Raw genomic sequence first — 57,671 nt, forward strand, 5'->3', positions numbered from 1 at the left:
CGCCCGCATGGCATTGTGCGCATCGACTCGGCCAGCTCTCCCCAACAGTGGGCAGCCGATCCGGCAAACAACACCAAGCTGATCGCCCAAACCTTTCGCGAAGCCTGCGACGTTGCTGCAGACTATGGCGAGAAACTGGCGGCCGAAGGCGAGATCTGCTGGGGCGGCATGCACAGCTGGAAACACATGGTAGAAACGCTGGAAGCAGTAGACCGCAAGAACATCGGCTTTCAGGCTGACATGTCGCACACGCTGCTCTACCTGTTGGGCTACAACAGTCCGCAAGACCGCATCCTTCCCGAAAATTTTGACTGGAGCGATCGCGCCACGCTGACGGATGCGCTCAAGAAAGTGACAAAGGCACTCCGCCCGTGGACCATCGATTTTCACGTGGCCCAAAACGACGGCACCGTGCACGGCACAGGCTCGCACGACAAAACCGGACGCCACTGTCTGGCCACCGACCCCAACGGCAAACTCGACATCGCCACCGACGCGGGCCACTGGCTGCGCGATGAAAACGGCAACCTCACCAAAGCCTTCAAACACGTGTGCTGGGACGGCTGCATGTTTTCAAACGACGTGATGACCAAGCAACAAACCTGGAACGACATCCTCGCCACCATGATCAAGGTGCGGGAGAAGCACGGATGGTATGAAGCGGTGTGAGCTTGATCCGTCGTGTGTGAATACAGAATTCAAAAAAGCAGGTATCAAATTTTAAAATCGAGTAAGCAGTATTCTTATGTCAAAAAATAAAACGCTGAGAATTGGATTGATTGGTTGTGGCTTCATGGGGCGAACCCATTCGAACGGCTACAACCGCATAAAAAATTTCTTTCCCGAACTCGTCTATCAACCGGAACTGAAAGCCGTGTGCTCGCGCAACGCCGACAAGGTGAAGGCCTTTGCCGAACAGTGGGGCTATGCCTCAACCGAAACCGACTGGAAAGCACTCATTGCCCGCGACGACATCGACGCCATCGACATCTGCACGCCCAACGACAGCCACGCCGAAATTGCCATTGCCGCGGCCGCCAAAGGAAAAATGATCTTGTGCGAAAAACCGCTGGCCCGCACCGTTGCCGAAGGCCAAGCCATGGTCGACGCGGTTGAAAAAGCGCGCGTGGCCAACACCGTGTGGTATAACTATCGCCGCCTCCCCGCCGTCACACTCGCGAAGCAACTCATCGACTCTGGCAAGCTGGGCAAGATCTTTCACTACCGCGCCAACTTCCTGCAAGACTGGACCATCAGCCCCGAGCTTCCCCAGGGTGGCGAAGGCCTCTGGCGCCTTGATGTTGACGCCGCAGGCTCGGGCGTTACGGGCGACCTACTGGCCCACTGCATCGACACAGCCATGTGGCTGAACGGCGGCATCACCGACGTGTCGGCCGTGACGGAAACGTTCATCAAAGAACGCGTGCACCAGGCCAGCGGCAAAGTGCAGAAGGTGGGCATCGACGACGCCTGCATCTTCCATTGCCATTTCGAAAACGGTTCGCTGGGCCTGTTCGAATCCACACGCTATGCCCGCGGCCACAAAGCACTCTATACATTTGAAATCAATGGCGAACACGCCTCCATCCGATGGGATCTTCACGACCTGAACCGCCTTGAATACTTCGACCATCGCGACGACTCCATTGTGCGCGGCTGGCGTTCCATCCTGGTTACTGACGGCGATCAACCCTACATGAAGCGTTGGTGGGTGCCGGGACTATCTATTGGCTATGAGCACTCTTTTGTTCACCAGGCTGCAGATTTTCTGAAGAGCCTGGAAACGGGTGAACCTTGTCATCCTACGTTCAAAGATGCGTTGGAGACACAGAAGGTTTGCGAGGCAGTGATTGATTCGGCGAATACAAGAAGTTGGAAGGATACGAATGTGAAGGGCTGGTTAAAATAACATAGTCACATCAGCGGGATTCGTGAACAGACACGACCCGCTGACTTATTCTTCACTTCTCCAAACTCACCCGAACCGCCCAGTTCGTCTTTGCCACGCTCACCCTCCGGCTTGCATCGAACGATGTGGTGAGGTTGGCAATCTGAAAGCCTTCATTAAATTTTGCATCGTAGACGTTGGCAAGGTTCACGTTGTTGATGTGCACACGATCAAGAACCTCTACCGACGAGGTTGAATTCCCTTCTATGTCCAGCTTGTCAAAAAATGTGTGGTGGCTTGGCGCCGACGCGGTGAGGCGGCTGTTGTTGAGCACGAACGAAAACGATGGGCGTTTCTGAAAGTCGTAGCCGCCCCGAACATCAGCAGTGGATGAATCTAAAGACACGGTGGTGCCGGTGGGCAAATAGAGGATCACGTTCCGTTCAACGCCACTTTTTTCGACGCGGGCTGCAACGATGCGCACCGTGTCGCCCGTGGTGTCTACTTGCAGGTCGCTACCAAACGTGCGCGATGCTTCGAGCCGCATAGTATCCGAAGCCACGATGAGGCAATTCGAAACGTTCGACACCGACACTACGCGGGCGATCTTTATGGCAATCTTATCGTATTGCGATTTATTGTTGTGGACAAAACTGAAATCCTTTTGATTGAACTTCAGGTTGATGGCCAGCGTGACGGCGCTCAACAAAACAACGATGATGAGCACGAGCAACAACAGGATGGCGTTGCTGGCTTTGAGGGCGATTTTGTATTTTACTTTTTGTTCCATAACGCATATTGAGATTAGGGATTTGACTTTTTATATTTTTTAAAATAAGACTCGAGGTCGCTCACGTCCATTTGCAACAGCACCATGCTCCGGAAAAACGACGGCATCTCTTTCTGAATAAATTCCGACTGCCGGTATTTCAGTGCATTCTTTGCTCCCTCGGCTGCCACAAACAAGCCTACACCACGCTGGTTGTAGAGAATGTCTTTTTGCTGGAGAAATTCATACGTGCGCATCACCGTGTTGGGATTCACCTCCAGTTGCACGGCCAGCTCGCGCACGGCGGGGATGCGTTCTTCGGCATTCCACGCTTTGGTCACGATCTTTTCACACACATAGTCCGCGATCTGCAAATAGATCGGCTGCGTTTCTTTGAATTCCATTCAATGGCTTGATTACAATTCCTTTTCCTTCAATCGAAAATATGACGCCGTCCACAACAGCGGTGTGATGCAGAATTTGAAGAACACTATCACCACCACCATCAACCACGCCGACACGGTCACCACCTTGTTGTCGCCGCTGGCATCCATCACTTCAAACGTGCTGAAGCCTTTGTTGAACCCGCCCGGTGGCAGCACCTGCCGCACCAGCAGGAAGACCACGATGAAGCATACCCAGAGCAATCCCATGCCCACAATGGCCTTGAACAAACCGTGCTTGTTGAAGTAGATCGACGCCAGGATGAACAGCGCCTGCGCCGGAAAATACAAATAGAATGTGTCCGTCACCGGGCCGTCTAAAAATGGGTTCTGGTATTTGTTCAACTGAAACACGTTGATGACTTGCCACTGCGTACCAAACTTGCGGTTGGCCAGCGTCACCGCCACAAAATCGACAGCCGAGAATAGCACCGAGTACACCACAAAAAACACCAGCACACCAAAGAACAACTTGCAAACAAACTTCTCGGTGGTCGATGCCGGTGTGAGCAGGTAGCTTATAGCCCTGGGTTTCACGCCCAACTCGGAAAACAACACGCCCGCCGATAGACACCCCGACAGAAACAGCGTGACAAAATAGTAGGCCACCTGTCCCCGTTCATTAAACAGATTGGGGTTGGTGAATCCAAGCTGCACACCCAACCAAAGCACCAGAAAGGCGGCGATGGCCAGAAAGAGAAACAGATAGGCTTTCTTGTTCTCGAAGGCATACTTCCGAAAGAAAAGAAAGGCGCGATTGACCTGAACCGTTTGTGATAGCATGATAGTTTAATTAAGACTGAGGATGGATTTCATTTTTTCGGGATTGGCCATGGTGGCCTTGTAGAGCAATTCCAGATCGACCCGGCTTTCTTCGGCATGTTCATTTTTTTTCACCACGGTGTTGCCGCGCAGGATAGATTCCGAATACAACGCGTCTTTCAGATCTTCGGGATCGAGCGAGATCTTGAACAGCAACTTGCGCGACACCGCGTCGAGGTTTTGTTTCAGGATAATTTCGGTGTCGTCCAAAATGAGCACTTCGTCGATGAGGTTGTCGAGGTCCTGCACCTGGTGCGAGCTGATGAGGATGGTTTTGGTTTCGGTAGTCGCTCCGGCAATCACTTTTCGCAATTGACCTTTGCTGATGATGTCGAGTCCGTTAGAGGGTTCGTCCATTAACAACACCGAGGCGTTGCTGGCCACGCCAAAGCTGATGTACACTTTCTTTTTCTGTCCATAGCTCATGCCCTGCAGCAAACTGCCAGCGGGAATATCAAACGATTTCATAAAACCATAGAAGGCATCCCGGTCAAACTTTGGATAGAACGGGCTGTAGTATTTCACAAAGTCGGGAATGGAAATGTTGGGCAGGTAAAATTCTTCGGGCACCATAAACACCTCCTGCAGAAAACCAGGCTGGCGGCTACCGGGCGCAAAACCGTTTACCCGGATGCTTCCCTGTTTTGGATAGAGCAAGCCGGCAATGGTATAGAGCAAGGTAGACTTGCCCGTTCCATTCTTTCCCAGAATGCCATAGATGTGACCGGGTTCCAGCGTGGTGGATACGCCTTTGAACACATCCTTTTTTCCATAGTGAAAATGCAAATCGTTGATGGTGATCATAGCAGCGAGGATTAGTGTACTACCTATTTAGTACACTAATGTACAGTCTTTTTTCTGAACATTCCAAACCTCGCCGGCGACAAAATACTTTTCGTCTTGAAAAAGAACGTGTCGGCTCCGTGTGTGCCTATAGATATAAGGAGTATCAGAAAGAAAGCAGAAGCTGCGAAGGCAATAGCCGGTTGGGTTCGTTGGTGTGTTCAATGCGGGAACGGTCTCGGGGGGAGGCTCATACCGCACATCACGTAATTCCGCACACACTTTACGAATATCTTCCGGGGTGTTTTTTAAAGAATCCATACGGTCGTGAGGAGATTTACCGCGTGTGCCTGTCGCACACCAAATAAGTAGATTGTAATTTTTCCTTTTACGTATAGAAAGTTTTAAAAAACTCGATTAATATCCTTATTGCATATCAAGTCTAAGAACGCCCAAATTATACACGAATGAAAAAGAAGAATGTCAGTGCAAAGGAAAGCTCCCGTCGGGACTTTCTTAAGAAATCGGCCCTTGCCCTTGGCGCATTTGCCATCGTGCCCCGTCACGTTTTAGGGAAGGGATATCTCGCGCCCAGCGACACCCTCACCAAAGGCATCATCGGTGTCGGAGGTATGGGGCGTGGTCATATTCCCTATGAGGGCACCAAGGTGATTGCCATGTGTGATGTGGACAAAGTGCATTTGAAGGAAGGCATCGCGCTGGCCGGCGGAAACGTTCGTGGCTATTCCGATTTCAGAGAGCTGATCACACAACCCGACATCGACATCGTGCACATTGCCACCCCTCCCCATTGGCACGGCATCATGTCGGTGATGGCCGCCCAGGCCGGCAAAGACGTGTGGTGCGAGAAACCCATGACCCGCACCATTGGCGAAGGCAAGCGCGTGGTGGAAGCCATGGAGCAATATGGCCGCATGTTCCGCCTCAACACCTGGTTCCGCTTCAAAGACAACTTCTATGGCCTTGGCACCGAAGTGAAACCGCTCAAGAAGGCGGTCGACAGCGGCATCCTGGGCTGGCCCCTCAAAGTCACCATCAGCGGTGTGACAGGCTTCAACTGGAAATTCTATTGGGTAGGCAAGAACAACCTCGAACCCACCCCCGTGCCGCAAGAGCTCGACTACGACATGTGGCTCGGCCCCGCACAATACAAACACTACAACCCCCACCGTGTGCACAGCACCTTCAGAGGGTATTGGGACTATGACGGCGGCGGTCTTGGCGACATGGGCCAACACTATATCGACCCCGTGCAATATTTCCTGGGCAAAGACAACACCAGCCCTATCCGTGTTGACGTGGACGCTCCCCAGCAACACGACGATGCCGTGGGCACCTGGAGAAGAATAGAGTTTACCTATGCCGACGGCTGCAAGATCATTCTCGACGGCGAAAACAAAGACACGTCGGTACCCTACATTGAAGGTCCCAAAGGAAAGATCTATCGCGGCTTCCGCTCCGACATTCCAAACATTCTGAAAGTGATCGATTCCATGCCCGACTCCGAACCGCAGGTGGGCCTGTTTTCGGATGCTGTGAAGAGCCGTAAAAAATTCGCGCTCAACGAACTGAACGGTCACCGCTCGGCCACCATCGTGAACATGGGCAAGATCGCCCTGCAACTGGGTCGCTCGCTCGACTTCGACCCGGTGAAACAGGAGTTCATCAACGACGAAGCGGCAAACCGCCTCATCAATCAGCCCATGCGCGGCGCCTGGAAAATCTAATCCTCACGTAAAGAATCTATCGAAAAAATGAAACGAATAAACTTCATACGCCTCATCCTGTTCTTGTCGCTGCTCGTCCCTCAACTGCTGTGGGCGCAAGATCAACGTTTGATGAAAACAAAAGTGGCCGACGTGCTCGCGCTGCTTCCCGCCAGCGACAATGCGCAGGCTATCCGCCTCTATAAAGAAATTATGGGCTTTGGCGACGCGGGCATCACGGCCCTGACCGAGGGCGTGCAGCCCAACGGCAATGCCGCCGGTGTGCCCTATCGCTATGGTGTGTCACTCCTCACTCACTATGTGACCACCAAAGAAGACAAGGCTCAGATTGAACGCGCCTACCTCGCCGCATTGGGTAAGGCCAGCGACGTGGAAGTGAAAGCCTATTTCATGGACAACCTGAAACTGGTCGGCTCCAACGCCGCCGTGTCGGTGTTGACTCCTTTCATTGCAGACAAGGATCTGTTCGACCCCGCAGTTTCGGCCCTGGTGTCGATCAACACCGACGATGCCCGCAAGGCCATTGCCGGTGCGCTGACCAGCCAGCCCGCTGCCACACAGATAAAGCTGATCAAATCGGTTGGCACGTTCCGCTACAAACCCGCGCTGGCGGCAGTCACCACGTTGGCGACAGGCAACGATGCGCTCGTGAAGAAACAAGCGTTGTGGACCATCGCGTTGTTGGGCGACGCCGCGTCCTATCACGTGTTGCTGGCCGAAGCAAAGAAGGCGGGCTTCAAGAACGAAGCTTCCGAAGCTACGGTGTCGTTGATTGAGTATCTGCATCAGACTACCCTGAGCAACAACCCCACGCTCACTAAAGAAATCAGCAACGCCATCCTGGAAAACACACCGGCACCCGCCCAGCAACATTTCAGACTCGCCGCGTTGAAAGCCCTGGCGTTGGCAGACCCTGCTGGCTCCGTGAAGGTGCTCATCAAAGAACGCAGTCTGTTCGACGACGAATATCAAAAAGAAGTGCTGAAGGTGGCGGCCACCACGGCCAACACACCCGACGCGCTGAAGAGCTGGACCAAAGAATACAAAAAAGCAACGGGTGCGGCACAGGCCGACATCCTCGCCACCCTGGCCAAAGCAAACCGGAACACCGCCTTTGTAGAAAGCACACTGGTGCCCGCACTCGCTTCGAAAGAACAAGCCACACGCACCACCGCCGCCGCCGAAATTGCATTGAGCCGCGACAAGAAATACATTCCTGCATTGCTGGATTACCTGCTGAAGACAACCGACGATGCCGAACTCGCCAGCGCGAAAGCTGCCGTGCTTCAACTGGCCGGCAAGGACAGTGGCGCATTGATCGCTCAAAAAATCGAGACGGCTCAGCCCAAAAACAAGGTGGCCCTCATTCAACTGCTGGGAACACGCCGTGCCACCGACCAGTTTGATGTGGTGGCCAAGCTCACCGCTTCAAGCGACGCCGCAGTGAAGACTGCCGCATTCGATGCGTTGCCTTCTGTGGCAGCTTCCAACAACACGGCTGCCTTGCTCACCATGCTTGCCGCCACCAGCGATGAGAAAGAAATAAAAGCCATCCAATCGTCGCTCGTTTCGGGCCTTGACAAAAACTCCATTGCGTTGCTGGATGCGGCCTATGCCAAAGACAAAACCAAACTGCTGCCCGTGCTTCCCTTTGTGAAGGATGCCGGTGCGCTTGAAAAAGTGACGTCTTCGTTCTACAAGGGCGATGCGAAAGAAAAAGAAGTGGCCTTCACCGCGCTGGTGAACTGGAAGAACAACGATGCCGTGAGAACTTTGCTCGCCATCCGCAAGGACGAAGCGTTGAAGAAATATCACGCCGCAGCATTCGACGCCTATGTTTCGCAAGTGTCGGCCTCCACATGGCCCGACGATGAGAAGCTGCTGCTGTTGCGCGAAATCATGCCGCTGGCCGCCAACAAAGCCGAGCAGACCAACGTGATTGAAGCTGCCGGTGGTGTGCGAACATTCCTGTCGCTGATGTTTGTGTCGCAATATCTCGACGACGCAGCCCTGAGCAGCGCCGCCAGCCGTTCGGCCATGCAGATTTCGTTGCCCACCTCCGATGCCAAACCCGGCCTCACCGGTGTGGAAGTACGCAACACCTTGCAGCGCATGCTTGACAAACTCACCGGTGCCGACAGTCAGTATGAGCGCATCGACATCCGCACCTATCTCGAAAAGATGCCGTTCACAAGAGGATATGAATCGATCTTTAACGGCAAAGATCTTTCGGGCTGGCAGGGTTTGGTTGAGAACCCCATTGCCCGTTCGAAGATGACCAAAGAAGTGCTTGCCAAGAAACAAGCCGAAGCCAACGCCAAAGTGAAAAACAACTGGAGCGTGAAAGACGGCTGCATCTATTTCGAAGGCGACGGCGCCAACCTGTGCACCGTGCGCCCCTATGGCGACTTCGAAATGATTGTGGACTGGAAGATTTCCAAAAACGGCGACAGCGGCATCTATCTTCGCGGCTCACCACAGATTCAAATCTGGGACCTGGCCCGCATCGACGTGGGCGCACAAGTAGGCTCCGGTGGTTTGTATAACAATCAGAAAGAAAGAAGCACGCCGCTGGTGGTGGCCGACAACCCCATTGGCGAATGGAACACCTTCAACATTAAAATGATCGGCGACCGCGTGACCGTGTATCTCAATGGTGTGCTGGTGGTTGACAATGTGGTGATGGAAAACTACTGGGATCGCGGCCTGCCCATCTTCCCCGAAGAAGCCATCGAACTGCAAGCCCATGGCACCGAGCTGGCCTTCCGCAACCTCTATGTGAAAGAGCTTAACACAAAACCTTATCAGCTCACACAGGAAGAAAAAACACAAGGCTTCAACGTGCTCTTCAACGGCAAGAACCTCGATGGATGGATCGGCAACAAAACCGACTATGTGGTAGAAGACAACACCATCGCCATCTATCCTTCTAACGAAAGCCACGGCAACCTCAACACCGAAAAAGAATACAGCGACTTTGTGTTCCGTTTTGATTTCCAACTCACCCCCGGTGCCAACAACGGCCTGGGCATTCACGCACCGCTGGAAGGCGACGCGGCCTATGTTGGAAAAGAAATCCAGATCCTCGACAACACGGCACCGGTATATTCCAAACTGGAAGTGTATCAATATCACGGTTCTGTATACGGTGTGATTGCGGCCAAGCGCGAGTTCCTGAAACCTGTTGGCGAATGGAACCAGGAAGAAGTGTATGTGAAAGGTGACTACATTAAAGTTACCCTCAACGGCACGGTGATCCTGGAGGGCGACATGAAGAAGGCTTCCAAGAACGGAACGCTCGACCACAAAGACCATCCCGGCCTGAACAGCCACAAAGGACACATCGCATTCCTGGGCCACGGCTCCATTGTGAAATTCAAGAACATCCGCATCAAAGAACTCACTAAATAAAAAAACTCTGCACTGAACCTATGGCTTCCATCTCTCCAACGCAACGCCTTTATTCCCTGGACGCGCTCCGGGGCTTCGACATGTTCTGGATCATGGGCGGCGAAGAAATTTTTCACGCCCTCGCCAAGATCACCGGCTCGCCGGCGATGGAAGCCATTGCGCATCAATTCACACACCCCAACTGGCACGGGTTCCGGTTGTATGACCTCATCTTCCCGCTCTTCCTCTTCCTGGCCGGCGTGGCCACCCCCTACTCCATGGCCAAAGAACTGGAGAAAGGCAAGACACGCGAAGAGCTGCTGCGCAAGGTGATTAAGCGTGGTTTGATTCTGGTTGTGCTGGGCGTCATCCACAACAACGGGCTGGACCTGAAACCCATTTCGGAAATCCGCTTTGGCAGCGTGCTGGGTCGCATCGGCCTTGCCTATATGTTTGCCAACATCATTTTCCTCTACACCAAACAACGCGGGCAGATCATCTGGTTTTGTTCGTTGCTGTTGGGCTACTGGTTTCTGATCCTCTTCAATTCGGCCCCGGGCTTTCCCGCAGGCGACCTCACCATGGAAGGAAACTTTGCGTCGTACCTGGATCGTCTCATCATGCCGGGAAGACTTTACCTGGGCATTCACGACCCCGAAGGACTGGTGTCGACTATTCCAGCCATTGGCACAGCGCTGTTGGGAATCTATGCCGGCAACCTGTTGAAGTATGGCACGCAGACCGCAGAACGAAAAGTATTGCAATTGTTTCTGATGGGCGTTGTTTCGATCGTGCTGGCACAACTCTGGAACCTGGTGTTCCCCATCAACAAAAATCTTTGGACCAGCTCGTTCGTGTTGCAAGTAGGCGGCCTGAGTCTTATTCTGCTCTCGCTGTTCTACTACATCATCGACGTGAAGGGCATTAAACGCTGGGCGTTCTTCTTCACCATCATCGGCATGAACTCCATCCTCATCTACATGTCGGGCGATTTCATAAACTGGGATTACACCACGCGCGCCATCTTCCCCTGGTTGCTGCAACTGGTGGGCGAACCCTGGAACCTGCTGGCGTATGCAATCTGCTACCTGGTGGTGGAGTGGATGTTCCTGTATTTCCTGTATAAGAAGAATGTGTTCCTGAGAGTGTAAGTGTCGACGCCCGTCTTGGTTGCGTGAAACTCAACATAAAAGAAGCTGGCCAGTGTCAAATACTGGCCAGCTTTTTTCATTTCACTGCAACGCCCAACAATGTCTTCGCTGCGCGGGCATTGTAATCTTCCTGTTTGCGATCGGAGGCGTTAAACTTTATCGCCGCACCACCATCAACGTTTGATCAGGTTGTCGCCCATCACACGACTCAGCACGTCGTCTTTCAGCGTGCGGCTCACGGGAATATGCGCGGTGCCGATCATGAGTTCGTGGCCGTCCAACGCGGTGATCTTGTCGAGGCTGACGATAAACGACTTGTGTACCCGCATAAATTTTTCCTTGGGCAGTTTCTCTTCCAGGGCCGTGAGGGTGATGTAGGCAATCCGCTTGCCTTTTGCTGAATGGATCACGGCATAGTTCTGCATGGCTTCCACGTACAACACTTCGCTATGGCTCACCTTCTCAAACACCTGATCACATTTAATAAAAAAATAGTCCGCGCTCTGCGCCGTGGCTGTCCGGAGGGAATGAAATTCAAAGGCCTTGGTCACGGCCTTCTGAAAACGCGCGAACAGGGTGGGTTTCACAAGATAGTCGATCACGTCGAGCGAATAACCTTCAAGCGCGTAGTCCGGATGGGCGGTGGTAAAGATCACCAGGGGCGGGTTGACCAACAATTTCAGGAACTCGATGCCGTTCAGGTTCGGCATCTGGATGTCGAGCAGCATAAGGTCTACCGAATGATTTTTCAGGTGGCCTGCGACAGCTTGTGCATTTTCAAATGAGCCCACATGTTCCAGGAACGGAACATCGCTCACATACTCCTCCATTCCCTTACGGGCCATGGGTTCGTCGTCGACGATCAGGCATTTCATTTTCATTTCACTTGCAGGGTCAGGTTAACTTCAAACCAGTCGTTTGTCTTCCGTACGTCCAGCGCATGTTGATTGGGGAACAGCAGTTCAAGCCGCCGTTTCACATTTCTCAGTCCAATGCCTCCCGACGCCAGCGACATGTTTGTGTCCACTGTGTTGGCGATGGCCAGCGTGAGGGCACCGTTGCTTCGTTTCAATGTGATGCGAACTTCATTCTCGCGGTGGCTGTAGTTGGAAACATGCTTGAATGCATTTTCAACAAACGGGATCAGCAACATGGGCGGAAGCTGAAAATCGTTTAGCGCGCCCTCGGTCTCAAACCTGATCACATCATGCCCGTTCCGCCTCAGCCGTTGCAGCTCCACATAGCTCTTCAAATACGACAACTCTTTTTCAATGGCAATCCGGTCGCCGTTGCATTCATAGAGCTGATAGCGAAGCATGTCCGAAAATTTGCCCAGCGTTTCGCGGGCCTCGTGGTTTTGCTTGTCGATCTGAAAGAAAATGGTGTTGATGGAGTTGAACAGAAAATGCGGGTTCATCTGCGCTTTCAGATAGTCCAGTTCTGTATTTAATTTCTCAACAAGAACCTGCCGCAACATTTCGCGCTGCATATACCATTCCTTGCTCAGATACAACGCGGCTGCAAACGCCTGATAGAACAACACAATTGAAAAGTTGTAGAATGCATTGTGATAAATTCCGGCGTGTTCGGCGTCACCAATTCCCATCACATATCGATCATGCCAGCCTTTTGCCAGAACATATAAGCCCATGGAACAAAGCGACGCCAGTATCCAGACTATTTTTTGTTGTCCCAGGCGAGGGATAACAACCAACAGGTTAAAATAGATGACACCGGCCAGCAAAACATTCCTGACAAAAATCTCCAGCACAAATTGAAACATCGAGGTTTGTTCAATCAGGTAGAGCCGGGTGTAGGCGTGGAACCCCAGCGTCAGTGTCCAGAAGAGAATATGATCAAGATGGTACCGGAAAAAGCGGTTCATATATAAAGATAATGGTTTCAGAGGGTACCCTCCTGCCAATCCCGCGCTTTTCGTCAAGAAAATCAAGCCATACATCATGACCCCCTGAGCGGTAGCATGGGATTGCCGTATTTCAGGATATAAAATAAACATCGCTATGAAATCACTCTTCTTCGCATTGCTATCACTCAGCACCACGCTTATTGTTTACGGACAAACGTCCACAAAAAAAATCGGTGGCCCATGCGAAGGATGCGAAGCCATTTATGAGAGCCCGATCCCATTCGATCAACTTCCCTATTCCGTTTCGCTCCCCGACCTCAACAACGCCGGCCCGAAGATCGAGATCAGCGGCATTGTTTATGAACGCGACGGCGTGACGGCCGCGAAAGATGTTGTGCTGTATGTCTACCACACCGATCGCAAGGGCATCTATCCCACAACCGGAAACGAGAAAGGTTGGGACAAACGTCACGGCTACATCCGCGGATGGGTGAAGACGGATAAGAACGGCCACTACCAGATCAGGACGCTTCGGCCCGCCGCCTACCCGGAACGAAACATTCCCGAACACATTCACATCACGGTGAAAGAGCCCGGCAAGAACGAATATTACCTCGACGATTTTCTGTTTTCCGATGATCCGCTGCTGCCCAAAACACCAAGCAAAACGCCACGCGGTGGCAACGGCGTTGTTACCCTCACCGCCGCAAAAAACGGCATGCAACACGCCACACGCGACATCATTCTTGGCCTTAACATTCCCGACTACCGATAGTAGTATTCTCCAATGACACAGAATTTATCGTTGGCCCGTGTAGTTTCTGGCATTACCCTGAATGACGGGATTTTTTCAAGATCGCCCGGGTATTTATAAAAACCATTTGTGTAACTTAAAAGTTACTTATATATTTACGTAACTTAAAAGTTACCATTACTATGAATATCGGCATCATCGGTGCAGGCGGCATGGGGATCTCTCTGGCTTCAAAATGTGTTACCCTGGGGCATACTGTCTCCATCGCCAATTCCAGAGGCCCTGCGTCCTTAAGCCAGCTTGCAAATAACATCGGAGCGGTGGCCGTCGCTGTGGACGACGTTCTAAAGAACAAACATGTGATTATTGTGTCGATCCCCGTGAAGAACGTGCCCGATCTTCCTGCAGCATTGTTTAAACAACTTCCAACCGACGTGGTGGTGATCGACACCGGAAACTATTACCCGACACTGCGCGACGGGACCATTGCAACACTCGACCAACACGGCATCGACAGCATGTGGGTGCAGGAGCAGTTGGGTGTTCCGGTCGTAAAGGTCTTCAACGCCATTCTTGCAACAAGCATCCAGGATCTTGGCAAACCCAAAGGCAACAGCGACAGAATCGCCATACCAATTTCAGGAAACGATCCAAAGGCAAAACAAATTGCATGCGAGTTGGTGGACCAACTGGGCTTCGATCCCTTCGACATTGGTGCGCTTTCACAATCCTGGAAACAACAGCCGGGCTCTCCGCTCTATTGCCGCGACATTACCCTCGTCGAAACAAAGAAACGGGCAAACGCACTGGGAACAGACTGGACAATCATGCGCGACGTGATCCTCACAAAACGAAAATCAGACGAGGCTCTGATGAAAGCCGACTACCCGACCTATCTGAAAGGGCTGCGCAATTAGGTTGAAGACGTGATGAAAAAATCAGCTCATCACGCCCATCCCAAACCTGCAAAAAAAAGAAGCCCGGTTCTTCAACCAGGCTTCTCTTGATAATATGACGGGGTAAACGAAAGGGACTATAAGCAACCCTTCTCTACCAGGTAGCTAACAATTTCCCATTCGGCGCTGTAGACGTCTGTGATCTTGATGAACTTCGATTCGCAGTAGGTATAGATATCCGGGCCGGTAACGGCGCTCTTCACTTTTGCCAGGCTGATGTAGTCAACGGTCTGACCATCGAGGGTGAATGAATTCACTTTGCGGTTAACAATATACGTTACGGATTTAGAAGACGGCGACGTGCTGGGCACGCTGGGGTCTCCCTTGTAGCTTTTTGTCAGTTGACCAATGAGCACATCGCCTTTCATAATGTTGAAGGTCTCCAGAGTTTCCTGCCACATGGTGCTGATGGTAACTTTCTCTTTCGACACCAGGCGCAGGGTGCCTGCAGCCGGGCGGTTAATGATGGGCTCGGTGATTTTCTCTTTGCTTATTTTAATAAGGTTCGAAATGTGCGTGGTGTCTTTGGCGATGGCCTGCGTTTGATCTTTGGACGCGATGAACTGATTGATCAGTTCGGCATTCACACCGTCTTTGCCCAGAAATTCCTTTCCGATATTTTCAAACAGGTATTCCACAAGCTTCTTTTCCGACGTAAAGAATTTCTTCTGATCCGGAATCAGCGACACGGTTTTGCCTACCGAAGGGAATTCAATCGAATAATAGCGGATAGGTTCGTGATAGGGGCTACCAAATTTCACCAGGGGATCTTTAATCTTCACCAGCGGGCTGCCATCCATCGCCGTGATGGATACATTTGTTCCGTTCAGCAAAGTGGCTTCGCCTTCCAGCTTCCCAAGTTGCACATCGTCTTTTGAAAGAATACCTTTTTTGAGCTGGATCTTTTGTGAGAAACCAAGCGTGACAGAAAACGTGAGCGCAAGAACGAGAATGAGTTTTTTCATTGTGGATTTAAATTAACGTTTTGGGTTTACAGATGCCTGAATGATCCGCAGTTTCTTATAGGTCAACTGTAGGCCTACTGATCATTCAATTGCCCCAAATGTAACCGCTGTCTCCCCAATGGATTGTTACGAATTGACTCACTTTCTTACGTGCGTTTGCCGGGGTGAATATTTGTTCGTTTTTTACCTGATCCCTGGCCAGCCGCAGCAACCTCCGCCCACGGCTACATGGGCAGAGGCTGCTGCAGGATCTCAAACTTCCAATGATATTGGAGGGAACCGTCCAGGTCGGAGAGCGGGATGACGTAATGCCCTTGTAGGCTTAACGTACGCTACTTTCCAGCTGTTGACGTGCCTTCAAAAATCTTCAACGCCTCGTCATCTTTATAGTGCACAATCTCATCCTTCAGTTGTTTCTTCAACGCTGCGGTAATCCTTTCGTAGCCTTTGCTGCCGTAGAGATTTTTCAGGTTCTGCGGATCTTTCTTGATGTCATACAATTCCCAGGCCTGGTCCGGTCCATAGAAGCGCACCAGTGTATATTGCCCGGTGCGTATGCCAAAGTGTGGCGCCACGTTGTGCGGCTGGGGATATTCATAGTAGTGATAGTAGATGCCCTTCTTCAATTCCGTTTTTTGTCCGGTCAGCAAAGGTGCAAAAGACTGCCCCTGAATTTCTACGGGAATGGATGTGCCCGTCAGGTCAAGCACGGTCGGTGCCCAGTCCACGTTCGACACAATGCCGTTCACTTTTGTGCCGGGCTTGATCACACCGGGATAGCGAATAACGAACGGTGTCTTCAGCGATTCTTCATAGATGAAACGTTTGTCGAACCAGCCGTGCTCGCCCAGGTAGAACCCCTGATCCGATGCATAGATCACCACCGTGTTTTCAGACAACCCTTTCTGATCGAGGTAGTCCAGCAACCTGCCGATGTTGCGGTCGAGCGAGCGTGCCGTGGCCAGGTAGTCGCGCATGTAGCGCTGATACTTCCATTCCACAAGCGCCTTTCCTTCCAGTTTTTTTTCATCAAACTCCTTGCTCACTTTGTTTTCATAGTACTCATGAAACGCGGCCTTCTGCTCCGGCGTGAAGCCTCTGTAGGGATTGTATCGTTTTGAGGAATCATAGTCCACATGCACCTTGAGATCGGTCTTCAGGATCATGGTTTTATCGATGGTCATGTCCTGTTTCTGTGCGGCAATGCGATCGGCATAGTCATCGTAGAATGTTGGCGGCACGGGGAACGTCACGTTGTCGTAGTAGCCAAGGTCTTCAAGCGCGGGCAACCATTCGCGGTGCGTGGCCTTGTGTCCCACCACCAGGAAGAACGGCTTTGAATCGTCTCTTTTCTCCAGCCATTCTGTAGACAATTGCGTCACGATGTCGGAGACATAGCCCGTATAGTTCACCTTCTCGTTTTTCGAATTGATGAAGTCGGGATTGTAATACAGCCCCTGACCGGGAAGCACGTTCAGATAGTCGAAGCCATTGGGCAACACACCAAGGTGCATCTTGCCGATCCATGCGGTCTGGTAGCCGTTCTTCTGAAGTTGTTCGGGAAACACAGGTTGGTTCACGTTAAACTGTCGCTCGTTCACCATGTAGCCGTTCAGGTGGCTGTACTTTCCCGTGAGCAGCGCGGCGCGGCTGGGACCACAGATGGAGTTGGTCACAATGTTGTTGAAGAGAATGGCGCCGCCGTTGGCAATGCGATCGATGTTGGGCGTTTGCGCCAGTTTGCTCCCATAGGCGCTGATGGCCTGGTAGGCGTGATCGTCTGACAGGATAAAAATCACGTTTGGTCGCTTCGCTTTCTTTTCCTGTGCAAGCACGGATCCGGCCAGGCAAAGCAGCCCCAGCATTCCATAAATAATTCGTCTCATCATTTCTTTGTTCGTATGGTTATCGTCTACAAGGTATATTTATCGTTCTGTATCAGGGTTTTGTTCACGTCGCGTTTCATGTTAGTAGCGTTGATTAAGGTTACAAAACTAACTGAAAAGAAGCCCGGGTAAAAGTGATTCGATGTATGGATGTTTTTACCCGACAAAGCGGAGCGAAAATGCAAGCTTCCGGAAACACCACGCCCCTCGTTGCTCTCGCCTCAGTTCGCATTCCGAAACTCCCTGGGCGATACACCTGTTTTCGATTTGAACACTTTTGTGAAATGTGACGAATGTTCAAATCCCAATTCATAGGCAATCTCGCTGATCGATTTTTTGGTGCCCCACAAAAGTGACTTTGCCTTGTCGGTGATCTGAAGATGAATATGTTCGTGCGTGGTTTTTCCGGTGTATTTGCTCAGCAGGTCCGACAGGTAGTTGCTCGACACATTCAATTCGCTGGCAAAATATTTCACTTCCGGAATGCCCCGTTCAATCAAAGTATCCTGGGCAAAATAGTCTTTTAACAAACGCTCAAAACGTTGAACGATGTCGTTGCTCACCTTGGCACGTGTAATAAACTGCCGGTCGTAGAAACGTTCGCAATAACTCAGCAACAGATCAATATTGCTGACGATCAGTTTCTGTGTATGCTTGTCGATGCTTCGCGAATATTCTTGTATGATTTTAGCCAGGCAGTCGCGCAGGTCCAGTTTTTCATCTTCAGACACGTGCAGGGCTTCGTTGGCGTCGTAGTGAAAAAAGGAATAGTCGTTGATCTTCTTCCCGAGTTCGGTCCGGTTCAACAGATCCGGGTGAACAAACAGGCTCCACCCTTCTTCCATCGTATGTTCATCGGGCGAAGAGCTGATCACCTGGTTGGGGGCGATAAAAACCAGCGACCCCTCTTCAAAATCATAGTGCGATTTGCCATAGAGAAAAATTCCGTCATAACGCTTGCACGAAATCAAATAGAACCCCAGGCGATAGGACACACCGGGTGCGGGCGGCTTTGGCTTTGACTCCACCAGGTTGACCACGCTCACCAGCGGATGCTTGGGCTTCTCCCATCCCTGAAAACGATGCATTTCGCTGATGGATTTTATGTCTACAATTTCGTTTTGCATAGCACTTCCCATTTTCCTATCCCAGCACAAGCTTGCCCAATTCTTTCCGGAACGCTTCGGCCCCAATCTCCTGGCGCCTGGCAGCAATGGCCTTGGCATCTTCGCCTGCAATATAACGCAATTGATCTTTTCCATCGGTGGCTGCTTCATAGACCACCGCGGCAATTTGCGCGGGTTGCGAGAGCTTCTCCGGATCGAACAGCGCATACAGCTTCTTCACTTCCGCGTCATAGACTGGGTTGGGCGGTGTGGCATCCATGGAGCGACCAATGAAGTCGGTAACAATGCCACCGGGTGCAACCGTCTTGATGCCAATGCCAAGGCTGGCCAGTTCAAAGCTCATGCTCTCACTCCATCCTTCAATGGCCCACTTGGTGGCGTGATAGATAGACGAGAAAGGGAACGAAACAAAACCGCCCATCGACGAGGTGGTAATAAACAAACCTTTCTTCTTTGTTCTGAAATAAGGAATGAAAGCCTTCGTCACACGCATCACGCCCAGCAGGTTTGTGTCGATCAGCTTCACCATCTGCGCATCGCTAATGTCTTCCAGGGGGCCGGTGAGTCCGTAGCCAGCGTTGTTAAAAACAACATCCACGTCACCCAGGGCCAGGGCGGCTTTAACGGCAGCGTCTATAGAGCGCATGTCCGTTACATCCAGTGGCAGCAAGGTCACGTTAGGAAGCTGCGACAACCCGGTTTCTTTTTCCGGCGACCGCAGCGTGGCAATCACGTTCCATCCTTTGCTCTGGAACAACTGAGCCGTGGTTTTTCCCAATCCTGAAGAAGCGCCTGTAATAAAAATTGTCTTTGTCATTTTTGTTTGTGCTTTCGCTTTTGTGATGACACAAAGGTGAGCCCGTGGCGCGAGCTTCATTTATACATGGCAGGGAACTACTTATACATTTCCCAAGTGCGCCATGCCGGGAACGTTTCAACCGGCAACCACTCGTAAAATTCAACGTGTTTTTGAACCGCTAAAACATCACCTTTCCTTTAGCCTAACACCATTTCGCCTATGACCCGCGTGCTCTTCTTTGCTTTGCTCACACTAGTGGCCTGCCGTCAGGCACCCCATGCAGTAACGGTGGTCTACGCCGAATCGGCCGAAGATTTCCCCAACCCCGAGCGCGGATTTTATCGCCCCACCAATGTCTTCGCCAGCCACTATGAAGCATTGTCGGAAGACGTTCTGAAAAGCTACAGGGCACCGTCGAAGACACCGAAGATGGCCTATAGCGTGGTGAGCACATTGGTGTATCGCGATTTTGTATTGGATAGTTTCAGAGACCAGCCCCTCAACGCAGACTTTCTCCATCGTGTAAGCGCGGATTTTAACACGGCGCGACAGGCGGGCGTCAAGCTGATTCCCAGATTCACCTACACCCTGGATACAAAAAAGGGAAGTTGCCCCGACGGAGCCATTTGTCCGCCTTATGGCGATGCATCCAAAACCATCGTGCTGGCACACATTGCGCAGCTCAAGCCTGTTCTTCAGGAACATGCCGACGTGATCGCGTTTGTGCAGATGGGGTTCATCGGCATTTGGGGCGAGAATTATTATACCGACCATTTTGGCGATGCCTCGAACAACAACCCGCAGAAAAAATTGACAGACGCAAACTGGGCCGACCGCATCGACGTGTTGAAGGCCTTGCTCGATGCTCTGCCACCAGACATCATGGTGCAGGTGCGCACACCCCAAACCAAACAACGGTTTATCTATGGCATTCATGCGCCCGTAACCGCCGCACCGCTCACCTACGATGAAGCCTTCACGCAAACCGACAAAGCCCGCATCGGCTTTCACAACGACTGCTTCCTCGCCAGCGCAGACGACTACGGCACCTACGACGACTACGGCAACTCATCCACCCCACACCATTCCGAAAACACCACCCTCCGAAAATACTTCGCCGACGACAGCCGCCATGTGGTGGTGGGAGGCGAAACCTGCGACGACACCTTCAGTCCCCAAAACGACTGCGGCCCCGCCGGACACGCCGAACAGGAAATGAGCGCCATGCATTACACCTACCTCAACATGGCCTACAACAACGACGTGAACAACGACTGGGTGTCGGGCGGATGCATGGAGCGCATCAAGAAAAATCTTGGCTACCGGCTGGTGCTCAAAACGGGCGTCTTCCCATCGGAAGTATCTCACACAGATTCAATGCACATAACGCTCACGTTAGAAAACGTGGGCTATGCGTCGCCGGTGAATGCGCGACCTGTTGAGTTGATCCTGAGAAACACAGAAGACAAGACCACACACACCCTGCGGTTTGATGTGGACTTGCGCAAGTGGTATAGCGGCAAGATCACCCTGGCAGAAAAATTCGCGATGAGTGCGATACCTGCTGGTGCGTATGAACTGTTGTTGAGCCTGCCCGATTCGCACCGCGCGCTTTCAGGTCGTCCGGAATATTCCATCCGGCTGGCAAACCAGAACACGTGGGAAGAAAAAACGGGGTTTAATAATCTGAATGGCCAGGTCACTGTTCACTAGCCACATCTTCCCTACCCTTCATACCCATCCCAGAACGGACTAAAGTTGTCCTTGTGTTTAACCCGCAATGCTTTTAGCTCTTCCCTGAGTTCTCCCAACTTTGCCGCATACGTTTTGTCGGTGGCCAGATTGGTTATCTCATAGGGATCTTTAGTCAGATCAAACAACTGCGTGTGCCGTTCGCCCTTCACGTTATATTCAATCAGTTTGAATCCATTTTTCTTCACGCCTCGCTGATAGTGTTTGTAGACCAGGTATAACGAAGGCCTGATCACCGCCTTGGGATTTTTGATGGCGGGGTTGAGGCTCTCACTTTGCACCGACGTAGGCACCGCCACCTCAAGTCTTTCGGCCAGTGTTGCATAGATGTCGGTGAGGTAGCAGAGCGAATCCACGCGCTGATTTTTTGGAATGTCGGGCCCGGCAATAATCAGTGGCACACGCAGGCTGTGTTCATACACACTTTGTTTTCCAAACAACCCGTGTTGGCCCACGGCCAGGCCGTTGTCGCCAGCCAGCACAACAATGGTGTCGTTTTCAAGACCGTTGTCTTTCACGGACTTCACAATTCTTCCCACCTGTGCATCGAGGTGCGAGATGATGGCGTAGTAGTCGCGCAATTGCTTGCGGGTGTCTTCTTCCGTTCTGGGAAAAGGCGCCAGCAACTCGTCGCGCACGTTCAGTTCGCCATTGTCGAACGGATGTTGGGGCAGGTAGTTTGGAGGAAGCTGAATCTTGTCAACATCATAGAGCGCTTTATACGATTCGGGAAACTCGCGCGGATCGTGTGGTGATTGAAATGCGGTGTAGATAAAGAAAGGTGATGTTTTATATTTCTCAATGAAACGAATGGTTTCATCGGCATAGATTTCGGACGAATGTTTTCCCTCAGAGAAATACGTTCGCTCTTTCGGGTATTTACCATCCGCCGCAAAATCCTGATGCGGAATTTTATACTGATCGCTCATGCCGCCGAAAAACACTTTGGCGCCGTCAGAAAATGCCCTGGCATATACCTCTGTTCCGTTGTGCTGCTTTCCGATGCCCACGGTGTTGTAGCCTTGCTTTTTCAGGTACTCGGGCAACGTGATGTAGTTGTTATAAATATCAAACGAATATTCCTGGTTGTCTTTGGCCTGCCGGTCAATGTTGAACAACGTGCGGCCCGTCAGCAGCATGGCGCGGCTGGGCTGGCAAAGCGCTCCGGAAAGTCCGCCCATGGTGTGGGCCTGTGTGAATGCCGTTCCGTTTTTTGCCAGCGCGTCCATGTTGGGTGTGATGGCCTGTGTCTTCCACAATGCGGCAATGGTGTCGAAGCGTTGGTCGTCGGTCAGCAGTATGATCACGTTCAGCTTCCGGCTCCGCGCAGCCAGGGCATGCAGCGCCGACGGAATAGCAAGCGCCCCCGCAGCAAAAGACATTGTGCGCAGAAAGCTGCGCCGGTCGTGTTGAAAATTTTTCATCGTTTCAGGTTTGTAATCTTGGCCCGCAGGCCCGTTGTTCAATTTTTATTTTTTCGGATACACAATGTCAAACGCCAGCAGCCCAACATAGCCAATTATTTTCACACGATCACTTCGCATCTTCACACGGTTAAGGTTGTTTAAAAACTTCGAGATAATAGGGCGCGGTCACCTTGCTATCCTGTTCAAACCAGGACTCGATATCATAGTCGCCCTTCTTCAGATAAATTCCCGAAAGGCTAACCGTAGCTTCCGATTGCCTCACCACCGTGCTTCGCTGTATCTGTCCCAGGCGCACCACGGCACGCACGCCCTTCTGAATCGATTTTGTATTGATAAGTTTAAAATCATAATAGCCGTCTTCTTTCACAGACACCGTCCAAACGCCACTTCCTCCTTCGCCATTCCAGTTTCTTGCCCCAAGACCTGCCCAGTCCTGACGGGTGAGCGTGACCGGGTTTTCATGTATCGTACCAATCTGAATGCGTTGGGGGTTCAGGTTGGGGTTTGGAGAAATATCGGCAAACACACTGTCCAGACTTTTCTTCAACGCGGTGGCCAGTTCCTTTCGCGCTGTCACCAAATTGTTTTGTTCGTAAGGATCTGTTTTCAAATCGTAGAGTTCAAACGTGTTGAGGTCGTTGCCATCGGCGTTGTTTGCCACCAGTTTGTAGTCGCCGCGATAGAAGGCAGCACTTTGATAGGGCTCCGGCCAGCCTCTGTTCCAGGCGTTGTAGAACGCGCGCCCCGCGGTTTGTTTCTTTCCGAGAAGGATTGGCCATGCCGACTGTCCATCCAATGTCAAACCGGCAGGCAACGTCGTTCCCGTTGCTTCCAGCAGGGTGGGCAACACATCCACGTGTGCCAGCAAGGCGTTGCTTTCTTTATTTTCAGGAACAATGCCCTTGCCCGACACAAGGTGAACAACCCGTGTTCCGCCTTCGTACACCGAAGCCTTAAGTCCTTTGAAGCCCGTGTTGAAGCGGAGTTGTTGATTGCCGTTGTCGGTTGTGAAAATGATGATGGTGTTGCTCTCCAACCCCTGACTCTTCACAGCCGCCAGCACACGTCCCACGTTGTCGTCGATGTTTGTGATCAGGGCATAGGCATGGCGTGCATCTGCTTTGTCTTTCGCCGTCATCTTCGACCAGGGTTTGTCTGCCTGTGTGTCGAGCGCGCTTTGGAACGTAATGTCTTTATACAGATCGTCATAGCGCTGCGGCACCTGCAACGGCGTGTGGGGTGCATTGTAGGACAGGTATAGAAAAAAAGGACCGGACTTGTTCTCGCATATAAATTTTATGCCCGCATCGGTGAAGATGTCTGTGCAATAGCCTTTCGTTTTCACGGGCTTGTTGTTTTCATACAACACCGGATCGAAGTAGCTGCTGTCTGTCCGCACAAAATTCTCGATGGGATCGCCCGGCTGACCAATGCCGCCACCGTGGTGAATGAGACTGTACAGAAATCCTTGCTCCGACGGCCGATGCCCGTAGTTTTCACCGAGGTGCCACTTGCCTGCAATGGCCGTCTTGTAGCCCGCTGCTGCCAAGAGCTCGGCCAGCGTAGTTTCGTCGGTAGCCATAATGGCTCCGTTGTTGTAGGTGTCGTGCACGCCGGTTCGCTGGTGGTAGCGCCCCGTCAGGAGGCTGGCACGCGTGGGTGCACACACGGGCGACTGGTGAAAGTTGGTGAGCCGGGTCGACTTCGCCGCCAGCTTGTCGATGTTGGGCGTTTTCACATACGGGTTTCCGGTAAAGCCAAAGTCGCCATAGCCCTGATCGTCTGTCATAATAAAGATGATGTTGGGCCGGTTGCGCGCTGCCGTTTTGTTTTGAGCAGAAACGGAAGTGTGCAAAAAGGCAAGGACAGCCATCGTGCCCAGGCAAAGCATGCGTTGAAATGTGTTCATCGAAAATTGTGATTCACGTGTTCCGCATGATGGTGGGAGCATCGAACACGTGTGAATGTTTTTAATCTATATCAAATCTATAGACAAATCTAATACAATCCCGAACAAATTGATTTTCTTTTCCATCAGTGGCTTGAGCGCTCCGGAAACTGGCCGTAAGAAAAATTCCCAACACAACGCTGTGGCTCGTTGTCATTACCGACGTGAGTTGATCAACCCGAATTTCAGTCATTTCTTCGACGCCGTAAACTCGCCAAATCCTTTCACCATTCCCTGCACACATTCGCAGGGTGTGGGCCCTCCCTCCCAAATGCCTTCACACGCTTTTTCAACATATTCGGGCCGGTTCTTTTTCACCCACTCCTTTGCTGCATAATACTCAGCAAGGTCGTTAGACGACGTTTGCACAGAAAGAATCTGTCCGTCGCGAATGGCCAGGTGAAAGGTGTCGGTCACGTTGAAATCGATCTGGAGCGCACCCATCAGGTCGTCTTTCACCGTGATGGGCAACAACACAAGCGAATCATTTTTTTCAACAAAGTCACCCCGCTTCACAATTTTGTAGTGCGCACACTCAGCCCACTTTTGGTAATACAAAATGTTGGGCTGCGATTCCGGCGCCAGCGACAGCATGGACTGGAGTGTGTCTCTGTTGAATGAATAGAAAGCATCCACGAATTTATTGGCGAGACTAATTTTGATATTTGTGTCGGCGGGAGGCTGCGTGTGCGTGGTGTTTTTGCAGCCGCATAGTAGCAGAAGAAGTATGCAACTGAATAGCGATGTTTTCATAGTTTGATTAAAGATCATTGAACCGTTTTTGAATTTCATTTCACCGGAAGCCGTTTGTGTATATTCTTTGCTCCGTCTTTCACACATACAAGGTTTTCGCTACAACGTTGCCGCTTTCGTTCCGATGATGGTTTTTATGTAATACTGTTTGCTGTCTTCTCCATATCCTTTGCTCCGTCCGGTGTGATGATGGCCGTTTTGTGTAAATACTTTGCTCCGTCTATTACGACTCGAACGATTTCCATCACGATGTTTGCTGCTTTCATCGCGGTGATGGCTATTTTATGCATACTGTTTGCTGTCTTCTCCATATCCTTTGCTCCGTCCGGTGTGATGATGGCCGTTTTGTGTAAATACTTTGCTCCGCCTATTACGACTTGAACGATTTCCATCACGATGTTTGCTGCTTTCATCGTGGTGATGGCCATTTTGTGTATACTGTTTGCTCTTTCTTGTATACATGATGAAGCAAAAGGCATAGAGTTTACTGTTTCCGAACACAGTTCAGGCCTTTATGCGTGCCCGATATGGTTTTATGTGTCATGTTTGCAGCAAACCGTGTTGAGTTTGCGACAACTTGCATCGAGAAAAACCATCTTTTTGTTTGAAGGAAACTCCTTTTGCGCTATAGGTTGCAGCCCACACGCACAAGTAAATATATCATTTCAACAGGCAAATCAGACAACATTTTTTTGAACACCCCTCGGCGTCATCGGCCGTTAGAAAATCTGCACACCGTCAGGCAAAGTCCATGAAACACGAGCGGGTAATCCGACGTCAGGCGCCAATAACTTTACTATCTTTAGAGAGGCTGTGTTTTAATCAGGCCTCACCAAAAAACGCTACACCACCATGCCTTTCTATAAACAGTTCATGCCTTCACCCGCGCTCTCCGGATTGATCCGCGCGTTCGAGATATACCAGGTCAACTGGCATTCCGGAGAAAACCTGCCCGATCCGTTCATCACCTGTCTTGCCAACACAGAGCAGTGCCTCTATTTCTACATAAACGATCCCATCCGGATTGTTCCGGCCCAAAATGTGGAAATACCTGTTCCTCCTGTGGTGGTCACCGGGCCCAAGAACAAACCCGTGGGGCTCATGTTCGGCAAAGACCACCTCATGGTGAAAGTGATCTTCCACCCTACCGGCACCTATCGCCTGCTCGGACTCAACATGACCGAGACGGTGAACAACGGACTGGATGCCACACGTTTTTGGGGCGATGCACTCAACGACATTCTGCAGCAACTGCGCAAGGCCGATTCGCACGACCACATGGTAGACATCATCAGCACCTTCATTGAAGCAAAGTTTGATGTGCGCTGCCGTCCGGAAGAGCCAATCGACCTGGTGGCCATAAAGATGCTTGACCACTCGCACAATCACGCACAAGCCGAATGGGCCACCATGGCGTGTCTGAGCCTGCGCCAGTTCGAACGCAATTTCATGACGCGGACGGGAATCACGCCAAAACTTTTTATCCGCATTGTTCGCTTCGAACATGCCATGCGTGTGAAGAATGCATCGCCGGAAAAAAGCTGGTCTCAAATCGCAGCGGAGTGTCGCTACACCGATTCGTCGCACCTGTTGCGCGAGTTCAAAGAGTTTGCCGAGTTTCCTCCCAGCCGGTTCTATGCCCAGCCCACCAGTGGCCACAGCGAATTTCCAACCGGATAGCGAATGTCGATTTTATACTAAGTCACTCCCCCGCCGATACGCTAGTTTTGTTTCCATAAATCACGCCACTATGGAAAACAACACCTTGAATCTCGCGCGACGCGACCACGCCGGCGTGTATGTTCCGCCGCCTATGTTCTACGTGGCCACGTTTTTTTTGTCGCTTGGCCTGCAACGGCTGGCCCCGCTTCCTTCGGCCTGGCTCACCACCAATGCCGCACATGCTGCCCGGTGGGCGGTGCTGGCATCGGCCCTGTTGTTGCTGCTTCCAGCCCTGTGGCGTTTTGCTGTTTCACGAAACACGTTAATCACCGTGAAGCCCGCGAAGTCGCTTCAAACCACGGGCATCTATGCGCTCACCCGAAACCCGATGTATCTGGGGCTGTTGGTGATGTATGCGGCCGTCGCATTTTTTAAAGGCAACACCTGGACATTCCTCCTCATCGCGCCGCTCGTGCTGGTGGTGCAGGCCTATGTGATCCGGAAAGAAGAACGATATCTGCAACGCGAATTCGGTGCAGCGTTCGAACACTACAAAAACAAAGTCAGACGCTGGCTGTAAGCGCCATCCGCCAACATCTTTCTCCACAATCAAAAAATCATACCCATCATGATGCAACGCCATGTGACCCTGATCTTTCTATATGCCACGTTGTTTGCCTGTCAGAAAGACGACCAACCTCAACCCGCGAGCGTAGCAGCAGCCTGTCGCATTGAAAAGGAAATGACCAACGATGGCAATTTCCTGCTCTATCGCTATGACGCTGACGGAAACCCGACGCAGATCGAAACCCACAATCCCTACCTGGCAACACACGTGCTCGATGTGTTCTACGACAAGATCGCCACCGCCGAAGTAAACAAACTCCATCCCATCACCTTCACCACAAACTATGGTGTGGGCCTGCTCACAACACTTCCCGACGTGGCCCTCATCTCCGTGACCATGGACGGCGTGACGCAGACCAACTGGCGCACCTATTTTTTCCACTACGACTACAAAGGCAGGCTGGTGCGCGTGGGCCAGGAAACAGAAAACATTCACGGCGACGACCAATGGGAACTGCTCATCTCCTATAATGACCAGGACAATGTCATCAAAATGGTCTATCAACTCACCACGGGCGCGCGCAACATCACCACCGTCATTATGGTGGATGGGCACGACACCAACCAAACACCCTATGCCGGCGTCAAAGCCTACAAGTTCCTGATGAGCAATTGGGACAGTTCCAGACCGGAGCCCATCATCACCGCGCTCAGCAAAAACAACCCGACCAGCTACCGTCTGATTGTGAACGACGTGCAGACCATGAAAGTCTCCTTGCAATACGAATACAATAACCACGGCTTCCCCGTTTTGCGCACCATCACACACAACAACGATGCGGGCGAATACACCTATCGGCAAACGTATGAGTATGCTTGCCCGTAGTGTCTTCTCAGAACTATGGCTTGATCTGCAAATGCTTCATTTGCTTGCCGCCAAATATTTTGCGACCTATATCCACAAACCCAAGTTTCAGATACAAACGTTCTGCACCGGGGTTGTCTTCGTCTACCAGCAATCCCAGGGTTTCATGTTTGCCCGAAACAAATTCTTCAATCAGAAACTGAAGCATTCGGGTGCCGGTGCCGCGGCCTTGCTGATCGGCCCGCACGCCCAGGCTGTCAATGTAATATTCGCCCGGTTCGGTTTCGTCTTCCATCGTCACCTCGTTTCCGAAATGGTCTTTCAAAAAACGAATCACAGGTTCTCTGAGCACTTGCAACCTGGCGCCATCATAAACACAGGCGGCAGCAATAATTTCACCATCAGTTTCTGCCACCCAACAGTTTTCGTATGAATATTGATTGTTTGTGCCGGACGTGAAGTGCTCCATAAACTTTTGCGCCTGTTCCTGATCTTCGCCGCCAATGAACCGGTAAACAATATCGCCCATGGCCATCAGAATAAAAGTGGCAAGAAACGGTGAGTCGTGTTGGGTTGCTTTTCGGATGGTCATGTTCTTTCGCGCTACTCCAAGTCTACAAGTATCTAAGGTCAGAGCCGACCGCGAAGCTGTTGACTTGTACTAAGTATACTAAGAGAATCTGAGTCAACCAAAAACATGGCCGTTTCAAAAAAGAAGCCACATTTACCCGGTGGTCATTCCGTTTTGCCAATGGGTGGACTTTACCTAAATTTCCGGACACAATTAAGCCCTTGCATGTTTAACGGACCGGATTTCCCCAAATCGCTTGACGAAGAAGTTTTTAATCTTTGGTTGGACAATGGCCGACAGAGCAAGATACGATACACCTATTTGCTGATCGTTTGGGATGAATACGAAGCGGCCTATCGACCGGTTTATGCGGAGCGGCGCGAAGAGATTGGCGAATACGAAATCTACAAAACATCGATCGGCCGCGAATCGCTGGTGGCGGCCTACGATCTGTATTCAGAGTCAAGAATCGTGTAGACATCAGCCCGCGAACGCGCAGGCTGATGAAACTTTGGGCTAGTTAGACGCCGTGGTCGCGTTGCCACCCAGAAGCAGATACGCAATTTGCTGTCCCCCCGGAAAATCGTTCGATGCATAAAAAAGCTTCAGCGTGGTGCCCTTCTTTTTCAGCGCCAGAATATCTTTCACCGGGCACGTCATGGGTTCCTTAAATCCTGTGGCCGATCCGGAAAACGTCCATTCCTTCAACACCTTGTTGTCGCTGTCTTTGATCGTGATTTTCCGGCCGGTCACTGTTCTTCCGCATTCACTGTATTTCACAATCAGTTGACTGTGGTTTTCAGCGGCATCCAGCGTCAACTTGGGGGCATCCGTTTTTTCATTCACATACCGGTCCATCACCAGCTTACTATCCAGAAAGACCTGCACACTATGTGCACCCGGTGTGACCACAAATGAAAACAGGACGAAACAGAGGGCGAGGCCCAACAAGGCATCTGCCCGCGACAAGCGTGATTTGTTTTTCATGTTGTTCAAAGGGTTTGTTTCAAATTTCTACTGAAAGGAACGACAAAAAACAGGCTGCGTGCCGGATCTATGATTATCTGCGCAATTTACTTGACGAACTGCCAATGGCTTAAGACCTTGGGCACTACAATGCCGATGCTAACTTTGTAACAAAATCTCACGCACCACGTCTACTCCAAAACCTCACCGATGAAGCACTCTCTATTTGCATTCTGTTTCTTCGCCCTCGCGGCCCACGGGCAGGAAAAATACATCAATCTCAAAGGCGTTGTCAGCGACAGCCAAAGTGGCGAGCCCATTGCCTATGCATCTGTGTTTGTGAAGGGGCAGCCCCAGGGCACCATGTCGAACGAAGACGGCCGGTTTCTGCTCTACCTTTCACCTAACTTAAAAACAGATTCGCTCGTGTTGTCGGCCATTGGCTATGGGCGTTTGGCCGTGGCCATCGGGTCGCTGCTTGACAAAGAGGCTGTGCTCAAAATGAAGCCCAGCAGCATTCAGCTTGCCGAGATTGTGGTGCACGCAACCGACAAAGAGCTTTCGGCCAAGGAGATTGTGAAGAGAGCCGTCAGTCGCATTCCGCAAAACTATCCCATGGAACCGTTTGCCATCGAAGGTTTTTTCCGCGATTTGCAAATGGAAAACGGACAGCCTGTGGAGTTGCTCGAAGCGGCCGTCAAGTTCCACTATAAGGACTACAATCCTGGCTACGAAACGGTGGAAGTGTTGGAGGTGCGAAAAAGTTTCAACCGGCGTCATCCCATCAACGGCACCTACGACCGGCAGAACTCCATTCGACCTCATGGAAGACAACTATGTGAAACACCGCTTCGGCCCCCTCGATGCAAAAGGCTGGAAGTTTGCCATCGACAGTGTGATGCGCTACGACCGCAGCGTTGTCTTCAAAATCTCCGGCCGCAAGAGCGCTTCCGAAACCGCCGTGCTGCACATCGACACCGAGACGTTTGCCATTCTGCGCATCGAACTGCGCGAGCGCATGGTGAACGGCGAATTCTATCGTCGCTACCTGAACCTGCCCGATCCCTATGGCCAGCAGGAAACATCGTTCACCATGCTCTTCGAGTTCAGGGAATTTGAAGGCAAGATGTATCTGAAATACCAACGCGAAGAAGACACCTACAACCTCTTTAACAAAACCACCAACGCCATCATTCTCAAACAATCGTTCATGAAAGAGCTTTTTGTGAACAACGTGCTCCCCCACCAAACGCATGCACCCGATGCCACCATGAATATGAACCGGAGTGTGGAAGGGCAGGCGAAACCGTATAACGAAGCGTTCTGGAAATATTACAACGCCCCGGTAGAAACTGCCCGGGACAGCCAGATTCTGAAAGCGCTGAGCGAAATGGAAAGCAAGCCGTAGCCAACCCAACGTTGGGCCTACCCTACCTCTTCATCCCGAAGTCGCTCCACCGTGAGGTGCTTGCCGTCGTTTAGGGCTTCTGTGATTTTCCTTACAATCTGATCGAGCTCTTCACCCGATTTTCGCAGGGGAACAATGAGGTCAGATTCCTTCAGATCTTTGTCGTGGTCCAGCAGGTTGATCAATCCCAATATTCTGGAAAGGGGTCCGCGCAACAGGTGCGAGTTGATGAAGGCATATTCGCTAAGTCTTTTGTTCTGGGCTTCGAGCTCTTCGGTGCGATGTTTCACGCGGTCTTCCAAAACTTCGTTCATGTGCGCGATCTTGCGGCTCTGGTCCTTGATGTGTTTTTCGTATTCCAGTCGCTGCGAACTGCGGAACGCCAGCGTGATGATGTCGGCCACCGAGCTCACAAACAGCTTATCTTCGGCCGACCATGTTTTTATTTTGTGCTGATGTTCACAACACAGCAGGCCCTTCAGGTGGCCGTCCAGAAAAAACGTGGCATCCAGGAGAGAATAGATATTGTTGGGGATAAAATAGGTGTCTGTAAATTCGCGAGTGGCCGGATCGGTTCGTGCGTCCACCGCCGCTATGATTCTTTCTTTCTTAATGGCTTCAAAATAATGTGGTGCATCACAAAACGCCAGGCTTGCCGCGTCCAGGTATTGATCTGATGCCAGGTTATAACAGGCCAGTGTTTTGATGCAACCTTCGTTCTCGTGATAGATCCAGATGCTCACCTGGCTGGTTTGAAGTTTTTTTGCTGTGATGGAAACAATGTCGCGGGCGGCATGGGCCAGGTTGCCCACCGCCAGGCTCCTGTTTTTCGAGAAGTCCACCAGCGTGGTCATATGGCTTTCCAGCGTCCGGTTTCGTTTCATCATCTGTCGTTTGTTGCGGATGAGCTGATACACAATAATGATGGCCGAAATCACCAACACCACCAACACAAAAATGACGGCCGTTTTGCGTTCGCTCCTGACTTTCAACAAAAGGTTTTCACTATCCTTTCGCTCAATGGCCAGTTGAAACCGAAACTGCGATTCGCGGTGCTCGGCCTCCAGTCTTTTAATGGAGTCTTTCAGGGCCACATAGTTTTCGTAGTTGTCGAAAACCGCATGCGAATTCAGTTGCAGCTTGTCGGTCTGCCACAAAAAGAAATAGGCCTCCATCCGAACATTCAGGTCCTGGCGCGAGGTGGAGACTTCCAGCGTTTTGGTGAAATATTCCTTGGCCTCCGGAATGTTGCCTTTCTTGTGCAGGATCTGCCCCATAATCAAATAGGCTTCGGGCAACAACCGGATGTTGTTGGAGCGCAGAATATTCGCCAGCCCTTCGCTCACTTTTTTCTCTGCCTCTACAAGATTGCCCTGGCCAAACAAACACTCCCCAATGCCCACCTTGATTTCGGATGTCGAAATCAAATCGTGCATGGTCTGTGCAATGGAATCGGCGCTTTCAAAATACCGCAGTGCCAGGTCAACTTTGTTATCCGACAAATAGAGTTTGCCCAGTTGAAGCTGGGCCGAGATAATTTCCTTTTTATTGCCCAACCCAATCCGGATCTTCAGCGCAGCCAGATAGTTTTCTTCCGACTGCTTCCACTGGCGGGTGATCCGGTAATAACCACCCAAACCCTGCAACGAATAGGCTATGCCCGTAGGGTCGTTCAGCTCGTCGAACATCTTTTTCCCAAGCACCAGGTGTTCGTAGGCTTTGTCCAGCAAGCCCTGCTCCATAAAAAGCCGGCCAATGTTGTTGTGTGCATGCCCCGCCTGCAGCAGGTCTTTGTTTTCTGCCGCAACACCGAGCGCCTGTTTGTAGAAATCATACGCGGCCAGATTGTCGCCTTTGTGTGTGTTGGCAACGCCGATAAAATTCAGAGGCTTGGCAATGTCTTTCCGCCCCAGCGCGCGGCCCAGTGCCAAAGCCTTCTGGGCATAAAAAATACCGCTGTCCGGAAAGGCCGTCCGCAATTCCCACGAAAGTTTGTTTAAGGCTTCATAGCGCTGATCGTCGTTTGGGGCACGGGCAACATCTCTTTTGAGACCCTGAATCAACTCGGTGTTCTGGCCCGCCAGGGGCAATGCAAGAAGCAGGAACACAGAAAAAAGGACGCTGCGAAGAATCACGGTGACAGGCTTAAATCATGGTAATTTATTGATTTTATTGATAAAAAGGATACGTAAACACGCCTCACCCAAGACCGGAGTATCCTTTCCCAGAAACATGTTCCGGTATTTCCCGCCTGCTTCCATTGTGCAGCCACCAAATATCACGAAGAAAAGAATTATTCGCACCTTCACCCCAACAATATGACCACGGGCGTGTTTCTTCCGAAGCAAAGAAAATAGTCCCGTCGCAAGCGCAGCACACCATGACCATCAATTCGAACGACATCCTTCATTGGGAAGACAAGTACAGGATCAGATTCATCAACTCCATTTCCGGCTACAAGAGCGTGCATTTGATCGGAACACAAAATGCACAGGGCCAAACAAACCTGGCCATCTTTAATTCCGTCGTTCACCTGGGCGCCTCACCTCCGCTCATCGGCTTTGTTATGAGACCCCTCACGGTGGAGCGGCACACCTACCGCAACATCCTGGCCATGGAATGCTTCACCATCAATCATGTGCACAAATCCTTTCTCAAACAAGCGCACTACACATCAGCCAAATTTGCGGATACAGAATCCGAATTCACCACCTGTCATTTAACCGAAGAGCGCGTCGGCCAATTCGCGGCACCCTTTGTCGCCGAAAGCAAAATCAAACTTGGTCTGAGGCTCAAAGAAGACATCACCGTCAGAGAAAATGGAACGCATTTCATGATCGGTGAGATTGTGCACATTCTGATCGACGACGACCTGGCAGAACCCGATGGCCAGCTGGATCTGGAACGCGCCAACGACGTGTGCGTAACCGGATTGAATCAGTATTCGTCTGTCTCAAAATTCATAAAACTACCGGCCGCCAAGGTCACGGAAATGCCCGACTTCAAAACAAAAGAACGGGCCGACAACGTTGTCTTCGACAAAGACACACAGCGCTACAACGCTAACCTTCTCCCCTACGGAACAAACATTGGAGCACCCCGAATAGAAGCCACGGGCGTGTCTACCTGGAAAAATTCCAGCATCAGCAGCTTTAACCACACCTTTCAGAATAAAATTGAAAACCTCAAAAACACCTACAAACAACTCATCAACGAATATGAAGTAAACCAGATGCTATATCAGTGCAAGCTGAATTTTGAACCCCTTGTTGGACAAACCTACCATCTCTATTTTGACACCAACAAGGATGAAAAATTCCTCTCCCTCATTCCACCAGACAGTTGGCGCATGGAGCACGTTGGTTCGTTCAAACTCAATCATGAAAAACTTTGGGAAAAGGTTGTCTGAAATAAAAATAGGGATTCTGCTTAGCCGACCTTTGCAAACCCGCCGAAGCCAGCCACCATCAACACTAAACGGGCAACCCCATGGACTCAAAAGATTTTAACATGATCCCGGACGCCGCTGCGCGAAAAAACGATTTCGATTTGCTCGTCGCACAGTTGAAGGAAGAAACCCTGAAATTGAAAGACCGCGAACAGGAACTGGAAGATCAGGCCGAAGAATTGTCTTCCCAGAAAGAAGAACTCACCGCCGCCATCGAAGAGTTGATGTCCAAGAACAGGTCGCTGGAAGACACCCTCACGCAACTGCGCGAACGAAACCACGAACTGGACCAGATTCTCTATCGCACATCGCACGATTTGCGCAGCCCGCTTTCGTCCATCAAAGGCATCCTAGCTTTGCTGCAGCTGGAACCACAAACCGACGTGATCAGAAACTACGGAAAGCACATCGACGACAAGGCCACCCAGATGGATAACCTCTTGCGCTCGCTCGCCTCGCTCTCCAAATCCATCCTGGAAGAGCCGCTGTTCGGAACAATCGATCTCAACAAACTCATCTGGCAAGTCATTGGCGAATACCGCCATCTGCCCAGTTGGAACCAGGTAGAAGTGCATGTAGAGCTTCACGCCCTGAGGCTGCACACCGACCCGGCCCTCATCACCATACTCTTCCAATGTCTTATCTCAAACGCCTTCATTTTCCGCGATCCCGCCAAAAAAGGAAAACTTGTGATCAGAACCAGACACGAGCACGGGCATTGGATCGCCGATGTGATCGACGATGGTGAGGGAGTTCACCACACAGTTCAGCCACACATATTCGACATGTTCTATCGGGGCTCCGAGCGGGCAATCGGCAACGGGCTGGGGTTATACATCGGCAAGAAAGCAGCCCACAGGTTGAAAGGCACGCTCTCTGTTCACCCCGAACCATCCTTCACCCGTTTCACACTCATGCTCCCGCTGCACCCGGTTCCGGCGCTGTAGCCGAAGTCGCGTTGAGTTTTTCTTCGAGGTCTTTTATGTAGCCCAGAATATCCTCCATCATCAACCGTTGGGCGTAGTTCAACTCTTTCAGATAGTCGATCTCGCTTTCCAGGTTCAAAATCTTTGACTGGTATTGAGCATTGATCAACGAGAGGCGTGCCTCAAATTGTTCGTGCTGGTATTGCGCGTTTCCCGTGGTCACATTTCGGCTTCGGCTAAGCTCCGCCTGGTGAAACGACGACAGCCTGCGCACTTCGTCCTCCAGCTTCCGGATGAGCTTTTCAATTTTCGCCTGAATTGCCGATTCCTGCACGAGATTGTCCCTCACTTTTTGAAAAACTTCACCAGCAACTCCTGCACCTTTGCCCCCTCGGTTTCCTTGCCGCTCATGATTTTCGTAAACACATCCTTGTCGCCCGAAGTTATGTCGGTCACAAAACTGATGTCGTCCGAGGAAAATTTACGGCTTCCCATTTGCCAACTCGGAAATATTCTCGCCGCAATGGGACTATAGGAAATCATCACCGCTTTTTCGTGCCGCTCATCCTTCTTGATCTTGTCATAAAGCGTCATCAACGACGTTGACTCGCCCTCCACATACTGGATGAATTTATGGTCCGAATAAAGCAGCACACCCGTGATGTCGAGCGGCCCATTGTTGATTTTACACGACGCGAGAATTTTTTCGATTTCAGCCTCGGTACAGTTACTTTTTCTTACGCTTACGTAAGCCAGATGTGCCAGCATAGTGAATAGAATTAAAGAAAGTTTAGTAGTCAAAAAAGGTTTTTCTCTCAGAGCTCGATAGCTTCCTCCAGCGACTCTGCATACAAAATGTCCATCTTGTGAAACTTGCCGTCGGGAAAGGCAACATTAATTTTGTTGCGGCCAATTTTCACACTTTGGCGAAACACCTCGTCGGCAGGCAAAATCTTGACATGCCGGTTCAGGCCAAACTCAAACATCTTCTCTTTCCATTCCACAAAATACCATTCCATGGAAGGTTGATGAAAAACGGTGAGCTGCCGCTTGTCGAAAATGAGTTTCTGTATTTTGTGGCGATTAACCCAATCGGCAATCTCACTGAAAATAAGTTTAAATTGATCCACGGGAATGTAGGTGGCCGTGGCCGTTACCAGCAAAGTAGGTTGGTGGGATTTTACAAAAGCAAGGGAAGCATGTTTAAAGTCTTTTTTTTCTTCAATATTCACCATCATTTCACGCGTTATGTTCTTTAAACAAGAACATCAGTGGAATGTTCAAAAAAACATCCAGCGTCATTCCCGAAATAATCTTAGGCGCTTTGCCAAAAGCCTCGTAAATTTTTAGGCGCAAAGGCGCCCGGGCAACCGAACACGTTCATGGCGCACCGTCCGGTGCAATCCGCAGCGGTCGGGCTGTCTCGAAGAAACCAGGTAGTTATGATACAATGCCTGGTATTTATCAAAGCCACCCGATTTCGCCTTTGTTCTTCGGGTTAACTTTAGGAAACGATTACCATACTATGAAGAAAGCGTTCCTCATCATGCTTTTAATGCCGCTTTGGGCATGGGCGCAGCCTGCTGCCGATAGCCTGAAGGTGATGCTTTCTTCAGGAACACTGCAGGGCACACAACGCATCGACGCCCTCAACGGCCTTGCCTACCAGATCAGGGTGTCGTTTCCCGACTCGGCCACGGCCTATGTGCATGAGGCGCTGCGTCTTTCGCAAGACCAAACCTACGCTCCGGGCATCTGCGACGCCTATGTTGTGCTGGGCCTCCTTGCCTGGCTCGAACCGGCTCCCGAAAAGGGCATCGAATACGGTCTGCGGGCCTTGCAAACCGGCGATGCTGCACACTATAAAAAGGGCATGATGGAAGCCAACCTGTTGCTGGGGTTGGTCTATACCGAGCTGGACAACAAGAAGGCCGAAGACTTTACCCAGCGCGGCCTCACCCTCGCGCTCGACCTAAACCATGCCGAAGGCATTGCCCGCGCCTGCAATCACCTGGGGAATCACTATCGCAGACGCAACGACGGCAAGGAGGCCATGCGCTTCTATGAGATGGGCCTTCGCCACCTCGCCAACCGCAAAGATGTGTCCATCAAAAACCTTCTGCTCACCAACATCGCGCTCTACTACATCAACCGCGACGAAGAACGCGAGAAGACAAAGCTCTACCTGGATGAAGCCCTGCAGATCGCCATGTCGTTCAAAAACAAAAGCGCAGAGATGCTGACACGCACACGCATGGGCATGTACTACATGAACCTGAACGACTTTGCCCACGCCGAAGAACAATTTAAACGCTCCGAAAAAATAAGCCTGGCGCTTGGCACCCGCAGCGCCCTGCTGGAAAACTACACCGGCCTCATCGATATCAAAACAAAAACCGGCCACATCGACGAAGCCAGGATCTACCTGAAAAAATATTTCAATCTCAAAGACAGTCTCTATGGGTTGGAAAATGCCCGCGAAATTGCCGCGCTCGAAACACGCCACGAAACCGAAAAGAAAGACCAGACCATCCGGCTCCTCGAACAGGAAAAACGCATACAGCAAATCTGGCGCAATGTGCTTATGGGCGGCGTGGTGTTTGCCCTGGCCATCGCATTGCTTATTTACCGCCTGCAACGGTCGCGCACACAAAAAACAAAACAACTGCTCAACATCCAGCAACTGCTCAACGACAAATTGAAAGAGGTCGACAAATTCAAAACCGGTTTCTTTGCCAACATATCGCACGAGTTTCGCACACCGCTAACGCTCATTCTTGCCCCCTTGGAAAATGAGTTGAAAAAGAAACAGCCGGCCGCTGGAAAAAAGAACCTGGTCCTGATCAGGCGAAACGCCAACCGGCTGCTGGAACTGGTAAACCAGCTGCTTGATCTCTCCAAGCTCGAGTCGGGCAAAATGGAATTGCACATCCGCGCGGGCGAACTCAAACAATTTCTGGTGGCCATCACCGAATCGTTCGAATCGCTGGCGCAGTATAAACAAATTGAGTTTGTGCGAGACATCAACCTCGACGACAAAGCCTATTGGTTCGACCAGGACAAAACCGAAAAGATTGTCACCAACCTCGTGGCCAACGCATTCAAATACACCCCCGCCGGCGGCACCGTCACGCTCTCGGCCACGCTTGTTCACCACCAGCATCTTTCACTTGTCGTAACCGACACGGGCACGGGCATTCCCCACGAAGAACAGGAGCATGTATTCTCCGCGTTCTATCAAACCAAACAGGCAGCCTCGCAGCAACAGGGCACGGGGCTTGGTCTTCCCCTGGTGAAAGAACTGGTGAAGTTGCACAATGGCACCATCGTGCTGCAAAGCGAACCCGGCCAGGGCACAACGCTCACGGCAACGATTCCCGTGAGCAAAGATTCATTTCCTGCCAGCGTGGTGGTGGACGACCGCGATGCCTTCTCTCCTTTTCACATCGGCCATCAAACCATTCACCCCGACAGCAACGCCACCACAACACAATCCATTCTTCACAACAAAGATTCCATATTGGTCATTGAAGACAACACCGACCTGCGCGAATTTATGGCGGCCACTTTGCAAAACAACAACTACGCCGTGTTGACGGCCAGCGACGGCGAAGAGGCATTGCAAATTGCGTTGAAATATGTTCCCAGTCTGGTGCTCAGCGACCTCATGATGCCGCGGATGGACGGCATGGCCTTCACCAAAAAAATGAAAGACGACGAACGCACCAGCCACATCCCGGTTATTTTGCTCACGGCAAAAAACGAAACCCAAGCGCGCATCGAGGGACTCAAAACCGGCGCAGACGACTACCTCACCAAACCGTTTTCACCCGACGAGCTGCTGGTGCGCATCGACAACCTCATCAGCCAGCGCAAAAAACTGGCGCTGAAGTTTCGTGAAAAAATACTGGTCGCGCCCACTCCTGCACCCGAAGCCTCGCTCGACGACAAGTTTCTCGACAAGGCCCGCACCATTGTCGACACCAACCTGGGCGACTACACCTTCACGGTCGAACAAATGGCCGAAGAAATGAACCTGAGCCGCACACAATTGCTTCGCAAAATCAAAGCCCTCACCGGTCTTTCACCCAACGACTTCATCAAAGACATTCGCCTGAAACGCGCCGCCGAAATGATCCGCCAAAAGGTGGACATCATCACGCAGATCGGTTATGCGGTGGGTTTCAACGACCAATCCTATTTCACCAAATGTTTCAAAAAACAATTCGGCGTCACCCCCACCGAATATTCCATGATCACCTCGGCACCAAAAATAATCTCCTGACAATTTTCCAGACCTGCCCATCGGTCCCGGAAATCGCCAGGAGATTTTGAAGTGTTGCTTGGGGGATTTTCTAAACCGTCACTTCCGACGCGTCGTGGTTTTCCTGTTTAGCTTTCGATGCTTTGGTGAACGGAATCAGCATCGGCGCCGAACGTTTATATTCTTTATACTTTACACCAAAGTGCGCCGTGAGGTCGCGTTCCTCAAACTGGATGGCCGTCAGCATGTAGCCGGTGGTCATCACGGCAAAGAACAAATGCGCGGCCGTCATCACGGGTGTTGCCCAGAAGGCAATCATAAATCCCAGGTACAGGGGATGGCGCACATACTTATAAAAGAACGGCGTCCGGAAAGGCAGGTCCGTATATTTTTCGCCCGTGAAATTTAACCACACCTGGCGCAGGCCAAACAGGTCGAAGTGGTTGATCAGAAACGTGCTCACCAAAACAATGCCGAAGCCCAGCATGGAAAGCGATTTCAAAACCGTGGCCACCCCTTCCGATTCTACGGACCAGATCACGCCGCCCATGGGTTCCCATTTCCAGAACAGCAAAATCAGGCACAGGCTGGCCAGTAGCACATAGGTGCTCCGCTCAATGGGGGCCGGCACAAATTGCGTCCACCAGCGCTTAAACGCGGGCCGGGCCATAACACTGTGCTGCACGGCAAACAACGACAGAAGCCCGGCATTGACCAGCAACGCAAAGCCCAACCCCGATTGCGGCGGGCTGTCGATATGCTTCGGCACAAACCATGAACTGACAAAGCCGACGGCATAACAAAACGTTCCAAAAAAGATTGCATACGAAACAATCCCGTAGAGAAGCATGAGAGTTTTTTTCATAACTGAGTTGATTAATTAGTTTCCCGCAAAGGAACCTATGCCCGGCCACCACAGCTTGTAGTTGTGATGCAAAGCCAGGTAAATCTTTGGGATTGGACCAGAATTACCAAGCCATGCAACATTTGGATGGACACTCTTGCCGCCAGGAGACCGGCACATTGTGTTTAACCTCATACCTGGAATCCAGTATTTCAGCGCACACACATATCCTGCCTCAACAGTATCCGGCCTGTACACGCCCGGTGTCTTCCGAAAATTTAGTATATTCGGTTGCAAGTCAATTTCTCGTTGGCATTCCTGGCCAGCCCTGTTTTAGCGGATCTAAAAAATACGGTTATGAAAAAGACAGCATCCCCCGAAAAGATCTTCGAAATCAATCCAGACGAATGGAAAAAATGGAAGGTCATGCTATCCCTGCAAACCATGATCACCGTTGTGGGATTCTCGTTCACCTGCGGATTGCTCTATTCGAAATTCGACAACATGAAAGAGGACATCGAAAGCCTGAAGGCAAGAGGGCCTGAAGACAAAAAAGAACTGATCCTGAAAATTGAAGAGCTCAGCAACAAAACCGCTGCCATCAACGACAGAACCATTGTGCTTCAAACCAAGATGGAGGGTCTGCGCGAACTTTTGGTCATCAAAAAACCATGACCAGAACCAGGACTGTCCTGATCTTCACAGCCTTTGCGTTGCTGGCCGCCGCAGCCTACTATGCCCTGAACACACTCTCCACCCAATTCCAGGAAACAGCCGCACAAAAACAAGATTCGCTCCGGTTGGAAATGGATCGCCTGGCCCGGGCACTCAACATCAGAGATTCGCTGCTGACCGCTTCCGAAAAAATTGTCGACGAAACCTATGAGCGCGAGCTGAGCCTGTTTTTCAACGCGTTGCTGGCAACCTTTCAAGACATCGTTCGCACGCAGCCCATGCGATTCGAACAATGCGACGACCAGGTCGACATCAACATCGCCGAGATCAAACGATGGCGCAAGGTTGCCGTCAAAATATTCAACTCCGAATTTGCCTATAAAATTGTCTACCAAAAACTTCAACCCCTCATTTTAAAAGAGTGGAACACCTATTCCTACCACGAGAAAAATTTCATCATCGAAAGCCTCACCAATGGCATCCGCTATCTCGACGAACAAAACATTAAACGCGAAAAGTTTTTTCTCGAACACGGCATGCATTTCCGATACCGTTCGCACCTGGACTATTTTGATAAAAAATTTCAGGATGACTTGCCCGACATACTCGACAACCCGTTCAGGCATTCGGAAGTGCAGTTGTACAGGCGCGTTCAGGATGGCGCCGGAATTCGGCAGCTGAAAGATTTTCTCAGGTTGGTGAAGGCCGACCTGAAGCTGCCAAAGAGTGGACAATTCAATTCAAAAAATGATCGCTTCGAAGAGTCTATCACCATGGAGAACGGACTTCGGACGGGACAATGGAAATACATTGTTCACGACAGCATCTCATTCTATGGCAAGATGCGCCCCATCACCTTTCGGTATCAATCGTCCTACGTGCGCGACAAGCCCGATGGAGAATGGCTGGTGGAAACGGCCATTTCAAGTTCGCGCTGCTACTACAAGGCGGGAAGAATAACCAAAACAATCGACACCTACTACAACCGCGATCGACTTGAAAATCGTTTTGCCGTGCGCTACAACCATGCCACCCGCTTGGCATCCGGCTTTTCTCCGCAGCTCGAATGCCCCGGGTGCCCGCTCATAAAAGTAGTGACCACTTTCTCAGATTCAGAGACCCTTGCCTCCACCTACTCCGACGACAAGCTGAGTTATCAAACCAAGTATGGACCCGTTTCGAAATACGTTTTGTCGCGGCCAATCCGGTGGTGTTATTATTAAGACACGACGGCGTCATCGATACACATCTCCACATCATTCAAATCGCGCCAGTGGTGTTTCGACACCGCGACCGGCTAATCTGAAACAGAAAAGCCAGGCAAATAAACCTGGCTTTTCAGTATATATCAATAGAAAAAGGCTACCTGTTTTCTTCTAAATATTCCTCCAGGTTTCCTAGTGCGCTTTTAAATCCTTCTTCAAAACCCATGTCCAGAATTTTCTCCAGTGCGCCATCGGTTTTTGACGTGACCAAGATTTTCACATCTGTTCCTGCGCCCGAAGATCTGAATTCACATTTCCAGTGCATTTGAGGAAGCGAATCGTCGGTAAACCCTTTTTCGTCTGTAAACAAATCCGTTGCTTCAAAACTCTTGGGCGCGTTGATCTTTGTGTACAGAAATTTTCCATTTTGCCGCTGGTTCTCGGGGCCTACCATGGCATATTGCCAAGAGCCACCCTCCTGAAATTCCAGTTTCTTGGTTTCGGCATGCCAGGGCTTGGGTGCCCACCACTTGTCGAGAATGTCTTTCTTTGTCCACGCCTGCCACACGGCTTCCGGTTTTGCATTGAAGTGTGTGGAAACGGTGATCTGTTTATGTGCCAGATCTTTTTCAATCTTAACTTCCGTTGTTGATATCATAGTAGTTGATTTTTTAGAGTTAGAAATTTGATTTAGTGTGGAAGTCGGATGGACATACCTGTAAATGCCTTCCGACAGCAAGGCGACCCTTACAGCCATCAAATCACAATTACTATGCCGGTCACACACCCGCCTTTATAAGGACGTAGACACCGCCTAGAGCGCACAGGGGAATAAAATCCACGGACAACTTGGGGACTCGTGTAGGCATCATGCCAACGCGAACACGACATTCAGGTCTACACACAAACCCGCATTTGCCTGCAGAGGTGTATTTTGCCCGAAGGTCGTCCTTACTTTAATACGCTTCGAACCGGTGGCAAAGCAGCGGAAAGAATACTAGCTTTGTCTTGGTCCCTTCAGCAAAACAATAAAACAACCAGAGAATGAAATCCATAAAAACATTCGTCATCGTGTCGATCTTGCTAATCTCATTTCAAAACACATTTGCCCAGGAGAAAAAGCAAATGGTCAGGCTGGCAAAACTGGTCATCGACGCCAATCAACTGGAACCCTACAAAGCTTTTCTCAGAGAAGAAATTGAAAGCTCCCTTCGCCTTGAGCCGGGCGTCAAAACCTTGTATGCGGTTTCCGAAATTCAAAATCCAACACACATCACCATCCTCGAAATCTATGCCGACACTGTTGCGTACAAAGCCCACCTGAAAACACCACACTTCATAAAATACAAAACCGGCACCAAAGACATGGTTAAATCGCTCGAGCTTGTCGAAACAACTCCCCTTCTGCCAAACCTCAAAGTGAATTAAAAACAAAAGGCTGCACGTCGAAACATGCAGCCTTGACCAACAGACAACAGCGCTAACTAAAAAGTAGTCTTCTAAAACAAATCGTATGCGGGCCAGTCTGCGCGTGCAGGCACTTCATTAATCATCACATTATAGAGCTCGCTCAGAATCTGGTCGGCATTGTTGTTTGTGCGCGTGTTGCTCAGCAGCACAAAACTGAACGTGTCGTTTATTCTCCCAAACAAAGTTGACGTGCCCGGCAGCGACCCCGAGTGAACCCACGAAGCTTCACTAAAATAAAGCTTGTTCAACTCCGCAGTCGACACCACATCTGCCACCTGACCGTTGCGATCAATGCGCACCAGGAAACGCGCCAGGTCTGTTGCCGTGGCAAGCCATCCGCCATGCGAATCCATACGGTTAACATTCATAGCATAGGGACTATATTCGCTCTGATAATATTTTACCTCGTTCGGTTTTCTCTCCGCCAGGGTGTTGCCCGCCAGCGTCATGGTGGTAATGCCCATGGGGGCAAACAGGGTTTGCATATACTGGTCGTAGGCCATGCCGGTCACTTTTTCAATCACCCGCCCCAGCACGCAATAGCCAAAGTTCAGGTAATAATACTTTGTGCCCACCGGGTTCGCCAGCGCACGGTTGGCCACCAGGTCTTTAATGATGTCGGTGCGCGTGCGCGCGTTGTCCGAAAACATCGGGTCGTCCGGCACATTCACCCAGCCCGACGTGTGGTCCAGCAGGTGCTGAATGGTGATCAGCTCCTTGTTTGATCCCGCGGGCGGCGCACCAAAATCATTTCCCAGAATTCCGTTCGCACCAAACACCGTGTTGCTCACCGACAACTTCCCCTCCTGCTCCAGCTTCAGAATGGCCACGGCCGTGAGCGGTTTCGACACGCTGGCAATCCTGTAGAGGTTGTCGTTTGTAGCCACCTGCTGTGCTTCCTTGTCGGCCAGGCCATACGATTTCACATACACCAGCTTTTCATTCCGCAAAATGGCAATCGACATGCCGGGCACACTAAACTTGCTCATCTTGGCCGCCAGGGCATTGTCGAGGCTTGTAAACGCGCCCATGGCCTGAAACACAAATTCGTTGCCATAGGCCGTGCCGTTGGCGTTGGTGGCATAGGCACGAAGATAATAGCGCGTGCCATCCGTGAGGCCGGCCACCGTGCTCTCAAAAATGCCAGTACCTCCGCCGTTAACCACCTTCGTGCTCAGCGCCACGGTGGGGTTGGGCGACGTGCTCCAGCAAACGCCGCGGCTCACAATGGCACTGCCACCATCGCTCTGCGCGTTGCCGCCCGAAGTTGCACCGGTCGCCCCAATGGCCGTCACGGCTGCGGTGGTCACCACGGGCAGGTTGGCGGCCGGTGTCACAAACGTCACCTCGTTGCCATAGCCCGTGCCCTGGGCATTGGTGGCATAGGCCCGCACAAAGTAGGTGGTGCCGGGCGAAAGGTTAATGAGCGTGCTCGAAAACGTGCCGGTGCCCGTGCCGTTGGTGGTTTTGGTAGACAGCGAAATGTCGGGATGCTCCGCCGTGTTCCACACCACACCACGCGCCGTAATGGGCGAGCCCGCGTCGCTCAGAATCGTGCCGCCGCTCGAGGCGCTAATGGCCGTGAGGTCGGTCACCAACGTGGTGGATAGGCTAAAATCGGGTGCATCCGAAGCCGGATCAGGATCGTTGCCACAACCATAAAAAATCCCCAGGCTCAACACGAGCATGATCAGTAGAATGCGCTTGTTCATAAAGTAAAAGAAAGGTGTTTACGGTGAGTGTTTGTGGTGAGAAAAATAGACCGCCAAATTAAGGCACACACAAACGGCTGTCAATTACCCAAAAGGGTGATACGACCCGCCAAGATTCGCTCCCGAAAACGATAAGCAGATTTTCGTTATCTTTAGTCAGTGCACCAAATTCACACCACCATCCAACTTGCCACCGGCCGTCAATGAAACGGGCGTTCTACCATAGGGGCATCTTTTTCATAGCCTTGCTGGTGGTGGCTGTGCTCTTTCAGCACCTCATCCGTTTTCAGCTGGGCGACGAAATCACCCGCCTCAACACCTTTGGTCCCTGGCTTTTCAGCTATGGTGCCAATGCAGCGCTGGCAACATTCTTTGTTCTGAAATACTATCAGGCCAAACACTATAGGGTTGCGTTCATCACGGGCACCATCAGCATAGTCGTGAGCCTGGCCTACCTCCTGCTCAACTATGCCATAATCGTTTCGCCCGCGCAGTTTGTGCCCTTCGCAGTGCCCGCCTTCGTGCTCGCTGTGGTGGCCTCTTCCGTTGCCGCGGCAAGCCTGGTGTTTTCGGGCGCTCGCAAAAATCGTTTGCTGTTCACGGCTGGTCTGCTCATGCTCATCCTGGCCATCGCTATTGCCACAGCCATTCTTTCCTACAACGTCTCTCCCAACATCAGTGTCAGAAACACGCTGAAGAGCATCACGCAAGGGCTATCCTTCCTCTACGATCTCACGCCGCTGTTTTTCATTGTCATTTTCTGGAACGAAAGCAAAGCGCTGCCACCCGAAAATTCAGACTGGCAACCCGACAAAACATTCAACGGCTTCTGGTCCATTGCCGGCACACTGGCTTTCATGCTCACGTTTGTTTTCGGCGCTGTGCTGGCCAACGAAACCCACGGCAAGCTTGCCTGGGAAAAACACCTCGACCAAAAAGACAAAGAATGGAGCAAGCTGTTTCAATCGCGCACCTTTGTTGGCTCCCGCGGCGACACCCTGCACTACCAACTGCTGCCACCTCTAAATGCCGATCCCCAAAAGAAATATCCGTTGGTAGTCTGCCTTCCCTACAACAGCGGGGTCAGAGGCTGTCCGCCAGCGCAGGCGTTGCTTTCACAGGGCAACCGCACAAAACATCCGGCCTTCCTGTTCGTGCCCCGCTGCCCCGAAGGCTCTGGCTGGGGCGGCATCCCCCACTACCCCACAATCGACACCCTGGTCTTCAACGCCATCCTCGCCCTCGAAGCTGAACTTAACACCATCGACCAAACCCGTCGCTACGTCACCGGCGTGTCGCGGGGCGGCTATGGCTCATGGCACTTCATCTGCACACGTCCCCAAATGTTTGCCGCCGCCATCCCCGTCTGTGGTGGCGAAGATCCAAACCTTGCCGCCAATAGCGTTGGCGTGGCGGTGTGGGCTTTCCACGGCGGGCAAGATCGGAACGTGCTTGTTCAGAAATCGCGCGACATGATTGAGGGGATGAAAAAAGCCGGCGGCAATCCGCGGTATACGGAGTTTCCGAATGCGGGTCACGACATTTGGGATAAGGTGAATAATACGCCGGGGTTGTGGGAGTGGCTTTTTGAGCAGCGGCGTGATTCAGTGGGCACCAAATGATATACTACAAATTCATGTATCTGAATTCCTGCGGGGTCATTCCTGTCTTGGGTTTGAAAAGTTGTGAGAAGTATTGTGGATATTCAAACCCGAGGGAGAATGCTTGTTCACCTACTGTTTTTTAGAAGAACCAAGAAGCAGGTTCTTCGCTTCCTCTATCAAAAAGTAGTGAATACGATCCTGCGCATTCATACCTTTCTCTTTTCAATCGATCGCTGAGATAATTGGCCGACAAACCAACTCCATCTGCTAAATAGTTCACGGTGGGAAGTCCGGACTTGACAAACATGCTTTGATACATAATATTCCCCCGGCAGTTCATCTACTTTCGCCACTACATCACGGTTGATATTTTTCCGGGTAACCTTTCAGGAAAATTGTAGCAGAACCACATTCTTTATTTGTGACCCTCTATCCTGAAAAAATCAAAATCCACAATGCCGCCCACTTGTGTTGATGCATAGTTAAACAAGCCAAAACGATATCCCATAAAATGTGGAATGGTGTAAGCCATCTTCAATGTCGACCCGATGCGAGTCCAGGATCGACCGTCGAGACTGTAGAAAAAATCAGCCCTATCGTTTTTATCCCTGAAGTCGCATTCTGCCTTTAGAAATACGGTGTTTTGTCTGAGGGCTACAGACTCCACTTCAACAGCGTGTCCAGACTCCGCGCTAACCATCACTATTTTTTTAATACCCTTTTCAGCTACGCGCACACCCACCTGCCCATACTTTTGTTGCAACAGGGCCAAGCCAGCAAAGTCGCCTTCTTTCAGTTGAGAGACGTCAACGTATGTCGTACCGGTGCATTGAGGCCCAATGGTGCGTTGCGTCAGGGTATTCCTGGCAAGCAGAAAACTTGTATCCAGTCGCGCCGTGGTCAATCGCAAAAATCCCTGACGTGCAGACAGCGACCAATATTGATTGTCAGGGTTGTGATTCCATTGCCACACCAAGGGCAACGTGCGGTCACCTTTTTTTCGGGCAAATTCATCGGATGCAACAATCCCCGGAATCAACCCCTCGCTGGGAGGAAGATCAAGCGACAAAGGCACCTTGCCCTCATCCCCTAACACAGGCCATCCATCAATCCACGAAACAGGCACCAGGTAAGGAATTCTACCTACAGCGCCATAGTCGCGAAACAGATAGGCGTACCACCTTCCGTCTGGAGTATCAATCAATCCACCTTGCGCCACTCCCTTATCCTGCAACACAACACGGCCTTCGTAGGGGCCCGTAATTTTATCGGCCCGATGAACAATGACCGTCCGCATCCCTCCCTTCGGCCACGCAATGTTGAACAGGTAATACTTACCATGCACTTTAAACAACTGAGATCCCTCTGCCGGAAGGCCAACATTTTCACCGGCCGGCGCGCTGGCGTTCTCGATGACCACCTTTTCAGAAGTACCTGCCTTTACTCCCGACACATCTGAATTGAGTTCCACAAGCTTTAACTTGCCACCTCCGTAAAGCATATAGGTTTTTCCATCGTCGTCAAAAAACAAAGAATGGTCATGATAGGCTGGCGAAAACGAAGAAACCTTCCATGGGCCTTTCTCAATACTCTTTGTTGAAAAAACATACGTCTTGCCTGTTGTCTGAGCAAACGTGCTGACATAAAAGACCCCTTTGTGGTAACGAATGCTACTGGCCCACGAGCCGCGACCATACGCACTTTTGCCATTGGCCAGGTTGAGCTCATCGATATTGGCCAGTGTATCGTAGGCATAACTCACCAGATGCCAGTTCACCAGATCTTTTGACTTCATGATCGGCAGGCCAGGCGACATATGCATGGTGGTGCTACTCATGTAGTACACATCCCCTACACGCACCATTGACATATCCGGAACATCCGAAAAGATGACCGGGTTCTGAGCATGTCTTTCCTGTGCCGACAACGGCGTAGCGAAGAAAAGCCAGGCAAGCAGCATAACACTAAGGAAAACTTTCGGATAGTATCTCATATAACTAAAGTCGTATGTCTCTTAATTTTTAGCGCTATCAATCAAACACCAGGCGCCTGCGCGTGTTGTATTCATTTATACATTGGATCATTGCCCCTGTAACGAAGCTCCTTGAATGACGCACGGTTTGCAGTCTCTTTCCCCGACGAAGTGACATACAAACCAAAAACACATCCAATAAACCCTCCGGCAACGCGCGTACTCAGGAATGTAGCATCAAGGTTATCTTTCAACAGCGTCCATTGGTTCGGCTTTAATCCAAAATAAAAATCATAGTGATCACCACGGGAATCGATGCGAAAGAAAACCTTTTCACTGTCACCCGGCAACGGAACCTGCGTTAGCAAATCCATCGTATCCACTTCGGGATTACTTTTGAACAGTTGCAACACTGGCTTTCCCCGATCGGCCGACTTACATAGGTAATAGAAATGCTTTTCGTCCTGAAAAATCATAAGCCCCGCTTTCTCGTTATCGGCCTTCGTAGAAAAGCTAACGTCCGTCTCTGTCCGGCAGAATAGATGTTGCTGGCGTTTTCCAATGAACGTGGGATGGCCAAGTCCCATAACTGTTTCCGGCGCAAGTTTCAGCGTAAGACCGATCGTCTTGTCAAGGCTGAATCGGCTACTGTCGCATGTTCGCAAAAACAAAAGGGCCGGGTCAAGCGTCTTTTCAAAAGTTATGGCGTACTCAAAATTTCCACTCTGCGGGCGGGCATCTTTTTGCTTAACCTCTTTATAGTTCACTGGAAATTTGTACGGAATTTCTGTGCCTCCCAGGTCAACAACGGGCCATTCATCTTTCCACGACACCGGCGCCAGAAACGTTTCTCTTCCTGTGTTGTAGTAATCGCCAGCATACGGCCTAACGGCCAAAAAGATAACATACGTTTTGCCGTCTGGTCCTTCAACAAATTGCGCATGACCCGCCGAAGTGACCGGATCTTTGCGGTCGCCTGGCAAATCACGCTGCGTGAGTATGGGGTTATGCTCGTAAGGAACGAAAGCTCCCCAGATCGACTTGCTTCTGAAAACAACTTCTGAATGATTTACAGACGTTCCGCCTTCCGCTGCATACAAATAATACCAACCGTTCCGCTTTATGAAATGCGGTCCTTCTATCCATACAGGTTTTTTGCTGAGGTCCACGCCACCATTAACGAGCGTCTTCTCCTCTCCCGTCACCTTAAGATTGTTGTAGTCGAATTCGTACATCCTGATGGTGCGATGCCCCGGATAAAGAGGCTTGTTTTCGGGCGCGTCGCTATTGTAAATAATGTAGGCCTTGTCTCCGTCGAAGTATAGCGATGGATCTATGCCACGTACTTCCGGCAAAAAAACGGGATCGCTCCAAGGACCTGCTGCACTTTTTGCCGTAACAACAAAGTTTCCACCTTTGTCAATAAGGGTGCACGTAACGTAGAACGTTCCGTTGTGATACGCTATAGCGGGTGCAAATAACCCGCGCGTCATCCGGTGGCCCATGAAATTCATTTGCGACGGCCGGCTAATCACATTTCCGATCTGCTTCCAGTTCTTAAGGTCTTTGCTGTGAAAAACGGGAATGCCGGGAAAATAGGCGAAGGTTGAATTTATCAGATAATAATCAGGACCTACTTTCAACACACTGGGATCTGGATAAAAGCCCGCCAGCACCGGATTGATTACAGTGGTCGATTGTGCAAGCGCACCCTCTGCACACAGCCCCATCATTAGAAAGGCTGTCATTAAAATTCTCAACATCTTCATGGGTTCGTTTCTCAAGGTTATCTTCTATGTATCGTAAATTATTTTTTTAAGTTATCCCGGTCTTTAAAGATCAGGCCCGCAAACTGATTTTGAGAACAGTGCCAGGCTATTTAATAGTGTGTAGTGTGACCGTCTGTTTGGTCCACGTGGTCCCTGAATGTAAAACATTCCATCGCGATCTTCGCTATCCTGAAACTGCAAATGCGAATATCCACCATTTCGGGCTAGCTCCGGACGGTAATCCTTTTTTTTTCCGCGTTCCAAAAATCACAAGTCATTCTGACTACTGCTGCCTTTGATAAGGTTAGTACACTCAACAATGACCCATGCATCAAAAAAGGGCAAGGGTTACTCAGATATCCGAGCAACCCCACCCTAACTGACACTTAACCCTATACGAAAAGTGTATCCTTTGGCATTCCCTTAGCCATTTGTTCGATACCCCGGATTCTGATAGGCATCCTTTTCATCGGGGGTCATATTCATATTGTCAAGCTGGCCTTGAGGGATCGGCCGCAGGTAATGAAAATCTTCAATAGACCTTGTCACGGTCGACTTTGTATGATCACCAACCGTGGGCCCACATATCGTATAGGTAGCGGCGATCTCCTGCCACGTCTGCGTGCGCACCAGGTCGTACCAGCGGTAACCTTCGCCATAATATTCACGCGAACGCTCTGCCAGAATATAATTGATGTCGATCGTGACCGGCGTCGCGGCAATCATGGCTGCACTGTTGTCTTCATTTTTTTCCACATTTCCGTTGTTGTCCCAACGCCATTTGCCTGCACGGGCACGTATCACATTAATCAGGTCGTAGGCGCTTTTGCCGGCGGTGGTAGCGGCTCCCTTCACCGCGGCTTCGGCAGCAATGAAATAAAGCTCGGAGAACTTCGCTATGTTGAACGGGCGTGTATTGGCAGCGTTAGGTTGCCCCAGTCCCGTGCCATTGTCCGTGCGATAGGTGCCCATTTTCCAAAGCCCCGGATACACCAGCCGGCTTATGCCACTGGGGGCCACAACATAGTCAGCCCTTCCCGGCAACACCCCTGCGCCTACACTGCTCTTATAGACCGCGTTGGAGTAATCGACAGCAGTGCCCGGTTCATCATCAAGAAATGACAGAATGGCTTCACCGGGTGCAACTTCCATATTGTTTGCGTTAAACAAAGTGGGGTTCGTGACGCCGGCCTTGGGCCAGTTTCCGCGATATACGGTGGCAAAGGTGCCGTCGTAGCGCGAATCGTTTGTCTTGTCCGCGAAGGTGTTTGTAAACACGCCGTGAGGGGGAGCCATGCGCACCCACGGACGTCCCAAGCCTTGTGCCGCTTCACGCTGCACCGAATTCACCGTCTGAGGAGAACTCCAATTTGTCTTCGAACTTGTAATGGTCGGATAAGACCATGTCAACATCCAAACAGCAAAATTATCCGCATCGCCGCCACCCGCATAAGTCAAGCTCGATCCATTGTAGAGTTCACTGGTCTGGGTATGATCGGCATACAGTAGCATTTCTTTGTTGCGATCATTTTTCCCCAGGTTAACGTCATAGTACGTGCTCATCAAACCAAAGGCTCCGGGATCGCCGATGGCTGCTGTTGCAACATCATAGGCTTGCTGGAAATACCATTGTGCATTCTTTCCATCCGGATCAACCCGGTCTGCGGTGGGGAATGTGGCAATTCCATTGGGGTTTTCAAGCCACCAGGCATAGGTAAGGTATGCCTTGGCCAGGTAGAGACGCGCAGCGGTTTTCGTAACGGCGCCCGTCACACGACCCACCGCGGGCAAATTATCAACTGCGGTACGCAGGTCGGGGAATATAGCTTTCGTATAAACTTCCGGCACCGTATTGCGGGCCGACGTTCTGGAAACGGAAGTATTGAATTTCAATTCTCCCGCACCCAGGTCAAGGGGCACACCACCAAAGGTCTGCACCAGCATAAAGTAATCGAATGCCCGGAAAAATCTTGCCTCCGAAATCAACGCCTCCGAAATACCAACCTCGCTGGCATTTTCAATGATGCCGTTGGCGGTATTAATGTTCGGAAAGGCATTAAACCATAAATTGCTGGCGTCACTGTTAGACGGGGTGATCTGCCCCGCACCGGAAAGATCAAAATATTGAAAACCACTCCCTGTGCCACTGGCACCCCAGGTAGCTTCATCCGTGCCCGTAAGGGTTGAGTTATAAAAATATGCATTGCCGAAAATATAGCGCAGGTGTGCATACATTCCCGTTAGTCCTCCATACACACCTTTTTCAGTCTTAAAATAATCCGGCGTGTATATGGCCCGTGGCTGCTCGTTCAAGATGTCGGTGCATCCTACCAAAAGAGCCATGATGAGCGCGGCTCTAACAAATATTATAGGTATACGTTTCATCGATAAGTTTTTTTAGAATGTCAAATTGAGGCCCAGTAAGAAGTTGCGGGTTGAAGGCGTGTTGGTACCCACGGTGAGAATGCGCCGTAAGTTTGCCGACAGTGGCACTGCCGCATTCTCATTTCCGTAGGAGTTGGTTTCAGGATCCATACCGGATTGATCGTGGTATGGAGAGAACATCACAAACGGATTCTGCGCAGCGAAATACACCCGCAGATTAGAAATGCCGCTTTTGTTCAGCAGTTGCTTGGGAACGTTATAGCCCAGCGTGATGGTCCGTATTTTCAAATACGACGCATCAAAATACCCAAGCGTGCTGCCGTATTTGGGATTGTCTCCTCCTACTCCACCCGGTGCTGGAAATTGGGCACCCGTGTTTTCCGGAGTCCAATAATCCACACGCACGTTGTTTCCCGACCGTGTGTTCAAATTGTTGAGATAACCACCCGATCCATACAGCGTGCTGTTAAGAAGACCTCCGCTTTTGAACGTGCCCACAATGCTCAGGTCAATACCCTTGTAGGCAACGCGTGTATTGAAGCCCCCTTGGAAGTTGGGTTGGATGCTCATGATTTGACGATCGTCTGCATTGATCGCCCTTACCGGCGAACCGTCGGCGTTGTATTGGCCCGTATACTTTACCTTGATCATCCCTGGCTTGCTTGCACTGCCGGGTTCAAGAACATTCAGGTAAGGATCACCTTCCTGCCACAAACCGGTTTTCTCATAATCGAAAATTACGTCAATAGGGTGACCAACAAACCACCAGTTCCCTTCGTCACGCATCTGTCCCGAAGCAAGCGACACCAGTTCGTTGCGATTGGCATAAAGATTAAAACCCAGATCCCATGTCCAGCCATTGAGGTTGTCGAGGATTGTTCCATTGACTGTAATTTCAATGCCCTTGTTCTGCGTTTCGCCCATGTTGGCCGTGATGCTGCTAACACCCGAGGTGGCTGGCAAACCAACCGGCAGCAAAACATTCTTGGTATCCTGCACATAATATTCAACCGTAGCCGACAAGCGATTGTCAAACGCCTTGAAGTCTAATCCATAGTTAAACGTCTTCGAATATTCCCAGCCCAGTGAAGCGTTGGGCAATTGAGACACAATGAAACCGGTGGAATAAGTCGCGTCGCCAAAGTTATAGGGTCTGGTATTGAGAAGCCCAAGCGTCTGGTAGGGATTCACCGATTGATTGGAAGTCTGTCCGTAGCCCACTCTCAGTTTGAGGAGATTCAACTGGCTGATGCCCGTCATAAACTTTTCTTTGGAGATGTTCCATCCCAACGACACCGCAGGATAGGTGTGCCACTTATGATCGGGTGCCAGTCGCGATGAACCATCAGAACGGAATGTGGCACTCAGCATGTAGCGATCATCATACGAATACATGACACGGCCCATGTAAGACAGCAATCCCCATTGATAGTAGGCCTGGTCGGCGGGGTTAACCGTGATCACGCCGTCTGCTCGCCCCAGGTTGTAGAACTGGAATTGATCTGCAGGAATATCCCTTGCGGTTACGCGAGACGTGTTGGAGGTTTCTTCCTGTGCCGAATACAACACAACGGCGTTTACTTCATGTTTGCCAAAACTCCGATCATAGGTCAACAGGTTTTCAACAGCCCAGTTGGTAGTCCGCTGATCGCTGATCACGGCGGTGGAAGGCGTGGTAGGCACTCCGCTGAATACGCCCTGCCCGGTGTAGTTCCCGTAGTTATTTTGACGCATGCTCAGGCCAAGGTTGAGGCGATATTTTAAACCCTCAATTCCCGGAATGCCAATCTCGGTGTAGGCCGTGTTGTAAATACCGTAGGCCCGGGTCTGATCAACATACTTATCGCCAAGACTTTCAAACCGTGCGCGCGAAGGAACCCATTGTGCACCGGTGGTAGACTCCTGTATGATCTGCTTCATCGTGCCGTCGGCATTATAGGGATTAGCGATCGGCGATCGGCCCAACGCCATGCCCACAGCGGGCACGTTGTTACCATTGGTTATCGAGTAGTTAGACGTTGAGTTGATACCAATCCTGATGTATTTGTTTATCTCCTGATCAAGCGAAAAACGCATGGAATAACGAGTAAAATCCTGCAACGGCACAACCGCCTCGTCACGGAGATAACCCGCCCCGAAATAATACGTACCTTTTTCGGTCCCACCCGAAATGCCGAGGTCATGACTGGTGACCATCGCATTTTTGTAGATCATGTCTTGCCAGTCGGTGTTGACATCATTCGATTCATCCAAAGTGTTATTGAATTTCTGAGCGCTCGCGGCACGCAAGGCCGCAAATTCGGGCCCGTTCATCATGGGGTATTTTGCAAACACCGTTTTCACACCATGATAACCGTTATAGGTCACCTGGGCTTTCTGTCCTTTTGTTCCACGGTTGGTGGTGATCAGCAACACACCGTTTGCTCCGCGCGAGCCATAGATGGCTGTGGCCGAAGCATCCTTGAGGATGTCGATACTCTTTATGCTATTGGGATCGATGTCGTTGATAGAACCGGCAAACGGAATTCCATCAAGCACAATCAGCGGATCATTGCTGGCAAGCAGCGATCGCGTGCCCCTGATCCGAATCTGCATGGCCGTGCCGGGCCTTGTCGAGGTCTGAGAAATATCCACCCCTACCGCGCGGCCTTGCAATGCCTGCGAAATATTTGGTGCCGGCAGGTCGCGAAGCGAGTTTCCACTCATCGAAACCACCGAGCCGGTAACGGCCTCCTGCCGCTGTGTTCCATATCCCACAACCACAACCTCGGAAAGCGCCTGGATGTTGGGGAGTAGCGTCACATCAATAACAGACTTGCCGCCAACAGTCTCTTCTGTCGACGTGTAACCAATAAAGGAGAACACCAAAACAGCATCCTGATCTGGTGCCTGAATCGTATAACTTCCATCGCCATCACTGGTCGTGCCTGAAGTTGTTCCCTTCAAAATGATATTAACACCCGGAAGGCTGGTGCCCGTTTCATCAACGATGCGACCCCTCACGGTAACCTGCGCATTCGCCGCGACCGCCGCCAGGCTGATTAGCGCCAGCGAAAGGGCAACATGGAGATATCGGGGATATCGCCAGAAAAACATGAATCGTAGAATTCCTTTTTTCATAGGAGTTAGGTTTGAGTTTGTGTAATCGGACCATCAGTCCATCCCTTTGAAAACTTCTCAACACCTTCGCATTGCTCCGTGCGGGTGCAGACGCTGTTCATCTTCAATCGGATTAGGACCTGCCGTTGCGATGCGTTACTGAACCGGCCGGATCAACGCAAACGGTTGCACCAATCTCATGTTTTGACCTCTCAAAGGCCTTTCACGAATTAGACTTTCTCTTTTAATTTTAAGTCGTGAGCAAAAAAACCTGCTCAATTAATTGTAAATGAGGTTTTATAGACCGCAATCGGATGCGATCCAATTCTTTGTGTTGGAGGGATTTTAGAAAGAAGGTAAAAAGGCAAGCGACGATGAGATTTCTTTCGGCTTCTAAAAAAAATCAGCTGGCCAACCCAAGGAATTCGGAGGGAGCCTTGCCATATTCTTCCTTGAAACTGCGGGTAAAATAAGAGGCGGAATTGAACCCGGTTTGGTATGCTATTTCAGACAACGTGTATTGTTTGGTCTCCATCAACTTCAGGGCTTGTTTAAGCCTTACCATTCGGATAAACTCAACAGCCGTTTTGCCGGTAAGTGCCTTTATCTTGCGATACACCTGAACCCGGCTTAAATTGAATAGTGTCGCAATGGAGTCAACCCCAAGCTGACCATCCTGGATGTGCTCAATAATATAGTCCACAGCGCGTTGAAGAAACGCCTGATCAAGATCATTGGTCGCCATTTTTGCCGGAAGCAGGTAAACATCCTGGCTGAAATGTGCATACAATTTTTGACGTGATTCAATCAGACTGCGAACATGCGTCAATAACAGCCGCACGCTAAAGGGCTTTGTGATGTAAACATCCGCACCGGTTTCTATGCCGGCAATCTGGTCCTCCACGGTAGCTTTCGCCGTAAGCAAAATAAATGGAATATGACTGGTCTTGATATCACTTTTCACTTCGCGGCACAACTCAATGCCGGTTTTCTGCGCCATCAGAATGTCGCTGATAATAAGGTCCGGACTT

The 57,671-nt window shown here is 50.9% G+C and carries 48 protein-coding genes and 2 pseudogenes (2 of these 50 cut by a window edge); 21 read left to right on the top strand and 29 right to left on the bottom strand.

What is annotated here, in order from left to right; genetic code table 11:
* Together JI741_RS30100 and JI741_RS30105 are read left to right on the top strand one after the other, a co-directional pair.
* Positions 1 to 669 carry the 3' portion of a sugar phosphate isomerase/epimerase family protein gene (locus JI741_RS30100; protein ID WP_202016010.1) on the top strand. Its footprint begins 369 nt before the window's first position, so the window shows 669 of its 1,038 coding nt (coding positions 370-1,038); its start codon lies off the left edge, out of view; the stop codon is at positions 667 to 669.
* 76 nt (positions 670 to 745) lie between these two features.
* Positions 746 to 1,909: a Gfo/Idh/MocA family protein gene (locus tag JI741_RS30105; RefSeq protein ID WP_202016011.1), complete on the top strand. Its 1,164-nt coding sequence runs from the start codon at positions 746 to 748 to the stop codon at positions 1,907 to 1,909.
* A 52-nt stretch (positions 1,910 to 1,961) separates the two neighbouring features.
* Here JI741_RS30105 and JI741_RS30110 read toward each other — a convergent pair whose 3' ends face one another.
* The 4 genes from JI741_RS30110 to JI741_RS30125 are packed head-to-tail and all read right to left on the bottom strand — an operon-like array spanning position 1,962 to position 4,726.
* On the bottom strand, positions 1,962 to 2,678 hold the full coding sequence (locus JI741_RS30110) for a hypothetical protein (RefSeq protein WP_202016012.1): 717 nt from the start codon (positions 2,676 to 2,678) through the stop codon (positions 1,962 to 1,964).
* Between the two features lie 14 nt (positions 2,679 to 2,692).
* The gene (locus JI741_RS30115) at positions 2,693 to 3,061 is read right to left on the bottom strand and encodes a GntR family transcriptional regulator (RefSeq protein WP_202016013.1); all 369 of its coding nucleotides are present in this window, start codon (positions 3,059 to 3,061) and stop codon (positions 2,693 to 2,695) included.
* Positions 3,062 to 3,073: 12 nt separating this feature from the next.
* On the bottom strand, positions 3,074 to 3,883 hold the full coding sequence (locus JI741_RS30120) for a hypothetical protein (RefSeq protein WP_202016016.1): 810 nt from the start codon (positions 3,881 to 3,883) through the stop codon (positions 3,074 to 3,076).
* 6 nt (positions 3,884 to 3,889) lie between these two features.
* On the bottom strand, positions 3,890 to 4,726 hold the full coding sequence (locus JI741_RS30125; RefSeq protein WP_202016018.1) for an ABC transporter ATP-binding protein: 837 nt from the start codon (positions 4,724 to 4,726) through the stop codon (positions 3,890 to 3,892).
* Between the two features lie 446 nt (positions 4,727 to 5,172).
* On the opposite strand from JI741_RS30125, the gene JI741_RS30130 reads away from it, so the two are divergent.
* From JI741_RS30130 to JI741_RS30140, 3 genes are read left to right on the top strand one after another with little or no spacing between them, the layout of a single operon-like run.
* Positions 5,173 to 6,453 (top strand): Gfo/Idh/MocA family oxidoreductase, encoded by a 1,281-nt coding sequence (locus JI741_RS30130; RefSeq protein WP_202016020.1) that lies wholly within the window; start codon positions 5,173 to 5,175, stop codon positions 6,451 to 6,453.
* Positions 6,454 to 6,480: 27 nt separating this feature from the next.
* Positions 6,481 to 9,864: a DUF1080 domain-containing protein gene (locus JI741_RS32690; RefSeq protein ID WP_236676347.1), complete on the top strand. Its 3,384-nt coding sequence runs from the start codon at positions 6,481 to 6,483 to the stop codon at positions 9,862 to 9,864.
* A 20-nt stretch (positions 9,865 to 9,884) separates the two neighbouring features.
* Complete coding sequence (locus tag JI741_RS30140) at positions 9,885 to 10,994, top strand: acyltransferase family protein (protein WP_202016022.1); 1,110 nt, start codon at positions 9,885 to 9,887, stop codon at positions 10,992 to 10,994.
* Between the two features lie 173 nt (positions 10,995 to 11,167).
* On the opposite strand, the gene JI741_RS30145 is transcribed toward JI741_RS30140, so the two are convergent.
* Positions 11,168 to 11,875: a LytR/AlgR family response regulator transcription factor gene (locus JI741_RS30145; RefSeq protein WP_202016024.1), complete on the bottom strand. Its 708-nt coding sequence runs from the start codon at positions 11,873 to 11,875 to the stop codon at positions 11,168 to 11,170.
* Positions 11,872 to 12,879, bottom strand: a complete 1,008-nt coding sequence (locus JI741_RS30150) for a sensor histidine kinase (RefSeq protein ID WP_202016026.1) — start codon at positions 12,877 to 12,879, stop codon at positions 11,872 to 11,874. Before JI741_RS30150 ends, JI741_RS30145 begins: the two co-directional genes overlap by 4 nt.
* Before the next feature lie 136 nt (positions 12,880 to 13,015).
* On the opposite strand from JI741_RS30150, the gene JI741_RS30155 reads away from it, so the two are divergent.
* Both JI741_RS30155 and JI741_RS30160 read left to right on the top strand, forming a co-directional pair.
* Positions 13,016 to 13,636, top strand: a complete 621-nt coding sequence (locus JI741_RS30155) for a dioxygenase family protein (RefSeq protein ID WP_202016027.1) — start codon at positions 13,016 to 13,018, stop codon at positions 13,634 to 13,636.
* 161 nt (positions 13,637 to 13,797) lie between these two features.
* Complete coding sequence (locus JI741_RS30160; RefSeq protein WP_202016029.1) at positions 13,798 to 14,532, top strand: NADPH-dependent F420 reductase; 735 nt, start codon at positions 13,798 to 13,800, stop codon at positions 14,530 to 14,532.
* Positions 14,533 to 14,648: 116 nt separating this feature from the next.
* On the opposite strand, the gene JI741_RS30165 is transcribed toward JI741_RS30160, so the two are convergent.
* From JI741_RS30165 to JI741_RS30180, 4 genes are all read right to left on the bottom strand, one after another.
* Positions 14,649 to 15,536, bottom strand: coding sequence for a hypothetical protein (locus tag JI741_RS30165; protein ID WP_202016030.1), 888 nt, complete (start codon positions 15,534 to 15,536; stop codon positions 14,649 to 14,651).
* A 332-nt stretch (positions 15,537 to 15,868) separates the two neighbouring features.
* Entirely contained in the window at positions 15,869 to 17,401 is a 1,533-nt protein-coding gene (locus tag JI741_RS30170) for a sulfatase family protein (RefSeq protein ID WP_236676354.1), read from the bottom strand.
* A gap of 242 nt (positions 17,402 to 17,643) precedes the next feature.
* Positions 17,644 to 18,549, bottom strand: coding sequence for a helix-turn-helix domain-containing protein (locus JI741_RS30175; RefSeq protein WP_202016032.1), 906 nt, complete (start codon positions 18,547 to 18,549; stop codon positions 17,644 to 17,646).
* Between the two features lie 16 nt (positions 18,550 to 18,565).
* Entirely contained in the window at positions 18,566 to 19,366 is an 801-nt protein-coding gene (locus tag JI741_RS30180; protein WP_202016033.1) for an SDR family oxidoreductase, read from the bottom strand.
* 201 nt (positions 19,367 to 19,567) lie between these two features.
* On the opposite strand from JI741_RS30180, the gene JI741_RS30185 reads away from it, so the two are divergent.
* Positions 19,568 to 21,061, top strand: a complete 1,494-nt coding sequence (locus tag JI741_RS30185; protein ID WP_202016034.1) for a DUF4832 domain-containing protein — start codon at positions 19,568 to 19,570, stop codon at positions 21,059 to 21,061.
* An 11-nt stretch (positions 21,062 to 21,072) separates the two neighbouring features.
* On the opposite strand, the gene JI741_RS30190 is transcribed toward JI741_RS30185, so the two are convergent.
* The 4 genes from JI741_RS30190 to JI741_RS30205 all read right to left on the bottom strand — a co-directional run bounded on the left by JI741_RS30190 (position 21,073) and on the right by JI741_RS30205 (position 25,656).
* Positions 21,073 to 22,524, bottom strand: coding sequence for a sulfatase family protein (locus tag JI741_RS30190; protein ID WP_202016035.1), 1,452 nt, complete (start codon positions 22,522 to 22,524; stop codon positions 21,073 to 21,075).
* Between the two features lie 130 nt (positions 22,525 to 22,654).
* Positions 22,655 to 24,436, bottom strand: coding sequence for an arylsulfatase (locus JI741_RS30195; RefSeq protein WP_202016036.1), 1,782 nt, complete (start codon positions 24,434 to 24,436; stop codon positions 22,655 to 22,657).
* A gap of 228 nt (positions 24,437 to 24,664) precedes the next feature.
* Positions 24,665 to 25,228, bottom strand: coding sequence for a hypothetical protein (locus JI741_RS30200; RefSeq protein ID WP_202016037.1), 564 nt, complete (start codon positions 25,226 to 25,228; stop codon positions 24,665 to 24,667).
* A 134-nt stretch (positions 25,229 to 25,362) separates the two neighbouring features.
* The gene (locus tag JI741_RS30205; protein ID WP_202016038.1) at positions 25,363 to 25,656 is read right to left on the bottom strand and encodes a hypothetical protein; all 294 of its coding nucleotides are present in this window, start codon (positions 25,654 to 25,656) and stop codon (positions 25,363 to 25,365) included.
* A 424-nt stretch (positions 25,657 to 26,080) separates the two neighbouring features.
* Between JI741_RS30205 and JI741_RS30210 the strand changes: the two genes are divergently transcribed.
* The 3 genes from JI741_RS30210 (at position 26,081) to JI741_RS30220 (ending at position 28,343) form a co-directional block, all read left to right on the top strand.
* Positions 26,081 to 26,908: a helix-turn-helix domain-containing protein gene (locus JI741_RS30210; RefSeq protein WP_202016040.1), complete on the top strand. Its 828-nt coding sequence runs from the start codon at positions 26,081 to 26,083 to the stop codon at positions 26,906 to 26,908.
* A gap of 70 nt (positions 26,909 to 26,978) precedes the next feature.
* The gene (locus JI741_RS30215) at positions 26,979 to 27,470 is read left to right on the top strand and encodes a methyltransferase family protein (RefSeq protein ID WP_202016042.1); all 492 of its coding nucleotides are present in this window, start codon (positions 26,979 to 26,981) and stop codon (positions 27,468 to 27,470) included.
* A gap of 48 nt (positions 27,471 to 27,518) precedes the next feature.
* A complete protein-coding gene (locus tag JI741_RS30220) occupies positions 27,519 to 28,343 on the top strand; it encodes a hypothetical protein (protein WP_202016044.1) in 825 nt (274 codons plus the stop codon).
* Positions 28,344 to 28,356: 13 nt separating this feature from the next.
* Here JI741_RS30220 and JI741_RS30225 read toward each other — a convergent pair whose 3' ends face one another.
* Positions 28,357 to 28,914 (bottom strand): GNAT family N-acetyltransferase, encoded by a 558-nt coding sequence (locus JI741_RS30225; protein ID WP_202016046.1) that lies wholly within the window; start codon positions 28,912 to 28,914, stop codon positions 28,357 to 28,359.
* 204 nt (positions 28,915 to 29,118) lie between these two features.
* Between JI741_RS30225 and JI741_RS30230 the strand changes: the two genes are divergently transcribed.
* On the top strand, positions 29,119 to 29,370 hold the full coding sequence (locus JI741_RS30230) for a hypothetical protein (RefSeq protein WP_202016048.1): 252 nt from the start codon (positions 29,119 to 29,121) through the stop codon (positions 29,368 to 29,370).
* A 39-nt stretch (positions 29,371 to 29,409) separates the two neighbouring features.
* On the opposite strand, the gene JI741_RS30235 is transcribed toward JI741_RS30230, so the two are convergent.
* Positions 29,410 to 29,880 (bottom strand): hypothetical protein, encoded by a 471-nt coding sequence (locus tag JI741_RS30235; RefSeq protein WP_202016049.1) that lies wholly within the window; start codon positions 29,878 to 29,880, stop codon positions 29,410 to 29,412.
* A 189-nt stretch (positions 29,881 to 30,069) separates the two neighbouring features.
* Here JI741_RS30235 and JI741_RS33180 point away from each other — a divergent pair.
* Together JI741_RS33180 and JI741_RS30245 are read left to right on the top strand one after the other, a co-directional pair.
* Positions 30,070 to 30,387 (top strand): annotated as a pseudogene (locus JI741_RS33180) (carboxypeptidase-like regulatory domain-containing protein); the annotation flags it as partial.
* Positions 30,388 to 30,682: 295 nt separating this feature from the next.
* Positions 30,683 to 31,267 carry a hypothetical protein gene (locus tag JI741_RS30245; protein WP_236676348.1) on the top strand — a complete coding sequence of 195 codons (585 nt, stop codon included), beginning with the start codon at positions 30,683 to 30,685 and terminating at the stop codon, positions 31,265 to 31,267.
* Between the two features lie 17 nt (positions 31,268 to 31,284).
* On the opposite strand, the gene JI741_RS30250 is transcribed toward JI741_RS30245, so the two are convergent.
* The gene (locus JI741_RS30250; protein ID WP_202016052.1) at positions 31,285 to 33,375 is read right to left on the bottom strand and encodes a GAF domain-containing protein; all 2,091 of its coding nucleotides are present in this window, start codon (positions 33,373 to 33,375) and stop codon (positions 31,285 to 31,287) included.
* A gap of 272 nt (positions 33,376 to 33,647) precedes the next feature.
* Here JI741_RS30250 and JI741_RS30255 point away from each other — a divergent pair, with 272 nt between their 5' ends.
* Together JI741_RS30255 and JI741_RS30260 are read left to right on the top strand one after the other, a co-directional pair.
* Positions 33,648 to 34,676 carry a flavin reductase family protein gene (locus JI741_RS30255; RefSeq protein ID WP_202016053.1) on the top strand — a complete coding sequence of 343 codons (1,029 nt, stop codon included), beginning with the start codon at positions 33,648 to 33,650 and terminating at the stop codon, positions 34,674 to 34,676.
* An 80-nt stretch (positions 34,677 to 34,756) separates the two neighbouring features.
* Entirely contained in the window at positions 34,757 to 35,662 is a 906-nt protein-coding gene (locus JI741_RS30260; RefSeq protein WP_202016055.1) for a sensor histidine kinase, read from the top strand.
* On the opposite strand, the gene JI741_RS30265 is transcribed toward JI741_RS30260, so the two are convergent.
* From JI741_RS30265 to JI741_RS30275, 3 genes are read right to left on the bottom strand one after another with little or no spacing between them, the layout of a single operon-like run.
* A complete protein-coding gene (locus JI741_RS30265) occupies positions 35,628 to 35,990 on the bottom strand; it encodes a hypothetical protein (RefSeq protein ID WP_202016057.1) in 363 nt (120 codons plus the stop codon). The two genes, JI741_RS30260 and JI741_RS30265, sit on opposite strands and share 35 nt — an antisense overlap.
* Positions 35,987 to 36,409, bottom strand: a complete 423-nt coding sequence (locus tag JI741_RS30270; protein WP_202016059.1) for a BLUF domain-containing protein — start codon at positions 36,407 to 36,409, stop codon at positions 35,987 to 35,989. Before JI741_RS30270 ends, JI741_RS30265 begins: the two co-directional genes overlap by 4 nt.
* Positions 36,410 to 36,456: 47 nt before the next feature.
* Positions 36,457 to 36,879: a hypothetical protein gene (locus JI741_RS30275; RefSeq protein WP_202016061.1), complete on the bottom strand. Its 423-nt coding sequence runs from the start codon at positions 36,877 to 36,879 to the stop codon at positions 36,457 to 36,459.
* Positions 36,880 to 37,166: 287 nt separating this feature from the next.
* Here JI741_RS30275 and JI741_RS30280 point away from each other — a divergent pair, with 287 nt between their 5' ends.
* On the top strand, positions 37,167 to 39,926 hold the full coding sequence (locus JI741_RS30280) for a response regulator (RefSeq protein ID WP_202016062.1): 2,760 nt from the start codon (positions 37,167 to 37,169) through the stop codon (positions 39,924 to 39,926).
* A 70-nt stretch (positions 39,927 to 39,996) separates the two neighbouring features.
* Here the strand turns inward: JI741_RS30280 and mddA are convergent, their stop codons facing one another.
* The gene (gene mddA, locus JI741_RS30285) at positions 39,997 to 40,770 is read right to left on the bottom strand and encodes a methanethiol S-methyltransferase (protein WP_202016063.1); all 774 of its coding nucleotides are present in this window, start codon (positions 40,768 to 40,770) and stop codon (positions 39,997 to 39,999) included.
* 336 nt (positions 40,771 to 41,106) lie between these two features.
* On the opposite strand from mddA, the gene JI741_RS30290 reads away from it, so the two are divergent.
* Together JI741_RS30290 and JI741_RS30295 are read left to right on the top strand one after the other, a co-directional pair.
* Entirely contained in the window at positions 41,107 to 41,424 is a 318-nt protein-coding gene (locus JI741_RS30290) for a hypothetical protein (protein WP_202016064.1), read from the top strand.
* Positions 41,421 to 42,647 carry an alpha-amylase family protein gene (locus tag JI741_RS30295; RefSeq protein ID WP_202016065.1) on the top strand — a complete coding sequence of 409 codons (1,227 nt, stop codon included), beginning with the start codon at positions 41,421 to 41,423 and terminating at the stop codon, positions 42,645 to 42,647. Before JI741_RS30290 ends, JI741_RS30295 begins: the two co-directional genes overlap by 4 nt.
* 139 nt (positions 42,648 to 42,786) lie before the next feature.
* On the opposite strand, the gene JI741_RS30300 is transcribed toward JI741_RS30295, so the two are convergent.
* The gene (locus tag JI741_RS30300) at positions 42,787 to 43,287 is read right to left on the bottom strand and encodes an SRPBCC family protein (protein WP_202016066.1); all 501 of its coding nucleotides are present in this window, start codon (positions 43,285 to 43,287) and stop codon (positions 42,787 to 42,789) included.
* A 386-nt stretch (positions 43,288 to 43,673) separates the two neighbouring features.
* Here JI741_RS30300 and JI741_RS30305 point away from each other — a divergent pair, with 386 nt between their 5' ends.
* Positions 43,674 to 44,057, top strand: a complete 384-nt coding sequence (locus JI741_RS30305; RefSeq protein ID WP_236676349.1) for a putative quinol monooxygenase — start codon at positions 43,674 to 43,676, stop codon at positions 44,055 to 44,057.
* 71 nt (positions 44,058 to 44,128) lie between these two features.
* Here the strand turns inward: JI741_RS30305 and JI741_RS30310 are convergent, their stop codons facing one another.
* On the bottom strand, positions 44,129 to 45,811 hold the full coding sequence (locus JI741_RS30310) for a serine hydrolase domain-containing protein (RefSeq protein WP_202016067.1): 1,683 nt from the start codon (positions 45,809 to 45,811) through the stop codon (positions 44,129 to 44,131).
* 203 nt (positions 45,812 to 46,014) lie between these two features.
* Here JI741_RS30310 and JI741_RS30315 point away from each other — a divergent pair, with 203 nt between their 5' ends.
* Entirely contained in the window at positions 46,015 to 47,433 is a 1,419-nt protein-coding gene (locus JI741_RS30315) for a carboxylesterase family protein (protein WP_202016068.1), read from the top strand.
* Positions 47,434 to 47,437: 4 nt separating this feature from the next.
* Here JI741_RS30315 and JI741_RS33185 read toward each other — a convergent pair.
* The 6 genes and pseudogenes from JI741_RS33185 to JI741_RS30345 all read right to left on the bottom strand — a co-directional run.
* A pseudogene (locus JI741_RS33185) lies at positions 47,438 to 47,539 on the bottom strand (AraC family transcriptional regulator); the annotation flags it as partial.
* 291 nt (positions 47,540 to 47,830) lie between these two features.
* Complete coding sequence (locus JI741_RS30325; RefSeq protein ID WP_236676356.1) at positions 47,831 to 49,375, bottom strand: glycoside hydrolase family 43 protein; 1,545 nt, start codon at positions 49,373 to 49,375, stop codon at positions 47,831 to 47,833.
* Between the two features lie 104 nt (positions 49,376 to 49,479).
* The gene (locus tag JI741_RS30330; RefSeq protein WP_202016123.1) at positions 49,480 to 51,150 is read right to left on the bottom strand and encodes a glycoside hydrolase family 43 protein; all 1,671 of its coding nucleotides are present in this window, start codon (positions 51,148 to 51,150) and stop codon (positions 49,480 to 49,482) included.
* 429 nt (positions 51,151 to 51,579) lie between these two features.
* Positions 51,580 to 53,541: a RagB/SusD family nutrient uptake outer membrane protein gene (locus JI741_RS30335; protein ID WP_202016072.1), complete on the bottom strand. Its 1,962-nt coding sequence runs from the start codon at positions 53,539 to 53,541 to the stop codon at positions 51,580 to 51,582.
* Between the two features lie 12 nt (positions 53,542 to 53,553).
* Positions 53,554 to 56,661 carry a SusC/RagA family TonB-linked outer membrane protein gene (locus tag JI741_RS30340; protein WP_202016074.1) on the bottom strand — a complete coding sequence of 1,036 codons (3,108 nt, stop codon included), beginning with the start codon at positions 56,659 to 56,661 and terminating at the stop codon, positions 53,554 to 53,556.
* Positions 56,662 to 57,043: 382 nt separating this feature from the next.
* Positions 57,044 to 57,671: the final stretch of a hybrid sensor histidine kinase/response regulator transcription factor gene (locus JI741_RS30345; protein ID WP_369411891.1), read on the bottom strand. It continues 3,566 nt past the right edge of the window; 628 of the gene's 4,194 nt are visible here — the last part of the coding sequence; its start codon lies off the right edge, out of view; it ends in the stop codon at positions 57,044 to 57,046.

This window comes from Chryseolinea lacunae (genome assembly GCF_016735595.1).
Taxonomy (GTDB): Bacteria; Bacteroidota; Bacteroidia; order Cytophagales; family Cyclobacteriaceae; genus Chryseolinea; species Chryseolinea lacunae.

Coding starts and splice junctions, on each gene's coding strand:
- JI741_RS30335 (WP_202016072.1), bottom strand. CDS start 53,541: ATGAAACGTATACCTATAATATTTGTTAGAGCCGCGCTCATCATGGCT.
- JI741_RS30130 (WP_202016020.1), top strand. CDS start 5,173: ATGAAAAAGAAGAATGTCAGTGCAAAGGAAAGCTCCCGTCGGGACTTT.
- JI741_RS30205 (WP_202016038.1), bottom strand. CDS start 25,656: ATGGCCATCACCACGATGAAAGCAGCAAACATCGTGATGGAAATCGTT.
- JI741_RS30215 (WP_202016042.1), top strand. CDS start 26,979: ATGGAAAACAACACCTTGAATCTCGCGCGACGCGACCACGCCGGCGTG.
- JI741_RS30125 (WP_202016018.1), bottom strand. CDS start 4,726: ATGATCACCATCAACGATTTGCATTTTCACTATGGAAAAAAGGATGTG.
- JI741_RS30145 (WP_202016024.1), bottom strand. CDS start 11,875: ATGAAAATGAAATGCCTGATCGTCGACGACGAACCCATGGCCCGTAAG.
- JI741_RS30175 (WP_202016032.1), bottom strand. CDS start 18,549: ATGCAAAACGAAATTGTAGACATAAAATCCATCAGCGAAATGCATCGT.
- JI741_RS30165 (WP_202016030.1), bottom strand. CDS start 15,536: ATGAAAAAACTCATTCTCGTTCTTGCGCTCACGTTTTCTGTCACGCTT.
- JI741_RS30225 (WP_202016046.1), bottom strand. CDS start 28,914: ATGACCATCCGAAAAGCAACCCAACACGACTCACCGTTTCTTGCCACT.
- JI741_RS30235 (WP_202016049.1), bottom strand. CDS start 29,880: ATGAAAAACAAATCACGCTTGTCGCGGGCAGATGCCTTGTTGGGCCTC.
- JI741_RS30315 (WP_202016068.1), top strand. CDS start 46,015: ATGAAACGGGCGTTCTACCATAGGGGCATCTTTTTCATAGCCTTGCTG.
- JI741_RS30110 (WP_202016012.1), bottom strand. CDS start 2,678: ATGGAACAAAAAGTAAAATACAAAATCGCCCTCAAAGCCAGCAACGCC.
- mddA (WP_202016063.1), bottom strand. CDS start 40,770: ATGAAAAAAACTCTCATGCTTCTCTACGGGATTGTTTCGTATGCAATC.
- JI741_RS30300 (WP_202016066.1), bottom strand. CDS start 43,287: ATGATATCAACAACGGAAGTTAAGATTGAAAAAGATCTGGCACATAAA.
- JI741_RS30230 (WP_202016048.1), top strand. CDS start 29,119: ATGTTTAACGGACCGGATTTCCCCAAATCGCTTGACGAAGAAGTTTTT.
- JI741_RS30325 (WP_236676356.1), bottom strand. CDS start 49,375: ATGCTGCTTGCCTGGCTTTTCTTCGCTACGCCGTTGTCGGCACAGGAA.
- JI741_RS30155 (WP_202016027.1), top strand. CDS start 13,016: ATGAAATCACTCTTCTTCGCATTGCTATCACTCAGCACCACGCTTATT.
- JI741_RS30180 (WP_202016033.1), bottom strand. CDS start 19,366: ATGACAAAGACAATTTTTATTACAGGCGCTTCTTCAGGATTGGGAAAA.
- JI741_RS30330 (WP_202016123.1), bottom strand. CDS start 51,150: ATGTTGAGAATTTTAATGACAGCCTTTCTAATGATGGGGCTGTGTGCA.
- JI741_RS30255 (WP_202016053.1), top strand. CDS start 33,648: ATGACCATCAATTCGAACGACATCCTTCATTGGGAAGACAAGTACAGG.
- JI741_RS30310 (WP_202016067.1), bottom strand. CDS start 45,811: ATGAACAAGCGCATTCTACTGATCATGCTCGTGTTGAGCCTGGGGATT.
- JI741_RS30200 (WP_202016037.1), bottom strand. CDS start 25,228: ATGAAAACATCGCTATTCAGTTGCATACTTCTTCTGCTACTATGCGGC.
- JI741_RS30115 (WP_202016013.1), bottom strand. CDS start 3,061: ATGGAATTCAAAGAAACGCAGCCGATCTATTTGCAGATCGCGGACTAT.
- JI741_RS30305 (WP_236676349.1), top strand. CDS start 43,674: ATGAAATCCATAAAAACATTCGTCATCGTGTCGATCTTGCTAATCTCA.
- JI741_RS30340 (WP_202016074.1), bottom strand. CDS start 56,661: ATGAAAAAAGGAATTCTACGATTCATGTTTTTCTGGCGATATCCCCGA.
- JI741_RS30120 (WP_202016016.1), bottom strand. CDS start 3,883: ATGCTATCACAAACGGTTCAGGTCAATCGCGCCTTTCTTTTCTTTCGG.
- JI741_RS30160 (WP_202016029.1), top strand. CDS start 13,798: ATGAATATCGGCATCATCGGTGCAGGCGGCATGGGGATCTCTCTGGCT.
- JI741_RS30185 (WP_202016034.1), top strand. CDS start 19,568: ATGACCCGCGTGCTCTTCTTTGCTTTGCTCACACTAGTGGCCTGCCGT.
- JI741_RS30270 (WP_202016059.1), bottom strand. CDS start 36,409: ATGCTGGCACATCTGGCTTACGTAAGCGTAAGAAAAAGTAACTGTACC.
- JI741_RS30220 (WP_202016044.1), top strand. CDS start 27,519: ATGATGCAACGCCATGTGACCCTGATCTTTCTATATGCCACGTTGTTT.
- JI741_RS30260 (WP_202016055.1), top strand. CDS start 34,757: ATGGACTCAAAAGATTTTAACATGATCCCGGACGCCGCTGCGCGAAAA.
- JI741_RS30195 (WP_202016036.1), bottom strand. CDS start 24,436: ATGAACACATTTCAACGCATGCTTTGCCTGGGCACGATGGCTGTCCTT.
- JI741_RS30290 (WP_202016064.1), top strand. CDS start 41,107: ATGAAAAAGACAGCATCCCCCGAAAAGATCTTCGAAATCAATCCAGAC.
- JI741_RS30170 (WP_236676354.1), bottom strand. CDS start 17,401: ATGCTGGGGCTGCTTTGCCTGGCCGGATCCGTGCTTGCACAGGAAAAG.
- JI741_RS30295 (WP_202016065.1), top strand. CDS start 41,421: ATGACCAGAACCAGGACTGTCCTGATCTTCACAGCCTTTGCGTTGCTG.
- JI741_RS30210 (WP_202016040.1), top strand. CDS start 26,081: ATGCCTTTCTATAAACAGTTCATGCCTTCACCCGCGCTCTCCGGATTG.
- JI741_RS30150 (WP_202016026.1), bottom strand. CDS start 12,879: ATGAACCGCTTTTTCCGGTACCATCTTGATCATATTCTCTTCTGGACA.
- JI741_RS30280 (WP_202016062.1), top strand. CDS start 37,167: ATGAAGAAAGCGTTCCTCATCATGCTTTTAATGCCGCTTTGGGCATGG.
- JI741_RS30105 (WP_202016011.1), top strand. CDS start 746: ATGTCAAAAAATAAAACGCTGAGAATTGGATTGATTGGTTGTGGCTTC.
- JI741_RS30140 (WP_202016022.1), top strand. CDS start 9,885: ATGGCTTCCATCTCTCCAACGCAACGCCTTTATTCCCTGGACGCGCTC.
- JI741_RS32690 (WP_236676347.1), top strand. CDS start 6,481: ATGAAACGAATAAACTTCATACGCCTCATCCTGTTCTTGTCGCTGCTC.
- JI741_RS30275 (WP_202016061.1), bottom strand. CDS start 36,879: ATGATGGTGAATATTGAAGAAAAAAAAGACTTTAAACATGCTTCCCTT.
- JI741_RS30245 (WP_236676348.1), top strand. CDS start 30,683: ATGGAAGACAACTATGTGAAACACCGCTTCGGCCCCCTCGATGCAAAA.
- JI741_RS30190 (WP_202016035.1), bottom strand. CDS start 22,524: ATGAAAAATTTTCAACACGACCGGCGCAGCTTTCTGCGCACAATGTCT.